This window comes from Psychrobacter nivimaris, assembly GCF_904846365.1.
Classification (GTDB): Bacteria; Pseudomonadota; Gammaproteobacteria; order Pseudomonadales; family Moraxellaceae; genus Psychrobacter; species Psychrobacter nivimaris_B.
In genome coordinates, this window is the sequence record NZ_CAJHAL010000022.1 from 1 (window position 1) to 57,671 (window position 57,671).

At 43.2% G+C, this 57,671-nt stretch carries 50 protein-coding genes and 1 tRNA gene (1 of these 51 running past the window's edge); 28 read left to right on the plus strand and 23 right to left on the minus strand.

The features are described from left to right. The 6 genes from yidD to JMX63_RS09750 all read left to right on the plus strand — a co-directional run. Positions 1-333: membrane protein insertion efficiency factor YidD (gene yidD / locus JMX63_RS09725; protein WP_201572184.1), on the plus strand; the 333-nt coding region annotated here is incomplete at its 5' end. A gap of 215 nt (positions 334-548) precedes the next feature. Beyond that, positions 549-2,231: a membrane protein insertase YidC gene (gene yidC / locus JMX63_RS09730; protein ID WP_134292694.1), complete on the plus strand. Its 1,683-nt coding sequence runs from the start codon at positions 549-551 to the stop codon at positions 2,229-2,231. A 280-nt stretch (positions 2,232-2,511) separates the two neighbouring features. After that, positions 2,512-3,900, plus strand: coding sequence for a tRNA uridine-5-carboxymethylaminomethyl(34) synthesis GTPase MnmE (mnmE, locus tag JMX63_RS09735; RefSeq protein ID WP_227673310.1), 1,389 nt, complete (start codon positions 2,512-2,514; stop codon positions 3,898-3,900). A gap of 86 nt (positions 3,901-3,986) precedes the next feature. Beyond that, a complete protein-coding gene (gene nrdR / locus JMX63_RS09740) occupies positions 3,987-4,445 on the plus strand; it encodes a transcriptional regulator NrdR (RefSeq protein ID WP_057762240.1) in 459 nt (152 codons plus the stop codon). Positions 4,446-4,571: 126 nt separating this feature from the next. Beyond that, positions 4,572-5,627, plus strand: a complete 1,056-nt coding sequence (gene ribD, locus JMX63_RS09745) for a bifunctional diaminohydroxyphosphoribosylaminopyrimidine deaminase/5-amino-6-(5-phosphoribosylamino)uracil reductase RibD (protein ID WP_201572188.1) — start codon at positions 4,572-4,574, stop codon at positions 5,625-5,627. 431 nt (positions 5,628-6,058) lie between these two features. Further along, positions 6,059-6,733, plus strand: coding sequence for a riboflavin synthase (locus JMX63_RS09750; protein WP_134292691.1), 675 nt, complete (start codon positions 6,059-6,061; stop codon positions 6,731-6,733). 105 nt (positions 6,734-6,838) lie between these two features. Here the strand turns inward: JMX63_RS09750 and JMX63_RS09755 are convergent, their stop codons facing one another. Continuing rightward, complete coding sequence (locus JMX63_RS09755; RefSeq protein ID WP_201572190.1) at positions 6,839-9,592, minus strand: response regulator; 2,754 nt, start codon at positions 9,590-9,592, stop codon at positions 6,839-6,841. Between the two features lie 327 nt (positions 9,593-9,919). Here JMX63_RS09755 and fmt point away from each other — a divergent pair, with 327 nt between their 5' ends. From fmt to JMX63_RS09805, 10 genes are all read left to right on the plus strand, one after another. Then, entirely contained in the window at positions 9,920-10,990 is a 1,071-nt protein-coding gene (gene fmt, locus JMX63_RS09760; RefSeq protein WP_201572192.1) for a methionyl-tRNA formyltransferase, read from the plus strand. A 65-nt stretch (positions 10,991-11,055) separates the two neighbouring features. Beyond that, on the plus strand, positions 11,056-12,657 hold the full coding sequence (locus JMX63_RS09765) for a transcription antitermination factor NusB (RefSeq protein WP_201572194.1): 1,602 nt from the start codon (positions 11,056-11,058) through the stop codon (positions 12,655-12,657). A gap of 46 nt (positions 12,658-12,703) precedes the next feature. Then, positions 12,704-14,125, plus strand: a complete 1,422-nt coding sequence (gene thrC, locus JMX63_RS09770) for a threonine synthase (RefSeq protein WP_134292687.1) — start codon at positions 12,704-12,706, stop codon at positions 14,123-14,125. A gap of 325 nt (positions 14,126-14,450) precedes the next feature. Beyond that, positions 14,451-15,560 (plus strand): LysM peptidoglycan-binding domain-containing protein, encoded by a 1,110-nt coding sequence (locus tag JMX63_RS09775; RefSeq protein WP_413775350.1) that lies wholly within the window; start codon positions 14,451-14,453, stop codon positions 15,558-15,560. 75 nt (positions 15,561-15,635) lie between these two features. Then, on the plus strand, positions 15,636-16,886 hold the full coding sequence (gene dprA, locus JMX63_RS09780) for a DNA-processing protein DprA (RefSeq protein ID WP_134292695.1): 1,251 nt from the start codon (positions 15,636-15,638) through the stop codon (positions 16,884-16,886). Positions 16,887-17,003: 117 nt separating this feature from the next. Then, positions 17,004-17,633, plus strand: a complete 630-nt coding sequence (locus JMX63_RS09785; RefSeq protein WP_134292685.1) for an L-threonylcarbamoyladenylate synthase — start codon at positions 17,004-17,006, stop codon at positions 17,631-17,633. Positions 17,634-17,783: 150 nt separating this feature from the next. Further along, positions 17,784-18,245, plus strand: a complete 462-nt coding sequence (locus JMX63_RS09790; protein WP_134292684.1) for a hypothetical protein — start codon at positions 17,784-17,786, stop codon at positions 18,243-18,245. Positions 18,246-18,379: 134 nt separating this feature from the next. Then, on the plus strand, positions 18,380-18,787 hold the full coding sequence (locus JMX63_RS09795) for a hypothetical protein (protein WP_165597793.1): 408 nt from the start codon (positions 18,380-18,382) through the stop codon (positions 18,785-18,787). A 259-nt stretch (positions 18,788-19,046) separates the two neighbouring features. Then, positions 19,047-20,057, plus strand: a complete 1,011-nt coding sequence (locus JMX63_RS09800) for a TIGR01777 family oxidoreductase (protein WP_134292683.1) — start codon at positions 19,047-19,049, stop codon at positions 20,055-20,057. An 86-nt stretch (positions 20,058-20,143) separates the two neighbouring features. Next, positions 20,144-21,277, plus strand: coding sequence for a metallophosphoesterase (locus JMX63_RS09805; RefSeq protein WP_134292682.1), 1,134 nt, complete (start codon positions 20,144-20,146; stop codon positions 21,275-21,277). A gap of 40 nt (positions 21,278-21,317) precedes the next feature. On the opposite strand, the gene JMX63_RS09810 is transcribed toward JMX63_RS09805, so the two are convergent. Beyond that, positions 21,318-22,730 carry an alpha/beta hydrolase gene (locus JMX63_RS09810; RefSeq protein ID WP_134292681.1) on the minus strand — a complete coding sequence of 471 codons (1,413 nt, stop codon included), beginning with the start codon at positions 22,728-22,730 and terminating at the stop codon, positions 21,318-21,320. Positions 22,731-23,163: 433 nt separating this feature from the next. Between JMX63_RS09810 and grpE the strand changes: the two genes are divergently transcribed. Together grpE and dnaK are read left to right on the plus strand one after the other, a co-directional pair. Then, positions 23,164-23,763: a nucleotide exchange factor GrpE gene (gene grpE / locus JMX63_RS09815; RefSeq protein ID WP_134292680.1), complete on the plus strand. Its 600-nt coding sequence runs from the start codon at positions 23,164-23,166 to the stop codon at positions 23,761-23,763. 183 nt (positions 23,764-23,946) lie between these two features. Next, positions 23,947-25,887, plus strand: a complete 1,941-nt coding sequence (dnaK, locus tag JMX63_RS09820) for a molecular chaperone DnaK (RefSeq protein WP_057762214.1) — start codon at positions 23,947-23,949, stop codon at positions 25,885-25,887. 117 nt (positions 25,888-26,004) lie between these two features. Here the strand turns inward: dnaK and JMX63_RS09825 are convergent, their stop codons facing one another. Together JMX63_RS09825 and JMX63_RS09830 are read right to left on the minus strand one after the other, a co-directional pair. Further along, the gene (locus JMX63_RS09825) at positions 26,005-26,814 is read right to left on the minus strand and encodes a methyltransferase domain-containing protein (RefSeq protein ID WP_201572196.1); all 810 of its coding nucleotides are present in this window, start codon (positions 26,812-26,814) and stop codon (positions 26,005-26,007) included. A gap of 71 nt (positions 26,815-26,885) precedes the next feature. Then, positions 26,886-28,118, minus strand: a complete 1,233-nt coding sequence (locus JMX63_RS09830; RefSeq protein ID WP_201572198.1) for an 8-amino-7-oxononanoate synthase — start codon at positions 28,116-28,118, stop codon at positions 26,886-26,888. A 304-nt stretch (positions 28,119-28,422) separates the two neighbouring features. Between JMX63_RS09830 and JMX63_RS09835 the strand changes: the two genes are divergently transcribed. From JMX63_RS09835 to JMX63_RS09850, 4 genes are all read left to right on the plus strand, one after another. Continuing rightward, positions 28,423-28,962, plus strand: coding sequence for a porin family protein (locus JMX63_RS09835; protein ID WP_201547565.1), 540 nt, complete (start codon positions 28,423-28,425; stop codon positions 28,960-28,962). 214 nt (positions 28,963-29,176) lie between these two features. Continuing rightward, positions 29,177-29,758 carry a porin family protein gene (locus JMX63_RS09840; protein ID WP_201572199.1) on the plus strand — a complete coding sequence of 194 codons (582 nt, stop codon included), beginning with the start codon at positions 29,177-29,179 and terminating at the stop codon, positions 29,756-29,758. 210 nt (positions 29,759-29,968) lie between these two features. Continuing rightward, a complete protein-coding gene (locus JMX63_RS09845) occupies positions 29,969-30,448 on the plus strand; it encodes an NfeD family protein (protein ID WP_057762204.1) in 480 nt (159 codons plus the stop codon). 16 nt (positions 30,449-30,464) lie between these two features. Further along, on the plus strand, positions 30,465-31,325 hold the full coding sequence (locus tag JMX63_RS09850; protein WP_057762202.1) for an SPFH domain-containing protein: 861 nt from the start codon (positions 30,465-30,467) through the stop codon (positions 31,323-31,325). Between the two features lie 78 nt (positions 31,326-31,403). On the opposite strand, the gene hemN is transcribed toward JMX63_RS09850, so the two are convergent. After that, complete coding sequence (gene hemN / locus JMX63_RS09855) at positions 31,404-32,882, minus strand: oxygen-independent coproporphyrinogen III oxidase (protein ID WP_406947849.1); 1,479 nt, start codon at positions 32,880-32,882, stop codon at positions 31,404-31,406. Between the two features lie 430 nt (positions 32,883-33,312). Here hemN and JMX63_RS09860 point away from each other — a divergent pair, with 430 nt between their 5' ends. Further along, positions 33,313-34,893, plus strand: coding sequence for a YifB family Mg chelatase-like AAA ATPase (locus JMX63_RS09860; RefSeq protein WP_201572201.1), 1,581 nt, complete (start codon positions 33,313-33,315; stop codon positions 34,891-34,893). A 50-nt stretch (positions 34,894-34,943) separates the two neighbouring features. Here the strand turns inward: JMX63_RS09860 and JMX63_RS09865 are convergent, their stop codons facing one another. Together JMX63_RS09865 and JMX63_RS09870 are read right to left on the minus strand one after the other, a co-directional pair. Further along, on the minus strand, positions 34,944-35,627 hold the full coding sequence (locus JMX63_RS09865) for a phosphoglycolate phosphatase (RefSeq protein ID WP_201572202.1): 684 nt from the start codon (positions 35,625-35,627) through the stop codon (positions 34,944-34,946). A 130-nt stretch (positions 35,628-35,757) separates the two neighbouring features. Beyond that, positions 35,758-36,258: a DUF4385 domain-containing protein gene (locus JMX63_RS09870; RefSeq protein WP_201572203.1), complete on the minus strand. Its 501-nt coding sequence runs from the start codon at positions 36,256-36,258 to the stop codon at positions 35,758-35,760. 79 nt (positions 36,259-36,337) lie between these two features. Between JMX63_RS09870 and JMX63_RS09875 the strand changes: the two genes are divergently transcribed. After that, positions 36,338-36,820, plus strand: a complete 483-nt coding sequence (locus tag JMX63_RS09875) for a hypothetical protein (RefSeq protein WP_201572204.1) — start codon at positions 36,338-36,340, stop codon at positions 36,818-36,820. A gap of 124 nt (positions 36,821-36,944) precedes the next feature. Here the strand turns inward: JMX63_RS09875 and JMX63_RS09880 are convergent. Next, positions 36,945-37,020: transfer RNA gene (locus JMX63_RS09880), tRNA-Phe, on the minus strand. Between the two features lie 122 nt (positions 37,021-37,142). Continuing rightward, positions 37,143-37,565: a hypothetical protein gene (locus JMX63_RS09885; RefSeq protein ID WP_134292672.1), complete on the minus strand. Its 423-nt coding sequence runs from the start codon at positions 37,563-37,565 to the stop codon at positions 37,143-37,145. A gap of 374 nt (positions 37,566-37,939) precedes the next feature. Between JMX63_RS09885 and hisB the strand changes: the two genes are divergently transcribed. From hisB to JMX63_RS09900, 3 genes are all read left to right on the plus strand, one after another. After that, a complete protein-coding gene (gene hisB / locus JMX63_RS09890; RefSeq protein WP_220455963.1) occupies positions 37,940-38,605 on the plus strand; it encodes an imidazoleglycerol-phosphate dehydratase HisB in 666 nt (221 codons plus the stop codon). Next, a complete protein-coding gene (hisH, locus tag JMX63_RS09895; protein WP_134292671.1) occupies positions 38,605-39,249 on the plus strand; it encodes an imidazole glycerol phosphate synthase subunit HisH in 645 nt (214 codons plus the stop codon). The genes hisB and hisH overlap by 1 nt, the downstream gene beginning before the upstream one ends. 213 nt (positions 39,250-39,462) lie before the next feature. Next, positions 39,463-39,822, plus strand: coding sequence for a hypothetical protein (locus tag JMX63_RS09900; protein ID WP_227543697.1), 360 nt, complete (start codon positions 39,463-39,465; stop codon positions 39,820-39,822). 52 nt (positions 39,823-39,874) lie between these two features. Here JMX63_RS09900 and JMX63_RS09905 read toward each other — a convergent pair whose 3' ends face one another. The 14 genes from JMX63_RS09905 to JMX63_RS09970 form a co-directional block, all read right to left on the minus strand. After that, complete coding sequence (locus JMX63_RS09905; protein WP_134292669.1) at positions 39,875-41,212, minus strand: valine--pyruvate transaminase; 1,338 nt, start codon at positions 41,210-41,212, stop codon at positions 39,875-39,877. Positions 41,213-41,338: 126 nt separating this feature from the next. Then, the gene (locus JMX63_RS09910; RefSeq protein ID WP_227673309.1) at positions 41,339-43,966 is read right to left on the minus strand and encodes an ABC transporter permease; all 2,628 of its coding nucleotides are present in this window, start codon (positions 43,964-43,966) and stop codon (positions 41,339-41,341) included. Continuing rightward, the gene (locus JMX63_RS09915; protein WP_201572205.1) at positions 43,963-44,682 is read right to left on the minus strand and encodes an ABC transporter ATP-binding protein; all 720 of its coding nucleotides are present in this window, start codon (positions 44,680-44,682) and stop codon (positions 43,963-43,965) included. The genes JMX63_RS09910 and JMX63_RS09915 overlap by 4 nt, the downstream gene beginning before the upstream one ends. Before the next feature lie 25 nt (positions 44,683-44,707). After that, positions 44,708-45,562: an arylesterase gene (locus JMX63_RS09920; protein WP_201572207.1), complete on the minus strand. Its 855-nt coding sequence runs from the start codon at positions 45,560-45,562 to the stop codon at positions 44,708-44,710. A 313-nt stretch (positions 45,563-45,875) separates the two neighbouring features. After that, positions 45,876-47,108: an MFS transporter gene (locus JMX63_RS09925; RefSeq protein WP_201572209.1), complete on the minus strand. Its 1,233-nt coding sequence runs from the start codon at positions 47,106-47,108 to the stop codon at positions 45,876-45,878. Positions 47,109-47,503: 395 nt separating this feature from the next. Beyond that, complete coding sequence (gene nqrM, locus JMX63_RS09930) at positions 47,504-47,749, minus strand: (Na+)-NQR maturation NqrM (RefSeq protein ID WP_057762175.1); 246 nt, start codon at positions 47,747-47,749, stop codon at positions 47,504-47,506. 200 nt (positions 47,750-47,949) lie between these two features. Then, positions 47,950-49,104 carry an FAD:protein FMN transferase gene (locus JMX63_RS09935; protein WP_201572211.1) on the minus strand — a complete coding sequence of 385 codons (1,155 nt, stop codon included), beginning with the start codon at positions 49,102-49,104 and terminating at the stop codon, positions 47,950-47,952. Between the two features lie 123 nt (positions 49,105-49,227). Continuing rightward, positions 49,228-50,028 carry an SDR family oxidoreductase gene (locus tag JMX63_RS09940; RefSeq protein WP_201572213.1) on the minus strand — a complete coding sequence of 267 codons (801 nt, stop codon included), beginning with the start codon at positions 50,026-50,028 and terminating at the stop codon, positions 49,228-49,230. Positions 50,029-50,204: 176 nt separating this feature from the next. Next, positions 50,205-51,440, minus strand: a complete 1,236-nt coding sequence (gene nqrF, locus JMX63_RS09945) for an NADH:ubiquinone reductase (Na(+)-transporting) subunit F (RefSeq protein ID WP_201572215.1) — start codon at positions 51,438-51,440, stop codon at positions 50,205-50,207. 122 nt (positions 51,441-51,562) lie between these two features. Beyond that, the gene (gene nqrE / locus JMX63_RS09950; protein WP_011281361.1) at positions 51,563-52,171 is read right to left on the minus strand and encodes an NADH:ubiquinone reductase (Na(+)-transporting) subunit E; all 609 of its coding nucleotides are present in this window, start codon (positions 52,169-52,171) and stop codon (positions 51,563-51,565) included. After that, positions 52,171-52,842, minus strand: coding sequence for an NADH:ubiquinone reductase (Na(+)-transporting) subunit D (locus JMX63_RS09955; protein WP_057762168.1), 672 nt, complete (start codon positions 52,840-52,842; stop codon positions 52,171-52,173). The genes nqrE and JMX63_RS09955 overlap by 1 nt, the downstream gene beginning before the upstream one ends. Position 52,843: 1 nt before the next feature. Further along, positions 52,844-53,746 (minus strand): Na(+)-translocating NADH-quinone reductase subunit C, encoded by a 903-nt coding sequence (locus tag JMX63_RS09960; RefSeq protein ID WP_057762167.1) that lies wholly within the window; start codon positions 53,744-53,746, stop codon positions 52,844-52,846. Beyond that, positions 53,727-54,962 (minus strand): NADH:ubiquinone reductase (Na(+)-transporting) subunit B, encoded by a 1,236-nt coding sequence (locus tag JMX63_RS09965; RefSeq protein ID WP_201572216.1) that lies wholly within the window; start codon positions 54,960-54,962, stop codon positions 53,727-53,729. Before JMX63_RS09965 ends, JMX63_RS09960 begins: the two co-directional genes overlap by 20 nt. 5 nt (positions 54,963-54,967) lie before the next feature. Then, the gene (locus tag JMX63_RS09970; RefSeq protein ID WP_201572217.1) at positions 54,968-56,320 is read right to left on the minus strand and encodes a Na(+)-translocating NADH-quinone reductase subunit A; all 1,353 of its coding nucleotides are present in this window, start codon (positions 56,318-56,320) and stop codon (positions 54,968-54,970) included. 1,095 nt (positions 56,321-57,415) lie between these two features. Between JMX63_RS09970 and hisA the strand changes: the two genes are divergently transcribed. After that, positions 57,416-57,671 carry the 5' portion of a 1-(5-phosphoribosyl)-5-[(5-phosphoribosylamino)methylideneamino]imidazole-4-carboxamide isomerase gene (gene hisA, locus JMX63_RS09975; RefSeq protein ID WP_134292659.1) on the plus strand. Its footprint extends 482 nt past the window's final position, so 256 of the gene's 738 nt are visible here — the first part of the coding sequence; the start codon lies at positions 57,416-57,418; its stop codon lies beyond the right edge, outside the window.

Sequence of the window (57,671 nt, forward strand, 5' to 3'; positions counted from 1 at the left end):
ATGTTATTCAATTTAATTATTTTCTATCAAAAAATAGTTAGTCCTATAATACCTGCTCGTTGTCGCTATTATCCGACATGCTCAAATTATGGCAAACAAGCTTTAACATGGTATGGCGCTCGTAAGGGTGGTTGGTTGTTGTTAAAACGTCTTAGCAGGTGTCATCCTTTAGGTGGGCATGGTATAGACTTTGTACCTTTACCCTTAGCTTCCTATAGTTATCAATATATGTATTTTACTAATGTACCAAATACTGATAATCAGGGTTTGGGTGTCTATCGAGACATTACTAGCTATGTCTCACAGCTTAATTATTTGATGAAATCAACATAAAGTCGACTTCTTTAGTCTCAGATAGACACTCTGTTGAGTTACCCACAAGTTATCCACACTCTTGGTATCATTTGAGACAGATTTTTAGTAAAATGATGCACATTTTATGTAAATGACTACTGATACAGTTGCAATGTTACAGGACAGCTGTGTAGGTCAGTCATGACACATGCCCTAATTTTTCATTCCCTAATTTTTTAATCTAGGAAAGGTTTATGCAAAAGATATTTCGGGTGATGATCATCATTGCGATGCTAATTACCGCTTATCTGCTGATTTTGGCATGGCGAGATGATTATGCCGATGCTCCAGCTGTAGATGCGGTGCCAGAAACTACAAGTTCGGTAGGTGCTGACATTCCTTCTACTACTGGTGCAGCAGGTGATATCCCGGTACAGACATTACCTGTGGATAATAGTGCTGTGACAGCGACTCCTGCGAAAAACGCTGGTCTAATCACGGTAACAACTGATCGCTATGATATAAAAATCAATCCAGAAGGTGGTGATATTGTTTATGCTGCGCTCAAGCAGTATGACGCAACGCTCGATAGCGATAAGCCTTTCGTATTGTTAGAAAACAATAGTAACCGTGTGTATGTGGCTCAATCTGGACTTATTGGTCAGAACGGTATTGATACAGCAGAAGGTAGAGCGACTTATAGCCATACTGCTAACAATTATGTGATGGAAGATGGACAGCAAACGTTGTCAGTGCCGCTTACTTACAAAAAAGACGGCGTGACGATCACCAAGACTTTCACTTTCACTGAAAATAAATATCCAATCGATATTAGTTATCAGATCCAAAACGCGTCTACCAATGCTTGGCAAGGTCAGATGTTTGCGCAATTAAAGCGTGATGATAGTAAAGACCCTGGTATGTCTGATAAAGGCGCGCTGAGCATGGCGACTTATCTAGGCGGTGCTTGGGGTACACCAGATGATCCTTATAATAAGCTAAAATTTGGCGACTTTAGTGATGGTGAGTTGACGACGACTAGCGATAAAGGCTGGGTTGGTATCGTACAACATTACTTTGTATCTGCTTGGACGCCTAAAAACTTCACTGGTAAGTTCTTTACACGTGAAACAGGTAGTGATTACTTTATCGGCTTTAATAGCCAACCGGTGAACGTAGCACCAAACAAACAAGTTACTTTAAATGCAACACTATATGCAGGTCCAAAAGTTCAGTCTGAGCTAAAAGACGTTGCGGTAGGCCTTAACAAAACAGTTGATTATGGTCTGCTATGGCCAATATCAAAGGTCTTGTTTGCTATCTTGGAAGGTGTGCATAAGGTTGTTGGTAACTGGGGTTGGTCAATTATTTTACTGACTATCTTAGTAAAAATTGCCTTGATGTGGTTCTCTAATAAGAGCTATTACTCGATGGCAAAAATGCGTGCCATTGCCCCGAGACTCAAAGTGCTCAAAGAAGAGCATGGCGATGATCGGATGAAAATGTCGCAAGAAATGATGGCGATATATAAAGAAGAAAAAGTCAATCCGATGGCAGGTTGTCTACCAATCTTGATGCAGATGCCTATTTTCTTAGCCTTATATTGGGTATTAGTAGAGAGTGTTGAGCTGCGTCATGCACCATGGATTTTGTGGATTCAAGATCTATCAGCGATGGATCCATGGTTTATCTTGCCGTTGCTAATGGGTGCGTCGATGTTTGTGCAGCAGCAGTTGAACCCGCAGCCAGCAGATCCTATGCAGGCAAAAGTAATGAAGTTCTTGCCGATTATCTTTACTGCGTTCATGCTATTCTTCCCAGCAGGTTTGGTTCTATATTGGACAGTCAACAACCTGTTTAGTATGACTCAGCAATATATCGTCAATAAAAAAGTTGATGAAGAGCAGAAGCGTCGTACGGTAAAAGTGGTCGATTAACTAGATCTTTTTCAGAAATACCAAAAACCATCGCGCAAGCGGTGGTTTTTTTATAGGTGGTGGATAAGTGGTAAATGTTATCCACAGCTTATCAACATCATCCACAGCTTACAAACATTGACACGAAAATATGTCTGATGCGGCTACCTTTCAAAGTTTGCTTTGTCAGTATGAGTCCAGACGTCTATAATGGAGCTTTTAAACATTGAGAGTCATTGTGGATTCCTTAGAGACAGCATTAGCCGTACCTAATTCTTCTGAAAAGTCTAATACATCTGGATTGGCCACAATTGCTGCGATTGCAACGCCACTCGGGCGAGGGGGTGTGGGTGTCATACGTCTATCAGGTAGTCGAGCTTACGACATGGCATGCGCTCTAACAGGTAAGTCTACTTTTACGCCGCGGATGGCCAGCTTTTGTCGTTTTTATCAAGCTGATGGCACTGTCATTGATGAGGGATTGGTCTTGTTTTTCAAAGGTCCGCATTCATTCACAGGTGAAGATGTGATTGAGCTGCAAGGGCATGGTGGTGTTATTTTACAAAACCAGTTGCTCGCGCGAGTTTTTGAGCTAGGTGCCAAGCAAGCAAGTGCAGGAGAGTTCTCTTACCGTGCCTTTGATAGTGATAAATTGGACTTAGTGCAGGCCGAAGCGATCGCTGATGCAATTGATGCCACCAGTGCTGCTGCGGCCAGTAGTGCGATTCGCTCTCTGAGCGGTGAGTTTTCACAAAAGATTAACCAGTTATTAGAACAACTCATTCATCTTCGTTTACATGTTGAAGCAGCGATTGATTTCCCCGACGAAGAAGACGTTGATTTTTTGTCTGATGGCGTCATACAAAGTAAGCTTGAGCAGACGCAAGATAAGATACAGCAAGTTTTAGCAACGGCAAAGCAAGGTCAGCTTTTGCGCGATGGTATCCATGTCGTGCTAGCAGGTAGGCCAAACGCAGGTAAATCTAGCTTGCTCAACCGCCTTGCAGGGCAAGAGCGTGCTATCGTGACTGATGTCGCCGGTACTACACGTGATACGCTGCAAGAGACCGTTGTGCTCAATGGTTTGACGCTACACCTGACTGACACAGCAGGCCTACGTGAGACAGAAGACACTGTGGAACGTATCGGAATCGAGCGTGCCCGTACTGCCATCACGCAGGCTGATATGCTACTGATGGTCTATGATGTGACTAGTGATGTTGAAGAAGAAAGCACACCGTTACAGCTTGCTGAACAGTTATTTGGTGAATTGCCAGAAGCTAAACGCTTACTAATCATTGCTAATAAAAGCGACTTATTAAGCGATAATGATAAAGAAAAAAGTGCTGCTATGACCCAAGCTGAAATCAAAAATAGAGGCTATCAGCAAGTTAATGTTTCATGTGAAACAGGCATTGGTATCGATAATTTGGTTGAAGCGCTATGTGAGAAAGTAGGCTTTCATCCACCAGAGAATAGCTTAATTGCTCGTACCAGACATCTCGACGCGCTTAGACGAACTGCTAATTTCTTGGCAGAAGCTCATGAACAATTAACCGTATTTGAAGCAGGTGAGTTGGTTGCTGATAGCTTACGTCAGGCACAGCAGAGCTTGGGTGAAATAACAGGTGAGTTCAGTGCCGATGACTTATTGGGTAAAATATTTGGTAGCTTTTGTATTGGTAAATAACGGATAAACGGTGTTCTTTATTATTTGATAAATTAGCTATCTTGAAAACACTACTCTTATTCTCAATCGTAAAATAAGGAAATGTTATGCACTGTCCGTACTGTAATGCGTCAGAGACCAAGGTTATTGACTCACGTCTTGCTGCGGAAGGGGCACAAGTGCGTCGACGCCGTTCGTGTAACAGCTGCCAAGAACGTTTTACGACTTTTGAGATGGTAGAAGTTGTCATGCCAAGGATTATCAAATCGAGCAACAAGATTGAACCTTACGACAATGAAAAGCTGCGCCGTTCTATTTTACTACCTTTACAAAAGCGTCCTATCACTATCGATGAACAAGAGGCGATGATTAGTCGTATTGAAAAGCGTGTTAGGCAGATGGGTGAGCGAGAAATCAGTAGTAAGGTCTTGGGTGAAATCATCATGAGTGAACTAAAAACTTTAGATGATGTCGCCTATGTACGCTTTGCTAGCGTGTATCGAGACTTTCAAGATATCGATGCATTCCATCAAGAAATTGCCAATATTCGTCCAAATGAGAAGTAAGCGAAGTAAGCTTTTAAGTAATCCCTAGTTGATAAGTGTTTCCCAATTACTAATCAGAATTACCAATCAGCTTTCAAACCTTATGTTCTTATATAGAACCCTCAATCATTTATTAAGCCTAGCCTTATGTCTACTCAAAGCCATGCTCAAGATGCACAAGCCCGCTACTTTATGATGCTTGCTATCGAACAAGCGAAGCGCGGTTTATATACTACTCGACCCAATCCTGCAGTAGGCTGCGTTATTGTTCAGGCAGAGCAGATTGTTGGTCAAGGGTTTCACCCTAAAGCTGGTGAGCCACATGCAGAAGTGTTTGCGCTGAAAGATGCTGGTACACAGGCAGCAGGGGCAACTGCTTACGTTACATTAGAGCCATGTAGTCATACGGGACGTACACCGCCATGTGCGTTGGCGCTGGTTGCCGCTAAGGTGAAGCGCGTTGTGATTGCAGGTCTAGATCCAAATCCGCAGGTCGCAGGTCGCGGTGTGAAACTATTAGAACAAGCTGGTATTGAGGTAACGGTCGGTGTCCTGACAGAGCAGGCAGAGGCACTAAACCGTGGTTTTCTAAAAGCCATGCGTACTAAAATGCCCTATGTACGATTGAAAATAGCGACCAGTCTAGACGGCCGTACAGCGATGGCATCTGGTGAATCAAAGTGGATTACCTCGACAGTTGCTCGCGAAGATGTACAAAAATTACGAGCACAAAGTGGCGCGATTATCACAGGTAGTGAAACCGTAATAACTGATAACCCACAGCTCAACGTGCGCTCAGAACAGTTGGGAGTGCCACCTGAAAAAATACCTAATCCCAAAATAGTCATACTTGATAGGCGTCAGCGTTTAAAGCACAGCTTACAGTCTGATTATCAGCTGTGCCGGCATCCAGATACTATCTATTGGCATGAAGACGATTTGTCGACGTTGTTGGCGAAACTGGTTAGTGAGCACCAGTGCTATGACGTGTTAGTGGAGGCAGGTGCTAGCGTTGCAGGTAGTTTTTTGAGTCAACATTTGGTAGATGAGCTAATCGTATATCAAGCACCTTGTTTACTTGGTGAGCAAGCACGTCCCATGGTTGATTTTAATCCTATGTCCCTTGCTCAGCAGTTACGGTTTGACATAGAAAGTCATCAACAGCTTGGCTCAGACCTCAAATTAACCTTATTACCTTTATAAATATTCTTCGTATAAGTAGGTTGTCCACAAATTATAAAAAAAAGCTTAGAATATGGATAAATCAATTATTAACTTACGTGTTTCACATGGAACTGTGCATAACTTTGTTTCACATGAAACAGATGAGAGGTGTCTATCTTAAGTATTTTAATAAATGTTACTTTAAATCAATAGCTTATGATTTATTTTCTAGATGAGTACGTACCATGAGAAATTTACATTTGTTGTGGATAACTATGTTTTTATAGCGACTTCTAGCTATATCTCTATTGATTTATCTCTACTTATCCACAATCTATCCTATTAAAGGTCAAGTCTAACGATGTTTCACTGTCAGTTATTTGAATAAGTTGTGATAAAGAATTGATAGCTGATTTGATAAACTAAAATATTCGCCTATGAAGGCCATACAGTAATGAGATGAGGGTAATATGTTTACTGGAATTATAGAAAGCGTTGGAAAAGTTAAATCGATGCAGGCGACAGGCGGTGACATACGTTTGACAGTAGAGTCTGATGACTTGGATTTCAGTGACGTGAAGCTAGGCGATTCTATTGCATCAAATGGTATTTGTTTAACCGTGGTAGAGCTCGGAAGTAACTACTACTCTGTTGATGTCTCACGTGAAACGATTGCTAGAACAGCATTAGAAGGGTTAAAAGCAGGACATACCGTCAATCTAGAAAAGGCCATGCTACCGACGACTCGTTTTGGTGGTCATATTGTCGCTGGTCATGTAGATGGCGTAGGGGTCGTTAGTAAATTACAACAAGATGCTCGTTCTATCTATATTGAGATTGAGATACCGCAAGAGCTAGCGCATTATACAGCGACCAAAGGCTCTATTACAGTAGATGGTATTAGTCTGACGACCAATTTAGTGCGTGACAATATTGTTTCTCTAAATATCATTCCGCATACTGCTCAAGTGACAAATATCGCTAAGCATTGGTTAGTAGGTAATAAAGTTAATATTGAAGTAGATATCGTTGCCCGTTATCTAGAGCGTCTATTAAATAAATTTCAATCTGGCGGTATGAACGCGTCAAGCCCGCAAAGCCAAATCACAGAAACATTTTTGGCCGATAATGGGTTTATGAAATAACAATTAAGCTTACTGAAATATTATCCTCGTACCAAGTTTTTGACCCTATCGATATTACTTTGATTAAGTGATATCGATAGGGTATTTTTTATCTGCACTATAGATTTATTGTATAAAACTCTGCAAAACGGATTCTAAGTCTTTCTTACTAATGGGTTTGGATAAAAACTCGTCCATACCTACTTGTATACAAGCCTCGCGATCTTCTTCTGTATTATTCGCAGTTAGCGCCACAATTGGTATTTTATCACCTTGCGAGCGAATCACTTGTGTGGCTTGTAAGCCATCCATAATGGGCATTCGGCAGTCCATCAAAATCAAAGAAATTTCTTCACGTTGGCTTTTGAGTTTCTCGAGTGCTTGCTGTCCATCTTCTGCAACAATACTACGATAACCAAGCTTACTTAACATCTTGCAGGCTATCTTTTGGTTAGTAGGACTGTCTTCTACGACCAAAATCAGTGGAGACAAGATTTCTTTCTTAGGTGTATCTTCTACAAAAGATAGACTGCTGTCATATTGATGTTTGACCAGTATGTTTAATGTTTTCCTTGCAAACAAGGTTAAGCGTAGCAGTTCAGAAAGTAATAAACTTGCGTCCAAGGGTTTGGTCAAAAATCCATCATATTGGCCTAGTAAAATAGAGGGTATATGCCTTTCAAGTTTCATGCTAAGTAATATCTTTGGTAGTGAAGGCGTAGCGACTAGGTCGTTTAACACTTCTTGTTGCTCGCTATACTTGTTGCTCGCATGAGCTGATAAGGTGATGGATTCGCTGTATTCATAATCTAATAACAAGACAGGAATGATGGTTTGCTCATCTTGTTTTAATTTATTTTTTAGCTGCTGTACAGTGGCTCTATCTAAAGTGCTGTAGATAGTCACGGATATCGTTAAGTACTCGCACAAACGTTGTAAATGTTCAGCAACTAGAGGCTGATTGATGACAGCGATAAGGTGAATATGGGGCAGCTGCGAACAACGATGATATACCGATTGATAAGTGGCATGAGGATAAGGAAGGTAGAGGCTAAATATCGTTTCTTTATCCACCGTATTATTTAGTTCGATAAAACCGCCGAGTAACTGAGCAAAGCTATTGGCATCACTCAAGCCAATATTACTGTCTTCAACTAAGTTATGATTGCTTTGATTCAAGATATTGACTAATTGATTTTTTCTCTCAGGAGTAATAGTTGCTCCAGTGTCTTTTACGCTAAACCGAATCCAATAAGATGTCTGCGCAGGCATTGTCGTGTCATTGTTAGGAGTTAAAGGCTGATTACTTATTCGCGTTACTTTATCTTCAGGTACACGATCAACAGTGAGCGCGACATAGCCTGATGTTGTAAAACTAATAGCGTTTTTCAATAGGTTTAATAGGATATGGTGCAGTCGAATGTAATCAGTTTCGATGTAACGAGGACAGTCCGGCGCAAAGAAATAGATCAATTCTAACCCTTGTTGTCTTATTTCTTTTGTGACTAAATTGCTAACCTCTTTGCTTACCTTATAAATATCAACCGTTTCTATACTCAAACGTGTTTTTCTGACTTCAACTTCCTCTGTTGCTAGAGTCTTATTGAGTACAGTCAACATGCTTTGACTGGTTGTAATCAATGTATTTAGAGTCTTTTTACCCTGAGCCGTCAATGTTGAAGGGTCGATGGGTTCCAACGAATCAATTATCTTCTCTAGTGGTATCCTTAACTTACGACCTATAAATGCTTGGGCTTCGTTTGATTCATCAATTTGTAATTGCAGTTGTTGGTTGTGCAGCTGTAGTTGTTCAGACTGATGGAAAATCTCATCAACATTATTAAAAATCACAGTGAAACCGTGAACTTGCCCATGTTCACCGAACCATGGTGTTACGTGTAGTTGGTAGGCTTGTTTATTTTCCAAGCCATAAACTATCAGTGTGCGAGTAACGCGTAAATTTGAAATAGTTTTTAAGAGTATTTGAGTGGCCTCATCTTTCCCTTCAACGAAATCAGTCAGTTCATAGCTTTGCTCTCTCTGTGTAGGAGGAGTAAATACTTGCTCAAAACGCTGATTATAGAAACTAATTTGACCATGTCGTATACTCATCAACATCGGTAAGGGCGCCTGATCAACCAGACGTTCTAACCGATGAGTCAATGTTTTTATACGCCGATAGTCATTATGTAGTTGGTAGCTGACGCGACTTAGCGCATGACCTAACAGCATGAACTCGGTAGTAGATTTCTTTTGTAAAAACGGCGGCGGTGTATAAGATTCTTTTGCGCGGCTACTCAAATTATCCGTATAAACCAGTAATTGTTCCCAGTTAGTTCGACGATTAAGCATATAGAGCAATGCCATGAAGAACAGTACGATGGCGACCATCAAGGGGAGCCAATAACGGTAAGATATCCAGTCGACAACAAAAGGTTCATGGCGTAATACGATATAAATCTGATGTCCGCTTTTTAGAGTAATGATTCCTGTTAGTTCATTGCTATTAACTGTATAGGAGCTATGGTCGCTGCTGCTAGAAGCTGATGTACCGATGGTAGGGAAAGCAACGGTAGAAAAAGCAGATTCATTGGGACGGGTATTATGATGAATATAGGTCTGCCCAGAAGGTGTCATTAAAATCAGCTGATAACTAAGGTGCTCAAAAGTAGGTTGCTCTAAGATTCTTTTTATTTCACTATCTACAGGCGCTGCATGCTCAATAATACTGTGCTGTAGGGCATAAAAAGTATCTATGCTGTGTTGCTCACTATGTTTTTTCATCCCATCAAACAGTGTGACATAGTACAGCAGTAACATAACCGTGAGAGACAAGGCATAAAAAATCAATAAGCGCTGTAAGGACTGAAACTGTTGCATGAAAGCGTGGCCCTATCTCGACACGAAAAAATATAGTGAAATTAAAATTAGGTTTCTACATATAGTAGGGGAATTATACGGCAGTTGAATTGCCTAAAGTTTTTAGTGTTACCTTCTATTTATAGCAGAATAACGGCTTACTGTTTACAGAGAGTGGTTATTAACGCCAAATTGTTTTGTAAAAAATATAAATAGAACGTTCGATGTCCTTGATATTATAAAGGCAAATAATGTCATTGGTTATCATGAACTGAGGTCATTACAATCATGGCACTGCGCCGTAAACTCACCTATAATGAACAAATAAACCTTATATAATGCATGATTATGACTACAACTGCTCCTACCTTTGATACATCTAACTCGCTTACTGACCATGATAACCCAACTACTAACCGATTAAGGGTAGTATTTGCGGGTACACCTGAATTTGCTGCTATTAGCCTTGAGTCGTTAATTAAGCAGCAAGAAGCGCTGAATATAGAGATAGTTGCTGTTTACACCCAGCCTGATCGTAAAGCAGGTCGTGGTCAAAAGCTGTCAGCCTCTGCGGTAAAAGAAGTTGCATTGACACATGATATCGCTGTAGAGCAGCCAGTCACTTTTAAAAAGTCTAGTGCAGAAGGGCTAGCTGCTAGGCAAACTCTGCGCACCTATCAACCAGATGTGATGATTGTCGCCGCTTACGGGTTGATCCTACCTATCGGTGTATTAGAGACGCCTACTCATGGTTGCTTGAATATTCACGCTTCACTGTTACCACGCTGGCGCGGTGCTGCACCTATCCATCGTGCACTCTTGGCCGGAGACGATGAGACAGGAATTACCATTATGCAGATGGACAAAGGTCTTGATACAGGTGACATGCTTTATAAAGTTAGCGAAAGTATTGCCTCTGATGATACCGCTGCTAGCCTACATGATAAGATGGCTGCACTTGGTGCGACAGCCATTAGTACGGTGTTAAAAGATTTAGCTGCTTATCAAGCTCAAGCTATTGCTCAAAATGATAGTCAAGCCAACTACGCTGAAAAGCTGGTCAAAACCGAAGGCGAAGTTGATTGGTCGCAGCCTGCTGCCGCTATTGAACGCCAAATTCGTGGGCTGACACCATGGCCGGGTGCTTATACTTTCCTAGCAGGGCAGCGCGTCAAAGTGTTGGCTAGCTTACCTGTAAATACATCGCAGCAAACGAATAAACCTGCTGGAACGGTTATCAGTGTCGGACGAAAAGCGATCTTAGTCGCTTGTGGTAAGGATAATGATACCGAGTCGTCGGCCACTACTTTAGCCATTACTCATTTACAGTTTGCGGGTGGTAAGCCGATGACTGCTGAACAAGTTTGCCATGGCAACCAATTAAATGACGGCGATCAATTTACGTCAGAAACAAAATAACGTTACTTATATTTAACCTACTTGCACAAGACGCTATCGATCATAAGTCAAGGAAATGAAATTTAATGAGACAAAACAGTACTGCGCCTAGAAACAATAAGCTCAAACCATCAAGCAATCTTATTATGAATGGCAGCGTACGCGTGCGTGTGATTCGTACCTTACTGGCTATCCAAAACGGTCAGTCGCTCTCAAGCGTCCTTGATCCATTGCTAAACAGTCTGCACGATGGTGATAAAGGCTTTGCCCATGCATTACTGCTCACGACATTGCGCCAGTGGCATGCGTTGGCACGTTTGCTTGATAGCTTAGCAGACAACCCTATCGACGAGATTGAGGTGCGTACCACCATTCAAGTCGGCTTAGTACAGTTGCTTTACTTAGAAGTGGCTGACCATGCTGCCATTCACGAAACCGTTGAGGCTGCAAAAGAGATTGAGTTCGCTCACTCGACTGGTTTGGTGAATGCTATTTTGCGTAAGGTCGCTAAGAATCCAAGCAAATTCCGTAAGAAGTGCGATAAAAAACATAGTCTACCAAATTGGCTTGCTTACCAGCTTAAGCAAGATTGGAGCGAGCAGTATGATGAGCTGACACAAGGCTTACGCCAACCAGCACCGATGTTTTTACGAGTGAATTCGGCGGTTACTTCGGTAGAGGAATATCAGCATGCATTGGATGGCGCAGAAATTGATGCAGATATCGTTGAGCTAACGACTGGTTTTAAGGTAGCAAACTCATCAGGGTCTGCCACTTCCACCACGCTATCAACCAAAGGTCTTAGACTACATCAAAGCACTGCCGTTAACGCTTTGCCTGATTTTGCTTTAGGAACAGCTAGCGTTCAAGATATGCATGCTCAGTTAGCTGCACCGATTATTAATCAAGCATTGATGGCTAAGCTCATTGCTGAAAGTGCGAATACTAACAGCGACAATGATGAAAGTAATAACAATGAGCTACATATTCTAGATGCTTGCGCGGCACCTGGTGGTAAATTGGCTCATTGGTTAGAGCTTATAAGTGCTAACGACCAGTCATCGTTGTTTCACGTGAAACAAGATAACAATGGGATGTCATCTGAAACGTCGCCTGAAAATAACAACATCAAAGTAACAGCTATTGATAATGAAGCACCACGTATCGAGCGTATTCGTGAGAATTTACAGCGCCTAAATTTAAGTCAGCATGATTTGCAGCAAGCGGATAACAGCATCGCATTGAATATTGTCTGTGCAGATGCGACCAGATGGCAGCATGGAAAAAATAAAAAAGCGGCGACAAATGAACCCGTATTTGATGCGATATTATTGGACTCTCCTTGTACTGCGACTGGCGTGATTCGCCGTCATCCAGATATCAGTATCTTGCGTACCGAAGAAGACATCGAGCAAACAGCGCTGCTACAAGCAGACATCTTGCATAATCTATGGCCACAACTCAAAGCTGGTGGTTATCTGCTGTACGTGACATGTTCTATCTTAAAGCAAGAGAACGTCGAGCAAATGCAGGACTTTATCACTCATCATAATGATGCAGTAGTGATTGAGTTTACTGACGATTGCAGTTGGGGTATCGAACAAGCAATCGGTCGTCAGTGCTTACCAATTGATAGCGCGAGTGGCGATGGTTTTTATTATGCATTGCTACAAAAAACTGCTGAATAAACCGTTTTTAAATATTGAATAACATTATTGTAGACAGGACAATCTAATGAAATATATCAGTACCCGTGGTCAGACAGCGCCGATGGATTTTAGTGATGTGCTTTTGATGGGTCTTGCCCCAGATGGTGGTTTGATGTTGCCTGAGCATTATCCAAATATCGATAGTGCAACCCTTGATGAATGGCGTACGCTCAGCTATCCAAAGCTTGCGATGGCGATTATGCAGCGTTTTGCCACTGATATTCCTGTGGCTGATTTGCAAGATATCATTGAGCGCACTTATACTGCTGATGTATTTGGCTCTGACGAGATTGTTCCTGTCCGCAAGCTCGAAGACAATTTATATATTCTAGGATTATCAAACGGTCCGACATTGGCATTTAAAGATGTTGCCATGCAGTTTTTGGGCAATGCCTTTGAATATGTGCTTAAGAAAAAAGACGCACGTATTACGATCATTGGTGCGACCAGTGGTGACACCGGTAGTGCAGCAGAGTATGCATTGCGAGGTAAAGAGAACATCGAAGTCTTTATGCTGTCACCATACGGCAAAATGAGTGAGTTCCAACGTGCGCAGATGTATAGTTTGACCGACAACAATATTCATAACATTGCGATCGATGGTATGTTTGATGATTGCCAAGACATAGTCAAAGCGCTACAGCAAGATGCTGAGTTTAAAGCCGCTTATAATTTAGGCACGGTAAACTCTATCAACTGGGGTCGTATCCTAGCGCAGATTGTTTACTATTTTAAAGCTTACTTTGCGGTTACGACGAGCAACGATGAAAAAGTCAGCTTTAGCGTACCATCAGGTAATTTCGGTAATATTTGTGCCGGTCACATCGCTCGCGAAATGGGACTGCCAATTGACCGTCTGATTGTCGCAACCAATGAAAACGACGTTTTAAATGACTTCTTTAATCAAGGTGCTTATCAGCCGCGTCCGACTGAAAAAACCTATGTAACCTCTAGTCCGTCAATGGATATCTCAAAAGCATCTAACTTTGAGCGTTTTGTTTATTTGCTATTAGAAAAAGATAGCGCACGCGTTCATGAATTGTTTGACGGCGTAAAATCAGGTCGAGGGTTTGACTTGTCTGAATTAATGGAAGCAGTTAATAACCGCTACGGTTTTGCTGCTGGTAAATCTACTCATAGCGACCGCTTGCAGACTATCAAAGCGCTTTATGAGCAGCATGGTGAATTGGTTGATCCACATACTGCTGATGGTATCAAGGTCGCTAAAGAGCTACAGTTAGATGGTGAACTTATTGTTTGTGCAGAGACAGCATTACCCGTTAAGTTTGCGGATACTATTGTGGAAGCAGTAGGTCAAATAGATATCGCTCGTCCAGCGCATACTGAAGGGTTAGAAGATTTATCACAGCACGTAGTGGTACTGGATAATAAGGCTGAGCTGGTTGCTGAACAAATCCGCCAACATGTCACGCCGAATTCTGCTTAAGTAATAACGGTCTTTAGGCTTATCATCAGCAAGGAAAAATATCCGCGTAAAAGTTACAACATTGTAATAAAGTGTTTATGATTGTGTTATGGTAGATATAATTGTAATATTAGAAACGGCGTCAGCAAGTCATCATCGTGCTAGGCGCTTTTTTAGGAATTATTCTAGCCAATTACACTGAACAGTTACCCTATAATTGCCATGAGAATTTTACTTGTAAATTGCTGATATAATTAAACTTTTATTAATTTTAGAGGTTTTTGCAGTGATAAGTTAAGTACAGTTCTTTATGTCGAACACAGTGGTACATATTGTGGATATAACGATGAAGATGAGCTTAAAAAAGACAGCAAAAGCACTGGCAAAAGGATTATTAGTTACGACATTTAGTAGTGCCATGTTGATGAGCACGGCTCAAGCTAACAATCCGCCGCCAACTATCAAAGCTGATGCGCCCAATCGTTATATTGTCAAAAAAGGCGATACCTTATGGGATATTTCAGGTCGCTATCTAGACAGTCCTTGGCGCTGGAAAGAAATTTGGGCCACCAATAAGCAAATCAAAAATCCAAACCTTATCTACCCCAATGATGTTCTTATCCTTTGTGTGATTCAAGGAAAAACGCTGATTGGCGTTGATACTGGTGAAGGCTGTGCTGGCGTTGAAAAGCAGCTTACTGGAAGTGTAAGTACAAGTACGGTCGCGATTACCTCGACGGCCAATAGCATTCCTCCTATTCCGTGGTCAGCTATTCAGCATTGGCTTGATAAAATGCTTATCGTAAATCCCCAAGACTTTAATACCACGCCTTATATTTTAGCTTCTAAAAACCGTAACTTAATTACTGCGCGTGGTGATAAGGTCTATGCTAAAGGCGTACCGCTTATCGTGGGCCAACGTTACGGCGTCTACCGTGAGGGTGAGCTATATGTAGACCCCAAAACGCAAGAAGTGATCGGTTTAGAAGTTACGCAGGTAGCGACTGGTCTTGTTACTTCTACAGAAAGTAATGGTGTGACTAGCTTGCAGCTTATCGATAGCTATGGCAAAGAAGTGCGTGAAGGGGATCGCGTCTTTGTAGAGTTAGACAACGCTATTCCTCCTGTCTTTTATCCAACGCCTGCAAGTGTCAGTCGCGGCGGTATGATCGTACGTGTGATGGACTCTATCAGCTCGGCTGCAAAGGGTAGTGTGGTCGCTATTAACTTGGGTAGCTTGCAAGGTGCTAAGCCAGGTGATGTGCTAACGGTTTATCAAAAAGGGCCTTTGGTACGTGATACTAAGGACAATGACACACCTGTACGTCTACCAAACGAGCCTAGCGGTATGGTGATGATTTTTAATACCTTTGACCACATCAGCTATGCCTATGTACTTGATTCTGAGCTGCCACTTAATATTGGCGATCAGTTATTACCACCTCCTTATCTATAAATAGCTATAAGGCTGTATTAAGCAACATATTAAACTAAATACTAATCTAAGCTTGCCTATACGAGACAGATGACAATGACGGCAGTCACCTCTTCTTTATCCGACGATCAGCGCGCTATCTTAGCGCTGTGGTATGAGGTGAATGCGTCGTTATCTGCTTATCACAAACTGATCACTTCTTTTGGTTATCCGCAGCTTGCTTGGCAAGCCAAAGTAGAGGCATGGAAGCAGCTCGGTATTCATCATACCCATCTCAAACGTCATGAACAGCCAGAGCAAACACTCGCCAATATCGATAAGATTCAGCAAGCATTGATAGATGGGCGTTATGGTTTACTATTCGCTGATGACGCCGATTATCCTGCCCAACTCTCACAAATCTACGACCCGCCGCCATTATTATTTTATCGTGGGAATAGCGCACGCCTGCATCAAGCACAAATCGCTATAGTAGGTAGCCGAAAACCCACCGCGCATGCGCAAAAAATCACGTTTGATATGGCGCAGTACTTAGCGCAAGCAGGCTATATTATTACTAGCGGTCTGGCTATGGGTGTGGATAAACGCGCACATTTAGGCGCATTAGCACAGGCAGACCCTGACTATCAGGGACGGACGGTTGGTGTAATGGGTACAGGGATCGATGTGAACTATCCCAATCATCGAGATCAGTTATTTACTCAAATTGTTGAGCAAGGTGGCTGCATTATCAGTGAGCTACTACCGCATACGCAGCCTCATAAACATACTTTTCCGCGTCGCAATCGTTTGGTAGCTGGGCTGAGTCTCGCGACCATTGTGACGGAAGCGACAATCAAAAGCGGCTCGCTTATCACAGCACGACTCACGTCTGAACAAGGTAAACAGGTCTTTGCTATTCCCAGTCATATTGATAATAGTAATGCAGAGGGTTGCCATCATTTGATACGTGAAGGTGCGACCTTGATTTATCATCCGCATCAAGTACTAGAAGACGTCAATGGTCAGCTTGACTATGATGAAAGCGCTTATAGAACAGCGAACGCTACTACTTTCAATAGTAATCACTCGAATGTTACTCAGACTTCCGATGCGTTTGATATAGAGAAAAACTCAATCAAATCTACTAGCCAGCAACCATCCTCTGAGATAAAGCCTGCGTGCAGCACAGTCATTGTGCCTGAGCATTTAACTGCAATCTATGAGCAGCTTGACTGGCATGGGCAAGATTTAGATGCGCTTATTAGTGCAACTAAGCTTGCACCGCCGCAGTTGATTGGTCAGCTAATGGAGCTTGAGTTAATGGGTCTTATCAGCGAACAAGGTGGAAGATATTTACGCATTTAAAATATTGCAAATATTCCTTATTAGACACTGGCATAGATAGCCCTTAGTTATAGACTCTCCTAGACAATATCTCTCTTATGGTATTATTAGAATTTACTTCTACGAACCGTTTAAGTCATGAGCCAACCTACACCTCTTATTACTAATTCTGCTATCCAAGCTGCTAAGTGGCTAAAAGAAGGACAACTGCTCGCGTACCCCACAGAAAGCGTTTGGGGTATTGGTTGCGACCCTTATGACCAAGCAGCTGTTCAGCGTATCTTGGATATCAAACAACGTCCACAAGCCAAAGGCATGATAGTCGTTACTGATAGTGTGTCTCGCTTAGCACCTTTGCTAGCCTCTTTAGACGAAGTGCAGCGCCAGCAGGTTATTGATAGTTGGCAGACAGACGATAGTAGAGATGAACAGCACAATCGCCAAGCACATACTTGGTTATTACCGATTCCTCAGCCGCTTGCGAGCACTGTGCCCATGTGGATTACGGGTCAGCATCAGACTATTGCAGTCCGAGTTATCTCGCATCCTACAGTTCGCCAGCTTTGCCAACAGCTGGTCAGTGAGCAGAATCCATTTGGTCTATTGGTTTCTACAAGCTGCAACCGATCAGGACAAACGCCTGCTAGCACTTTTGATGCCGCCTATGCTTATTTCGAAGAGCAAATTGGTTATTTGCAGGGTGATACATTGGGTTATACCTTACCTAGCCAGATTCGTGACACAACGACAGGCTTGGTTATTCGTTAGTGGACAAGAAAGATGTAGACTTTTTTTTGCTACCTGTTTGCCTTACTCAACATGTTTTCTATTATATGAGCTACATTTTTACAATAATGCTGGCACAAATACTGTTTATCACATACTGACGGTAGCCCTGAATAGGATTTAGGCAGTCATATGAAAAATAAATTAAATCAGCCAAGTCATAGTTTGAACGAAAGTTTGGCTGAATATCCAAAAATGAAGGTTACTAAGTTATTTTTATTCGTAGGTGCGCTGTATGAGCTCATTATCTTTCCATGGATAGCGACACTTCTTAGCTCAGATAACAGCATAGGCCTATTGTTCATACTGTTTTTTCCAGTTTATCTTATTGCAGGTGGCTTGTTTGCGATGCCAACTACATTAATGATGGGAAAGTGGCATTCGTATAAAGAAATATACATACAAGATGGGTGGTGGATAAGAACTTTTTTTATGGGAGTTCTTATTAATGCTTTATTTTTTGTTTGGTTTATATTTTCTAAATTTGGTTTAGTGATATGGTTCTCTATCAGTTTAACTGGAGGAGTAAGTGCCGTATTAGCAGGTATGTCAGCTTTACCAGTATTGAAAGAAAATATTGAAGACGTAGGCTGAGCCATTAAATAAAGAGCTGATCAAACTATTTCTGAAATATTATGATGCGTTTGGATGGTCAAGAAAGTTCGAAATGGGTTATAACAGCTATATTATTTCCATTCACAAATTGACCAACTTATGAGTTAAAACTAATGTTAGATAACAACAGCCACTATCCAAAAAAAATGGTGATATTTTTATTTTTAACTTTAGGTACGCTATATCAGTTGATCTTATTCCCTATTTTAGTATCACTGATAATGTGGAATAAGGATATAGGTCTGGCATACGCTGTAGCCATACCTTTTTACCTTATTGCAGGTGTATTTCTTATTGGAATGCCTACACTATTGTGCGGTATATGGCTTGCTTCCAAACAAACATATAAGTCCAAAAGATGGTGGGTAAGAGTTTTTCTTGTTGGTTTTTCTATTAATGCCACATTTTTTATTGGTCAAGATGCTCGTACATGGTTGGCGATTAGCTTAGTAGGAGGTATAAGTGCTTTGATTGTGGGTATGTCCGCATTACCTAAACCTAAACAAAGTCTGCAATATTAGCCAAAAAATTAAGATACTTTTTTAATAAAAAAACTTCTATCTTTGACAGTAATTATCAAAGTGCAATGTTTGACCTCGTAAACCTTTCATTCCTCACCTTCCTTTACCAAAAGCATGTAAAAGTCGTTTTGATAAAAACCACAAAAAAGTAGACGATGGTTATAACAGTCTAGTTTTTATTGAACGATAAGTACTTCAGTAATAAGTAACTCAAAGATAAGTCATAGTGGTGATATTTGAGGCATATAGGGAGTAGGGTATGAATGTTTTGATTAGTGGTGGTTCAGGGTTTTTGGGAAGTGCTTTTAGTCGAGAGCTAATGGCACGATATCGCGCGCAGAATAAAGACGTGACGATTACTTGGTTAACTCGTGATAGCAGTCAACCACATCCCGATGATATCAATATGATGACTTATGACGAGCTTGCGATGTCTGATATGAGCTTTGATGTCATCTTGAATTTGGCAGGTGCTGGGATTGCTGACTCTCGTTGGAGCGATGATCGTAAAGAGCAGTTGATGGCGAGCCGTATCAAACCTACTCAGTCGATATTGGATTTTATCGCACGTGCTAGTACCAAACCCAAGTTACTGGTGAGCGGATCAGCGATTGGCTGGTATGGCACGCAGGGCGACAAGCCACTGACTGAAAACAGCGATTATGAGACGGATTTTGCTCATACATTATGTGATGAATGGGAGCAATTAGCGCTTAAAGCGACCGATCATGATGTTCCAGTAGCTATTGTCAGAACAGGTGTGGTTATTCACCCTGAGGGCGGAATGGTGGCTAAATTGTTGCTACCCTTTAAATTTGGTGTCGGTGGACAGTTGGGTAATGGACAACAAATCATGAGCTGGATCAGCCGTGAAGATTGGGTTAGTGCGGTCATCTTTATTATTGAGCAGCAGCTTAAATTTACTAACGAATCAGATGTCAATTACCCCAATAGCTTAGCCCAAGACAATGCACCTATTAGTGACAGCACTATCAAGACTGCAAACAGTACCGCAAGTAATAGAAATGCAATCGTATATAACCTTACTGCTCCAAATCCTGTGACCAATCACACCTTCACGAAAGCGCTTGGCTCATGGCTACATCGTCCCACTTTTTTCACCTTACCGGAATTTTTACTTAAACTAATGTTTGGTGAAATGTCCACGTTACTTATTGATGGTCAAAAGGTGCTGCCACAAGTGCTATTGGATGCAGGTTATTCGTTCAAACACTCGACACTCCAGCAAGCATTAGAAAACCAAAAATAGTTATATAGCAGTTGTTTCATGTGAAACATTAATAACTATCTTCTGATAATCAATTACTGAACCGTATTTATGTTTAAGGCCAGTCCATGCGTTACGCATTTTTCTTCACCATCTTTCTGTTATTGCAGTTATTTAGCTTAGGTACAGTATTAAGTATACAGTGGTGGCTCCAGCCTTGGATAACGCCAACATTACAGACGACGATATGGGCCAGTGTATTTATTATTACTAATGGCCTATTAGTATTGAGCGTAAAAAGAGCTTTTGCTAACAGTTATCGTTGGATTAGTGGGTGGATGCTAGTCATGCATTTTATGATACTGACGGCGTTGGCAGTGAGTCTACTTTACGCAGGGTATCTACTGGTCATTTCTTTATCAGACAGTACGTTGCACCAATCGAATGAAATGGCTATAGGGCTAAGAGTACTAGCGCTATTCCTATTTGTCGGACTATTTATTCATTCATTATATAGTGCCTATGCGCCTGTCATACGCAAGCTGTCTATTAATATAGATAAACCTTTAACCAAGCCGTTACGCATTGCAGTCGCTAGTGACTTGCATATAGGGCGATTATTTGGTGTAAAAGCCATAGATAGATTGCATCAACTTATGATTCGCTCTGGTGTAGATATGCTGCTAATGCCAGGAGATATTATGGATGATAATACAGATGCCTTTAATGAATATCATATGGAACAAAATCTAGCAGAACTGTGCAGCATTCTGCCACGTGGTGTCTATGCAACATTGGGTAATCATGATTTGTATGGTCATGAGCGACCTATAAGCGAAGCGCTGCAAAATGCAGGTATACAACTATTGAACGATGAGGTGCTCTGTATCGAGCATGAGGGTCAACCAGTATGGTTAGTTGGACGTTTTGATAATCATAAACGTCAACGTGTAGCAACTACCGATCTGCTTGCGCAAGTAGATACGTCGCAGCCAGTTATATTGTTAGATCATAGACCGAGTGATATAGATAATCACAGTCAATTACCTATAGATTTACAAGTCTCGGGACATACCCACAACGGTCAAGTATTCCCCGCTAATTTCATCGTCAATGCTATTAATCGAGTAGGTTATGGCTATGAGCAGATTGGTAAAGGACACTTCGTCGTGTCCTCTGGTTATGGTTTTTGGGGCATTCCCTTTCGATTGGGATCGCGCTCAGAGATTTGGTTGATTACACTATCTGGCAATACAAATTAGTTAATTATACAAATCAATAATTGGCTGGCTAACTAACGGTCTATGCAGCTAACCGCGATTGCGTACTGATGACCTCACGTACAAAGCTGCTAAAACCATGAATGATATTGTTTGTCTCTTGTCCAAGACCTTGGTGAACACTCATAAAGTGAATAAAGCCATGCGGTGCACCAAGCACAGTATAGGTCTCTACAGCAACGCCGTAACCTTTCAGCTGCTTTGCATAAGCAAATGCCTCATCACGTAATACATCGAGCTCGGAAGCTACAATGTAAGTTGGGCAAACTTTACTATTATCACCCAGCATAGGTGAGTTCAGTATATGTAGGCGAGGCAGTGGGCTATTCTCTAGGCAAGCAGCATCAAATACTGCTACATCAGCATGATCTAATAATAGACCCTCGCCATATAGCTCCCAACTAGGATAATCTGTTTCAATATCAGTGACTGGATACAAAGGCATCTGCGCTAAGGGTTTAGGTAGTTTTTCTAATAGATTAAACATTCTCTGTCCATCTATCCCTAGGTCTGCCCATGCGCTTTTACTCGGTGCGGTCAGCTGCTGCGCAATTAAAGTTGATAGACCACCACCTGCGCTATCACCTGCCAAGACGATACGAGAGGGTAGTGCGCCCAACGTGTGACAGTGCTCAACCAACCAAGCATATGCAGTGATACAGTCTTTCAATGCTGCGGGAGCAGGACATTCAGGCGCTAAGCGATAATCGACACTAACCACAGACCAGCCAGTCTGCTCACAGACCGCATGACAGAACTCGTGATGTGTATCGACATCACCAATGCAGAACCCGCCACCATGAAAAAACAGCATGACTGTTTCGTCGGGATTATGGATACGTTTTCTTCTAAAACCAGATTTTTTGCCACCGGCTTTATAACAACGGACAGTCATGTCGCCATCATCTGCATTGGCAATCGTTTCATCTTTCCAACTAACAGGTGAATCATTTTTTTTAGTGAAGGGCTTTATATTGCTTAGCATAGTCGTATTGGCTTGCTGCCATACTCTAGGTGACTGCATGGCTACCGCATCAGCAGTAAATCTCTCACGCAACTCCGGCATTGGAGTTAGTTCTAACGGTGTTTTGAGGTAACTATTTACTGCAAGGATGAGACGTAGATGAGCGTTTGCATGCAGATACTGTTTTGAATTAGGACCTTTTAGGTAACCAATCACCCCTTCTAAAATAGGGTCTGGTAAGTAACCGAGACTTTTCATTGCATAGTGCAATGTATGCGGCTGGTAGTTTGCTACAGGGTTATAAGCGAGTATTTTTTCTTTAACGCTCAGACGTTTTTCTAATGAGTCATACGTTTGTGCATCTTGGTTCGATGACTCTCTTGACGCTGGATTTTCTTTTGACGCTAAGTGCAATGTCATCAATGCTTTATTAAGCAAAGTATTGATAGATAAATTTTTTGAATTAGACATAACAGCTCTCATAAATGATTTTTAGCGTGCATTTGAGTGTGGGCGATAATATTTATAGCAATGATAAAATAGCTAGCAGAATAATAGCGTATCGTTTGGTAATAGCTTGATTAATAAGCGTAAAGCAATTGGAATAAATAGTGGTTTTTTGTTCTTTTTGTGAGCAAATATTGAGATTTATTGACATGGAGTAAAAACGTTAGATGCATCTCTTTAACCAGACTTCACGAATATTTGTCATAAATGGTAAAAATTCCTTTGCTCTAGGCTTGAAATTTGTCCTTATCACCTTTATCAAGCAGCTATTGAAGCGTATTAAAAAAACAATGAGTTAGAAACATCGAGCATTTAATAATGGCATAGTAGGACCAGTAATGATTTGGTCTACTGTGCCGTCTCTTAATCTTCATTATTGAAATTCCAAGGAGCTATCATGAGCGAGCAAAACCCGAACCACGAAAATCTTGACCAAAATGTGGCACATGAGAATATTGATCACAATGACAGTATCTTAGAAGAAACCATGAAAGAGTTTGATCCACAGAATAATTCAGGTGAAGAAACGACTATCGAAAACGAAATCAACCTTGATACTTTCAAAGCACGTATTGCTGAGCTAGAAGGCGAAGTAAAACAAGCTAAAGAAGGTACTGCACGCGCTAACGCTGAAGCTTACAATGCGCAAAAACGCATGGAGCAAGAAGCGGATAAGAGCAAAAAGTTTGCATTACAGAAATTTGCCAAAGAATTGTTAGACATCGTTGACAACTTAGAGCGCGCTATCGAAAATGCCGATGCCAATGATCCAGTCGCTGAAGGTGTGCAATTAACGTACAAAGCATTGGTTGCGGTATTGACCAAAAACGGCGTAGAAGTGGTCGATCCACAAGGCGAAAAATTCAACGCTGACTTCCATGAAGCAGTGGGTATTGACCCAGAAGCAGCGGCAGATACAGTTGGTACGGTCTTACAAAAAGGCTATAGCCTAAACGGTCGTCTATTACGTCCAGCTATGGTTCGTGTTGGTCAGTAATATTTTTAGGGCTAAACCCTACTAATATGAAGGTTTTTCACAAAAAATGACATGAAACACAGTTTTTGCGTGATTATCGCCTTGAAAAATACGACGGGTAAACCGATATATAGCAACAAGTGACCGACTACGGTCTGGATAAATAAGTATTTATAGTTAAAAACAAATTAGGAGCAATTGATTATGGGTAAAGTAATTGGTATTGATTTAGGTACTACTAACTCGTGTGTAGCAGTAATGGAAGGTGACAAAGTCAAAGTCATCGAAAATGCTGAAGGTACTCGTACAACACCATCAATCGTCGCTTATAAAGATGACGAAACGCTTGTTGGTCAGTCAGCTAAGCGTCAAGCAGTAACTAATCCAAGTAACACTTTGTTTGCGATCAAGCGTTTGATCGGTCGTCGTTTTGATGACAAAGTCGTACAAAAAGACATTGGCATGGTTCCTTACAAAATTGCTAAAGCAGACAACGGCGATGCGTGGGTAGAAATCAACGGTAAAAAGCTTGCGCCACCACAGGTTTCTGCTGAAATCTTGAAAAAAATGAAAAAAACAGCAGAAGATTATCTTGGTGAGAGCGTGACTGAAGCAGTTGTAACTGTACCTGCTTATTTCAATGACTCACAGCGTCAAGCAACTAAAGATGCGGGTAAAATCGCTGGTCTTGATGTAAAACGTATCATCAATGAGCCAACTGCTGCTGCACTTGCTTATGGTATGGACAAGAAGCAAGGCGATAGCACTGTTGCTGTATATGACTTGGGCGGTGGTACTTTCGATATCTCAATCATCGAAATCGCAGACGTAGACGGCGAGCAACAGTTCGAAGTACTAGCGACCAACGGTGATACTTTCCTAGGTGGTGAAGACTTTGACTCAGCATTGATTGACTTCTTAGTTGCTGAATTCAAAAAAGAGCAAGACGTTAACCTAAAAGGGGACTCTCTTGCGATGCAGCGTCTAAAAGAAGCGGCAGAAAAAGCGAAGATTGAGCTATCAAGTGCACAAAGCACTGAAGTAAACTTGCCATATATCACTGCTGATAGCAGTGGTCCTAAGCATTTGGTTGTAACTATCAGTCGCTCTAAACTAGAGAGCCTAACTGAAGAGTTAGTACAACGTACAATGGGTCCTTGTAAGACTGCACTTGAAGATGCTGGCCTAAAAATTGGCGACATCAACGATGTAATCTTGGTCGGTGGTCAGACTCGTATGCCACTAGTACAGCAAAAAGTACAAGATTTCTTCGGTCAAGAGCCACGTAAAGACGTGAACCCTGATGAAGCAGTTGCAGCTGGTGCAGCGATTCAAGGTGCCGTATTGTCTGGTGACAAAACTGACGTATTGCTACTTGATGTGACGCCATTGACCCTAGGTATCGAAACGATGGGTGGTGTTATGACGCCAGTTATCGAGAAAAACACCATGATTCCTACTAAGAAATCACAGGTATTCTCAACGGCTGAAGACAACCAGCCAGCTGTAACGATTCAGGTATATCAAGGTGAGCGTAAAATCGCTAACCAAAACAAAATGCTTGGTCGTTTTGACTTGACGGATATTCCACCAGCACCACGTGGCCTACCGCAAATCGAAGTGTCTTTTGACATCAATGCTGATGGCATCATGAACATCTCTGCAACCGATAAAGGTACTGGTAAAGCGCAAAGTATCCAAATCAAAGCGGATTCTGGTTTGTCGGACGAAGAAGTCGAACAAATGGTTCGCGATGCAGAAGCCAATGCTGCTGAAGATGAGAAGTTCGCTAACCTAGCGCAAGTTCGTAACGAAGCAGATGGTCGTATTCATGCTGTACAAAAAGCGCTAAAAGAAGCAGAAGATAAAGTCACTGATGAAGAAAAATCAACAGTAGAATCTGCTATCACTGAGCTTGAAGCTGCAGCGAAAGAAGATGACCATGACGAAATCAAAGCTAAGCTTGAAGCATTAGACAATGCATTCTTGCCAATCAGCCAAAAAATCTACGCTGATAGCGGCGCTGGTGCAGAAGGTATGGATCCAAGCCAGTTCCAACAAGGTGCTGACGATGCTGGTAGCAACAAAGCTGATGACGACGTTGTCGATGCTGAGTTCACTGAAGTAGACGAAGACAAAAAATAATACGGCCATTAACTAGTTAAATTAAAAAACGCATCCTTCGGGGTGCGTTTTTTTATGGCTGTTTTTTCTATCGTTTACTATTTCTGCTAGCTATTTTTTTATGAATAAGACGTGTTCTTATAGTTTAAACGCGCTTACTATTAGCACTTCATAGGTTAAATTGACCACGAGCTGTCCTGTTTCGTCCTTTTCTGAGAATTGCTGCCAATAGTCTGACTCAAATTGCTGTAGACGCGATTTTGTCCATACAAAGGTTTGGCTATCTTCTGATTTAACTTGCGTTTGATTGGTCGATACGCCGGTGAGTTTCATATGCTTTAAGATAGCGTAGGGAGTAGGAAATGGTAAATCGAAGCGCTGAATTGAAATCTCAATGCTTTTAAAACCAGCACGGTCTAATGCTAACAGCCACTCATCACTGTCTGGATAACTCAGTCCTTGACCAGTGAGCGTCTTAATTTGCAAAAAGTTATTGGGCGTAAAAGTACTAAAGACCAGTTGTCCTCCAGGTTGTAGACGCTGCGCGGATTGCGTGACGAAACTCAACGGATTATCAAACCATTGCACGGCATTGGCACTAACTATCAAGCTATGATTTTCTGCTAAATCTATCGTTTCAGCATCACCAATCATTACGTCAGCAGTTGGCAGTATTGATTGCAATGTAGCCGTCTGCTCACTACATAACTCATTGATAAGCCAGTGCTGGCTTTGAATATACTCAGCGAGTAGGCGCGTCATTTGACCTGTGCCTGCACCCACTTCTAGCACACTGCTTTGCTTGATATGAGCAATACTGTCTAATAAATAATGACAAACGGTCTGCTGGATACTAGCATGCTGGTCATAGTCACTTGCATTGGCAAAGTGGCGAGCGATGGTTTGTTTTCTAACACTGAGGTCATCAGCTGTGTCGAATGTTGTCATAGGCTTTATTATGTCCAAGTGCGCCAGTTATCTATCAATAGTAGAAATAAAGTTTGTGTCAAACGATAAAGTTACAACTGCTGTATCAATCGCTCGCAGTCTTCGTTAGTCAGTTTGGCATTCATAACTAAGCGAATACGGGCAGTGTTTGCAGGTACAGTAGGCGGCCTGATAGGCAGCGCGTAAAATCCAGCTACTTGCAACTGTTGTGCTTTTGCAAGAGTACTCGCGTTATCGCCTAATATATAAGGAATAATAGGAGATTGATAATCTATATCTTCTACAGTTGGCGATACACGGTGCCGTGGGTCAATGGCTTTACTAAGCGTGGTAGATAGCTGTGCTAGATGCGCACGTTGGTCAGTTAAGGTCGGCATTTTTGCTAAGATAAATCGTGTCCATGCATGGTTTATCGGAGGGAGTGCGGTACTAAAAATCAGTGGACGCATGGTATTGATCAGCCATTGTTTGACGAATGCATCACACATGATATAAGCACCCATTGAAGCAAATGCTTTACCAAAGGTACCCACCAAGTAGTCAATATCCGCCAAGGTATTTGTTTCTTCCGCCAACCCTAGACCTGTATCGCCAAGCACTCCAACAGCATGTGCTTCATCGACATACAGCTCAATACGAGCATCTTTGGATTTTAATTGTACTAGTTGAGCCAAGTCAGCACGGTCACCATCCATACTAAATATACTCTCGGTGACAATAATGATGCGTTCAACCGTCTCGTCTGCTTGTTCAATAAACTTGGCCAAATGTTCATAATCGTTGTGACGGTAACGACGATAGGTGACAAATTTACTTTGGCTTAAGCGCATACCATCGATAATGCTGGCATGTACTAGTTTATCAGCCAAAATAAGTGTCTTGACTGGCAAAGTTGTTAATGCTGGCAAGATACCTAGATTGGCATGATAGCCACTGTTCAACACCAGCACCGACTTGGAGTTGGTTGAACTCTGTTTCTCTATGGCGCTTTGATACCAGTTTTGCAGTTCCTCTTCTAGAGCTTCTAACTGTATATCATTGCCTGTGAGTAGGCGTGAGGAAGTGGCACTCATTTTAGGAGTGTGCATAGTAGATAGCTGTCCCACTTGAGTAAGAAACTCAGCTTGCATCTCGGTATCGCCGCCTAAGCCAAGATAATCATTACTCGCGATATTAAGCAGAGCTTTACCATTGCTAATAACGTATCGTCCGTCATGCTGCAGGTTTGGTAATTGACGGTACTGCTGCTTTGCTTTTAAGTCTGCAAGTGCAGTTTGCAAACGCTCAATGATTGAATTTTGCATTTTTTCTCTCTAATTATTGTTATATCAGCCACATTTAGCTGATTTGTATAGCAAGAAAACTGTGAAATGAGTACAGATTATTGCATAAACTGGGTGGATGTAACAAAAGGTTTCATATCTAAGCCTTTGTAACCCACACACTGATAAACGCTTTCAAATCTTAACTTTCGTACCATTAAACACTGACAGAGTGTCTGAAATAGTTTGTTACTATGTATTCATCGTTAGCAGACAAGGCGATAGGGCCACAAGGCCAATATAAATAAATAACTTGTTTGTCCAAATTTCTTTCAAGGAGCTAATAATGAAAACTCTACAAAAAACAATACTTGCACTAGCAACTGGTTCTTTACTTTCTGTAGGTGCACAAGCTGCTGTTAACTATGGCAACGGCTACACAGGTCAGCCATATGTTGCTGCTAAAGTTGGTCAGTTCGATCTAGATGTTGATGGCGCTGATGACCCAACTGCATACGGTGTAACTGCTGGTTATAACTTTGATCCTAACTTCGGTATTGAAGCAGAATACGTAGGTTCAGATGATGCTGACTATAGAGGCGGCGACATCGATGCTAAGACATACGGTGCTTATGGTACTTACCGTTATGCATTCCCAAATAGCGGCTTATACGCAAAAGGTAAGCTAGGTGTTGCAAAAACTGAAGTAGAAGCTAACAACACTAACTTTGCTGGTGCTTCTGACTTCTCAGACGACGACACTAACATCGCTGGTGGTGTAGGTCTTGGTTACGCAGTAAACTCTGACTTCAGTGTTGAAGCTGAATACGACATGCTAGGTAGCGACGCTGATCTTATGACTGTTGGCGCACAGCTAAAATTCTAATTACTTAGAAAATAAGCTTTTAGCTAAACAGCTATAATAAAGAAACGATCACTTTAAGTGGTCGTTTTTTTTTGCTTAAAATTATATAAAACATATGTTTACTTTATCAAACAGTTTGGTATGATACTGACACCGCTATCTAGTGAAAAATAGTTCAGTAAAATCTGATAACTAGAAAGTTGTTTTTCTACTAAACATAAAGTTGAGAAAATCTATGAAAAATCTACAAAAGGCCTTAATCGCAGTAATCGCTAGTTCAGTAATGACGATGAGCGCACAAGCAGCTGTTAATTATGCAGGCCAACCGTATGCTGGTGCGAAAGTAGGCCAGTACAACCCAGATGTAGATGCAGTTGACCTTGATGATGCGGTATCATATGGAGTTTATGGGGGATACAAGTTTGCTCCAGAGATAGGTATTGAAGCTGAATATTTGACAACTAGCGATGAAGAAGTTTTCAATGATGCATTCGAAAAGCTAGAATACAGCGCTGATGTATACGGTTTATATGCAACTTATGATTATGCATTTCCAAATACTACACTTTATGCAAAAGGTCGTTTAGGAATAGCAAAGAATGAATTAGATTTAGAATATACTGACAAAGAAGATTCTGAGTTTAGTGCAGATGATAGCTACTCAGAAACAGGTATAGCTGGTGGCTTGGGTTTAGGCTATAACTTCACTCCTATGGTCTCTACCGAAGTCATGTACAACTATTATCCTTCTATAGATGTAGAAGGCGATGATTTTGATGCAAGCGGCATTACTCTAGGTGCCCATTTTAAATTCTAGTATAGAGTTAGAGTTAGTCAATAGAACGATCACTTTAAGTGGTCGTTTTTTTTGCTTAAAATTTATGATGGGGCTTTTAGGGTAATAATTTATAAGTAGCTCACCGATAATATATCATTATCGTTAAAGCGTTGTTATCCTTAAAAATGTGCTACATTAAAAACTGGAATGATAAAGATAGGAATGGTGGCAAGGATGGAGATACTTTGGATGATTGAACCTTGGCATTGGTTAGTACTGGGCTTCTTATTACTAATCGTTGAGATGTTTGTACCGACGTTTGCCAGTCTGTGGTTTGGTGCCGCTGCCATCATCGTTGCAGCGCTATCATGGCTGTTGCCTATTTCTGTCTCTGTTCAGATTATTGTCTGGTTAGTGCTCTCTGCTGTGTTTTTGCTGGCTTGGTTCAAGTTTATCAAACCGTTGTCCGTAGATCGTACCAAAGCTGGGCTAGGCGGTAGTGTCATAGTTGGTGAAGTCGGCATGATTATCGTGTCACCGCAGCTAGATAAAGCTGGCACGGTTAGATTTAGTGTTCCTATCGTTGGTGCGGCTGAATGGATGTGCCGTACGAGAGGGGAGCAGGTAGCAATCGGCGATAGAGTGGTAGTGACGGATATCGTGGGTAATGAGCTGATTGTGAGCAGTACAAAAGCGCAGGCAGCGATGCATAAAAGTATGCAGGTATAATAATAAGGGATGAGTTATGGAAAGCTTTAGTATTGTCATGGTGGTATTGATTGCTCTGGTGGTATTCACCGTGTTTAAAGGTGTACGTATTGTACCGCAAGGTTATAAATGGGTGGTGCAGCGACTGGGTAAGTATAGCCAAACGCTAGAGCCTGGACTCAACCTCATCATCCCTTATGTAGATGATGTGGCTTATAAAGTAACGACTAAGGACATCGTACTCGATATCCCGTCACAAGAAGTCATTACTCGTGACAACGTCGTTATTATTGCAAATGCTGTCGCTTATATTAATATCGTGCGTCCTGATAAGGCGGTCTATGGTATCGAAGATTATGAGTACGGTATCCGTAATCTGGTACAAACGTCATTGCGTTCGATCATTGGTGAGATGGATCTTGATAGTGCATTGTCCAGTCGTGACGAGATCAAAACCAAGCTAAAACATGCAATTTCAGAAGATATTGCGGATTGGGGTATTACCCTTAAGACAGTAGAGATTCAAGATATTAATCCTTCGCAGACCATGCAAGCATCCATGGAAGAGCAGGCAGCGGCAGAACGTTTGCGCCGTGCGACCGTGACCCGTGCTGATGGTCAAAAGCAAGCTGCTATCTTAGAAGCGGATGGTCGCTTGGAAGCTTCACGCCGTGATGCTGAAGCGCAGGTGGTACTAGCCAGAGGTTCTGAAGAGTCGATTCGTTTGATTACTAGTGCGATGGGCGAGGAAGAGATGCCGATCGTATACTTGCTGGGTGAACAGTATATCAAAGCGATACGAGAGTTGGCTGAATCTGATAACTCCAAAATGGTGGTATTACCAGCAGATATCTTAAGCACTGTAAAAGGTATGGTCGGTGATAAATTAAAAGTGTAAAAAGTCATAGCAATATTAAAAAAAGACCTCGCTTGAGGTCTTTTTTATGTGTATTAATTGGACTAAAGTTTCGCTAGCTTAGATAACTTTTGAAAAGCGGTTTTGATGTTTCTTGTCCAAGTATTCATCAAATACCATGGCGACGTTACGGCCAAGCAAGCGACCTCTGGGTAAGACGCGAATACCTGCTGCATCCATATCTATCAATCTGTCGTCTTGCATAGCGCCCAACTGCTGAATCTCACTAATAAAATAGGTGATGGCATCGATACCAAATTTTTGATTCACATCTTTAAAATCGAGATAGTCATGACACAGTAGGTTCATGATGACATATTCACGCAAGCGATCCTTAATAGAGGTTTTAATGTACTTTACTGCAGGCATGACAGTTGGATTGATTTTCGCCATATCAATCTTGGCTTGATAGCTCTGTAGATCAGTATCGTTTTGCAACATATAGCGCGTATTGGCATTAGAAATCTGACTGATTGATGAGACACCAAAGCCTAATAAGTCACAATCACCCATGATGGTGTAACCCTGAAAGTTACGATGTAATTTACCCTCACGCTGGGCGATAGCCAACTCGTCATCAGGTTTGGCAAAGTGATCGATACCGATATATTGATAACCGGCTTCGGTCAATGTGTTGACAGTATTGCCGAGCATCGTCAGTTTGGCAGCTGGGCTGGGCAAGTCTTCATCTTTTATCTGACGTTGGGCTTTAAATCGCTCAGGCAAATGCGCATAGTTAAAGACCGATAGGCGGTCTGGTGACATCTCGATAATACGATTTACAGTTTTGTCCAACGTATCAGGTGTTTGATGCGGCAAACCATAAATCAAATCAATATTGATAGAGCGAAAACCAAGCTCACGTGCTTCTGTTAGCACGGTTTCAATAATCTCTGCTGAATGTACACGATTAACGGCGATTTGCACCGTTTCATCCAAGTCCTGCACGCCTAAGCTGATACGGTTGAAACCGAGATTACGCAATATTTTCAGAGTGTTTTCACTCAGCTCACGAGGATCAATTTCGATAGAGTAGTCACCTTCATCTTCTGGCAAAAAATCAAACTGAGCCTGTAGAAACTCCCATAATTGCACCATTTCTTCGTCACGCAAAAACGTTGGTGTACCACCGCCTAAATGTAGCTGTTTGACTAATGGTTTGTCGCTGCCTTCAGGCGTAGATAACAAGCGGCGCTTATGCGTAATTTCAGCGATTAAATACTGCAAGTAATCGCCAGAGTCGCTATTTTTTTTGGTAATAATCTTATTACAAGCACAGTAGTAGCAAAGGTGGCGACAGAACGGAATATGAAAATATAGCGATAAGGGAGCACGCTCTTCACGTTTCTGCAGGATTTTCGTCTCAAGACCGATAGCCTCAAAGCTATCCGGTATTGGAGTAAATTCTAAAGCAGTTGGATAAGAGGTATAACGTGGCCCTGAGCGATTGTACTTATTGATGATTGCCTCATCAAATGCTGGTAGCTGCTTGCTAGTAATGCTGCCGCGTGTACTGGCATAAGGATTGTCAGGTTGCATAACAGGGCGCACAGTCGTGGGCGGCTCGTCCGCACGGTTGTAGGGCTGCTGAGTGTTCTGTTTTGAATAGTCTGTCATGCCATATTCCTCGTTTTTACTCTAGATACTGCTGGTTTCTGGATTGACAATGATTTCGAATTTAATGTTCATTTTTCAACTTTACGACTGGTTGATAATAAATTTTGAATACATCATTGGCAGCAGTATGTATCGCTAAATGTATAATAGATAGTATAACAAATCCTTGTTAGCAGTGGGGTGGTCGGTGAGTATTCTTAATTATTGAAGTAGAGCGTTATTTACACATAAAAAACCTCAGAACGACGCTGAGGTTGTGGTGACTCTCTCTACACCAGCAATAAAACACGACATTTGCGCGTTGATAAATAATACTTTATTATCAATGACACTCTGTATTAGGAAGATGCTGATGTCGTTTGCCCAAGTCTATACCCGTTCGGTGGTTGGTCTGCATGCTCCCAAGGTCATCATTGAGGTGCATCTATCGCAAGGACTGCCTGCATTGACCATCGTTGGGCTACCTGAGGCCGCCGTGCGTGAGAGTAAAGACAGGGTGCGCTCCGCCATTCTCAATTCAGGTTTCCAGTTTCCTAATCGCCGCCTCACGATCAATTTAGCCCCTGCTGATCTACCTAAAGATGGCGCGCGTTTAGACTTACCAATTGCTATTGGTATACTGGCAGCAAGCGGACAGCTTGAGCCAGAGGTACTATCAGGATATGAGTTTATTGGCGAGTTAGCGCTCAATGGTCAATTGCGACAAGTAACCGGTAGTTTGGCAGTTGCACGTGCAATCAAAGCGGAAAAACTAGCATTAGCATTGTCGCAAGTAGCAGCGAGTGACCAAGAGCAAAATAATCCCGATAACTCACCGCCGATAACACCGCAACTGATCGTGCCGATTGATAATGGTCATGAGGCCAGCCGCGTTGATGGCGTAACGATACTAGCTGCTCAGAGTCTAAAAGCAGTTTGCGACCATCTGCAGTCGCTCGTTGACCCAGGTGCAAGCTATGAGAGTTTAGCCGTAGTACAGCCAAGTCCTGCACAGCAGCATGTTGGCTATCAAGTGGATTTAGCTGACGTCAAAGGACAGCACCATGCTCGGCGCGCGTTAGAGATTGCCGCTGCGGGTGGTCATTCATTGTTATTTACAGGGCCACCGGGGTCAGGTAAGACGCTCATGGCATCACGTTTGCCGACGATATTGCCAGACTTGAGTGATGAGGATGCGCTAGAAGTTGCCAGTACCTACTCAGTGGCAGACAGCGACTATGACTATGGGACGCGGCCATTCAGACAAGTACACCATACGATATCAGCTGTGGCGTTGGTCGGTGGTGGCTCACGGCCGAAACCGGGTGAAATTACACTAGCTAATAAAGGCGTGTTATTTCTAGATGAGTTACCTGAGTTTGATCGAAGCGTACTGGAAGTATTGCGTCAGCCATTAGAAGCCAAACAAATCACTATTAGTCGCGCTAACTCTCAGATGACTTTTCCGGCGAATTTTCAACTGGTTGCCGCGATGAACCCTTGCCCATGTGGCTATGATGGCGATACATCAGGACGTTGTCGCTGTCGACCTGAGCAGATCAAACGCTATCAAGATAAGTTATCTGGTCCTCTCTTAGATCGTATTGATTTGCATATCACCGTGCCTGCGTTACCGATTGCCGATCTGCAGAATAGTCAGGTAGGTGAAACCTCCAAGCAAGTACGGGCTCGCGTAGTAGTCGCGCACCAGCATCAAATGCAGCGCCAGCAAAAGGTTAATAATGAGCTTAGCCCTAGCGAAATCGATGAATATATCCAGCTAGGCGACAATGAAAAGCAGTTATTGCAACTTGCTCAGCAGCGTCTAAATTTGTCAGCGCGTGGCTACCACCGAGTATTACGGGTTGCGCGTACAATCGCTGATTTGGCTAACAGTACCGATATCAACAGCGCCCACGTATCTGAGGCGCTGAGCTATCGCAGTAAAGCGTAATCTCTGTTTGAGCAAGTTACACTATGATGATTTGATAAATTCTTTATAGACTAGGCTTTATCTTTCATAATCCAAGCAACCAAGTCAGCAAAGTGATCAAATGCCTCAGTCGGATTTAATTCGCGAATATCTTGGCCGTAGTTATAACCATAAGACAGGCCGAGCGTGTCCATATTGGCGTTCTGTCCAGCCAACATATCGTTTCTAGAGTCTCCAATCATCACTGCTTGCTCGACACTGATATTGAGAGTCTCACAGACATGCAGTAGGGGCGCTGGATCTGGTTTTTTGACAGATAAACTGTCGCCGCCCATCACTTCGCTAAACAAATCTTGCCAGCCAAACGACTGCAATATCTTCGGTACAAATCGAATGGGTTTATTAGTGACTAAAGCAAGCGTATAGCCAGCAGCGTGCAGTCGTTTTAGTCCGTCATCGACACCTGGATAGGCAACGGTTTTGCTACCACTAAGATTCTTATAAGCCTCAAAAAATATTTGCTCTGCATGATCGGCTTCCTCAACCGTTAGCTCGCCATCTGCTACTTCCACTTTACCAACCAAAGCGCGCTCTACGAGCAGGCGTGAACCATTTCCTATCCAATTGCGTATCGTCTCGATAGGGTAGGTGTCTTTACCCAATGTGGTTAGCATGGCGTTGGTTGCGTCGGCTAAATCAGGTACGCTATCAATGAGTGTTCCATCAAAATCAAAAATTAAAAGCTGCTTATTCATTATTCCTCACTATTGGAAATCGTTATATTTATTATGTTGAGCATACCTTAGCACAGTAGCGTTTTGAGACCAGTCAATTTAGTTACCTGTTGTGCTTAATGTCTTGAGCAAATGTCTTGAGCATTAGCAACTATTCGACATCTTTATAGCGTTCACGATGCTCTTTCTTCATTCTTAAATAATCTTCGTTCTCTCGGCACTCATCCCATTTAACTTTAAAGATTCGTGCGGATTCTGCTTTGACTGGATCTTCCTCTTGTCGTGGCAACTCTTCGCGGCCATGAGCGCCGCTTTGACCTTTCTTATCATCAGGTACTGCGCCTTTATATTTTTTACCACCTTTATGATTGGCATAGCGACGAGCGCGAGTATAGCCCATTTGTATAAACTTGCGTGCCATATCTGCGCCGACGAAGTCATCGTCAGCCAAGTAATCTAAAAACATCTGATAGATAGCTTCACTACTCTCGCGGGCGATATCGGGAGTCGCAAAACGCCAATGAGGTAAAATCTCAGACTTATAAGGCTCTATCAGTAATACGCCTTGTTCACCGCGACCAACACGGTACAACTCAGGCTGAGCGCGCAAATCCAAACTCTTATAATCCAAGTCGTAATCAAACTCTCTCATATGTATGACCTATTATTTTTATCTAGCGTAGATGGTTATTGAGTATACTTAGCCAAGCTGTTTAGAAAAAAGCACAAAAATGTTATGCAACCGTGACAGTAGGTATTTAGCATTAGAAGCGATGAGCGAAAATGGTTATGGTAAGGTTAGCTGTGAGAGGTATGAAGACTATGAGTATGATAAATACAATGCTACGAGAGATGTTATGTTGAGAAATAAGATAAGTGTAAATGAGCTCAGCCGTTTGCGATTACCCAAAAATATACTGGTGGCATGGCTATTGCTAACGACAAGTGTGCTAGCCAATACGACTGCCCATAGCGCGTGGTTTGAACGTTTGATTCCGCAAGGGGAGACTTATACGGTACGCGAGATAGATCGCGATTTGGCATTTGTGATAGATGGCTTTATCTATGATGCACGCACGTCTTGTTTTTTGGCAGTAGGCGACCGAGTGATATTTTTTGAAGGGCGTCACGGTATTGATTACCGCGCAACTATATACGACTTGGATTCGCGTGAGCGCTGTAATTTACTCTTACGTGGTCGGTTGTACGAATAGTGGTCGGCTCTACGAATAAGAACAATGCATGAATAGAATAAACGCTAAAGAATACGGTAAAATTCAAACATAAAAAAAGCCCCGAACATTGCTGTTCAGGGCTTTTTAGAATTCTATTAACGAATGGTGGCTCGAGGCAGGATCGAACTGCCGACACACGGATTTTCAATCCGTTGCTCTACCTACTGAGCTATCGAGCCGTCTTCGTTGAGGCGCTATTAAACTAAATATAGGCTCAGCTGTCAAGCAATTTTTGCATTTTATCGAATAAAAGGCGATAAATAATTAGATATTGGCAAAATTAACCGTTTTATCGCTCAGTTTAGTCTTTTACACGTAACAGTTCGTACTCACTCATGATACGGTGAATATCAGCGTCAGCAGGGACAAATTCACGTACGCCTTTTCTAACTTCGCAATCATAGACCAGTTTAATAAACTTGGCATCGATAGCACGTTTACGGTTCTCTGGATGCACCGTGAGATATTGTAGGCGTTTAGCATTGGTCTGCCCATCATCGAAGCAGGCGACCGCAGCGATAGGCTTATCATTGAACATCCCGACATAGAGGTACTGTCCACGTTTAAACCCTTGCTCAACGATATTTAATACCTCGAGACCGTCAGGCTGTGCATCATCACTATCGTACAACGCTTGCAAGCGCTCTGCTAGCTCATTGTCGCGAACAGGTTTTTTGATAAGTGGCGCATCCAAACTATTAATGGCGATCGCTTCTAAAGGCATAGCAGTTCCTATAAATAGAGGGTTTCTACAGTATAAATTAGCAATATGAGACAGCACGATGTCATAGCGTGCAGTGCCGTAAGTAAGGGTCTTCAAAGTCAGCGCGAGTCATGATTGATAATACTGAACACACTATTTTAGCAGAATGACGTGATTTTGTGCGTGGTTTACCGCTTGGTCGTGGCAGTAAATGTTAGGGTTTGCTATGATGAGGCTATATAATATTTAGTATGTATAAACCCTAATATGTTGATATCTTTTGTATATATCATTTTCTGCTAAGGTCTGACCCAGACAATAGTAAAATATTTTGGGCAGGTTTTTGCCTTATTTATTGACCGCTTTTCACTGATAAAAACTGATAGAGAGTAGCCATGACAGCCAATGCAACGACGACTGCTGCCACACCTGAGCAAACTGAGTCAAAAAACGTAAATCTATATGGTCGCCCTGAACGTATCGCGACCGTTGAGCGTATCACTGCCGAAACGCAAATCACCTGTACCGTTAATTTAGATGGTACAGGTAAAGGTACGGTAGACACTGGTGTGCCATTTTTGGATCATATGATTGATCAAATCAAGCGTCACGGTTTGTTTGACTTAGATATCAAATGTACCGGTGATACGTTTATTGATGACCATCATAGCGTTGAAGACACTGGTATTACCCTTGGCCAAGCGTTCAATAAAGCATTGGGTGACAAGAAAGGCATTCGTCGTTATGGGCATTTCTATGCGCCGCTAGATGAGTCATTGACCCGTGCTGTCGTCGATCTGTCAGGGCGTCCTGGTTTGCATATGGACATTCCTTTTACACGTTCGCACGTCGGCCGTTTCGATGTGGATTTATTCAGTGAGTTCTTTTACGGATTCGTCAATCACTCGTGGATGACCGTGCATTTGGACAATCTAAAAGGCAAAAACAGCCATCATCAGATCGAATCAACCTTTAAAGCCTTTGCTCGTGCGTTACGTATGGCCTGTGAGTACGATGAGCGTGCGTTGAACACCTTGCCATCGACCAAAGAGGCGTTTTAATGGCTAAAGTGACGAAAGTAGCACTATTAGATTATGGTATGGGCAACCTGCACTCTGCTAGCAAGGCCCTATCGGTAGTCGGGGCAGAAGTCTCTATCACCAATGATCCAAAAGTCGTTGCGGCGGCTGATAAAATCGTTTTCCCTGGTGTGGGTGCGATGCGTGATTGTATCGCTGGCATGCATGAAGCAGGCATTGATGAGGTCATACGCCATGCAGTGTTTAACAAGCCCGTTATGGCCATCTGTGTGGGCATGCAGGCGTTGTTTGAGCAGTCAGCTGAAAATGGTGGCACGGACTGCCTAGGCATCTTAAACGGCACTGTAGAAGCGTTTGACCCTACGTGGAAAGACAAGCAGGGCGCAACGATAAAAGTACCGCATATGGGCTGGAATACCATTAGCGGTATGGATTTTGACCATCCGCTATGGCACGGTATCGAAGACAATGCGCACTTTTACTTTGTGCATAGTTATTACTGTGATCCTGCTGATAGCTCACAAGTAGCGGCGGTATGTGACTATGGTCAACCGTTCTGCGCCAGTGTGATCCAAGACAATCTATTTGCTACCCAGTTCCATCCAGAAAAGAGCCATACTGCTGGCTTGCAACTGCTCAAAAACTTCGTAGAGTGGAATGTGTAAGTAGTTGATCAACGTGAAGTGAATATTTAATTTAGTAGAAGGTAGATTATCAATTGTATAATCTGCCTTTTTTATGCTCAGCCATCACTTTGTAGCTGCCATTCTTTAGCTATTATAGTTTAGCCATCATGGTTTAGTGATACGCTCAGTTATTTTCTACTCGCTTATATTTGGAATATCTCAGTGGATTTTACTGCCTTTAAAATGAATGTTATGGAAACAACGGGCCTTGCTAAAGATGCCTTACATATCTATGTCGGTGTTGGTGTTTATCTGCTGTGTCTGGTTGCGCTGCGTCCTATTATCAAAAGCCAAGGTATTCGGTCATTTATCGCATTGATCGTCGTAACTTGCATTGCGCTGTTGGGTGAGTATTTGGATAATCGAGATACGATTGAATCGCTTGGCTTGGCAGGCTTGAGCCGTGATCAAATACTCGCAAGTATCCGTGATTTGATTAATACGTGTATGCTGCCATATGTGCTCTTTGCGCTGAATAAGTGGACGACTATCTTTCGACCAACCAATAAATCGACTTCATTGACCAAGCGCCATAAAAAAACGGACTATTAATTAGTCCGTTTTTTCGTTTTGCTATTTGAATTTATAATTCTAGTAGCTCATCTTATTTTTTGGCCTCATCATACAGCTCACGTACGACTTCACCAATGGCCTTAATGCCATCAGTTAGCGTCTGCTCGTCAGCCGCGATACTCATACGAATACACTCGTGCGCATGCTGATAATCGCTAACGTCGACACCGGGGAAGAAGTACTCGCTTGGCACAATCAAGGTGCCTTTTTCTTTGAGGCGCTCGTACAGCTCAAGGGTGCTAATCGGCAAGTCTTTAAACCATAGCCATAAGAATATCGCGCCTTCAGGTTTATGAATGACCAACGGATAGTCGCCCAAGGCTTCTTTCAACAGCTTCACGGCAAGGGTCGCCTGCTTTTGATAAAACGGCTTGATGTCGTTATCAGATAATTGCTTTATACGATCGTTTTCTACCAATGGCGTGGCAATCGCCGCACCAAAGCGTGTCGGCGCTAGGTTAACCACTGCATTCATCGCGCTGACCGCTTCGATTACTTTAGCATCAGCCACGATAATACCCGTACGCATACCGGGCAAGCCAATTTTCGATAGGCTAAAGCAAAGAATCGTATTATTATCCCAATTCAGGTGTGCGTCAGAGTAAATGATATTGGGGAAAGGCATACCGTAGGCATTATCAATGATGAGAGGTATGTCATAACGTTTGGCAATCTCAGCCAAATGCGCCATTTCGTCATCAGTTAGCACGTTACCAGTTGGATTGGTCGGACGTGAGCAGCAAATCGCGCCGATACGACCTTCTTTTAGTGCTGGCAAGTTCTCTAATGCGTCAAAATCCACACGATATTTAAAGAAGCCTTCCTCGCCATCATGAGTCACTTCATCGATATGCGGTAATACGGCGGTGAAATGCTGACCTTCCACATGCACATCGCTATAGCCAATATACTCAGGGGTCAGTGGCAATAGAATGGACTTGTCGACAGACTGGTTCTTTTCATCTTGACTGTTTTCATCAACGAAAGCGCCGCCAAACAGATTAAACAAATAGAAGAACGCATTCTGTGAGCCATTGGTCAGGGCGATGTTTTCTGAGGTGAGGTTCCAATCATAATGACGGTTAAAGAAGCCAACCAACGCATCGATAAAGGCGGCATCACCTTGTGGATTAGAGTAGTTCGCCATGCTGATAATCGCGCTACTATTGGCTTCGCCTGCATCATTATCAACACCCAGCGCCTTATAGGTTTCCAAAAATAACTCATTAACGGCATCAATTTTGGCAGGGTTACCACCGCCCAGCATATTGACAGGCTGATCGCTTTTTAGCGCATCGCCCAGATCATCCATCAATTGTGAGATGCCAGTGGGCTGGGTAAATTTTTGACCGAACTTTGAGAATTTCATAAGGCTACCATGCTGTTTGGGAGGGTGTTAATGAGGTATAGGCACGCATACCCCTAATGACAATATGGGCGTTAGTATAGCAAATAGACAGTTTTAAACGAGTTGGAATCGTAAAATAAACTATTGCTAAATCATCGCCCGTACCCTTGCCATAATCCCGCGCCCAATCACCAATCTTACATAAATAATGGCAATGGCAAACAGCAAGACGACTAACGCGGCACCGCCAATCGCCAAGCTCGTCCACGGCACACTAAATTGTAAATTAAACCACTGCGTGATAGCCGCCCATGCGCCAACGCTAGCGATAACCACGGCAAAGGTCGCCGCGCTAATCCCAAGCACGCCCAACTCTAGGATATTGAGCATATATAGGTCACGCTTTTGCATACCGAGCAGTCTAAATGACGCGCTATCTTTCATGCGATCTTGTGAAGTGGACAGCAGCGAGCTGATCAGCACCATGACGCCAGTGAGTAGAGCAAGCAAGGTAAACACATAGACCAAGCGGCTCATTTGTACCACCAGCTCTTGGATTTGCTTCGCAATAGCCGTCCCATCAATCGTAGTGACAGCAGGGAACTCGCGTACCAGTTTGCCTTGCAGTTCTGGAATGGCACTCTCTGACACATGTGCAGTAGCAAATTGAATCTGCGGGGCAGCGGACAGCACGGACGGCTCAAACAAGAAGTAGAAATACGGGCTTGGGCCACGCTCATAGCGCGTGCGAATACTGGTGATCTGCCCGATAATTTCGATACCTTGAATGTTAAAGCGCACCTGATCGCCCATACCGACATTGAGCATACCTGCGGCAGTGTCCAAGATAGATAAAGGTTTGATTTGCTCATTTGTCGCATCGATAGGGGTATATAGCGCGTCGTCTGTGAGCGATTCAGTGATGTATTCTGTCTCCATGACCGTATCGGCATAGCTCAAGTTAAAGACACGCGTAGGATCATCAAAGCCATCAGCAGGCTCGATATCTTTTGCCGCTACATCATTTGCTGTCTCCACACGCGCACGAATGACGGGATAATAAGTGACGGGCGCCTCAATGATCGCATCAATATCGTTATGCTGATCGCTCTGCACATCGAGCAAAAATAAATTGGGCGCGTCTTCAGGATAGGCATTGATAAACTGCGCATTGATACTGTGATTGAGTGTGGTGATAAGCGTCAGCACCGCCACCGATAGTGATAAGGTGACAAAGAACAACGCTGATTGGTTGCCTTTACGCGCAAGGTTATGGATGGCAATACGCTGCATCCAACTGACCTTAGTATTGCTTGCCAACTTGTTAAGCAGCCAGAGCCACCCACGCGCCAATAGCCAAAATATCGCCACAAAGCCAATCAAGCTGCCCAATAGCTGTGGGCCTAATGACAGTGAGCCAACTTCATAAGCAAAGAAAGCATACAGTCCTGCCAGCACCAAGCCATACCATAGTAACGGTACGCGTCGATACCAAGGCAAGTTTTGTGCTTGCGTGCTCGCCCCTTGATTGAGTAGGGTAGCCGGTTTGGTTGTGTTAAGCGCGCTGAGACCACGCTGCGCAATCAGTAGCGTCAGGGCTAAAGCAATCACAATAGTTTTGATAGCACTGATTGGATTTATGGCTAGACCCACATCGGCAGGTAAGATAGCCACCAGATACGGCTGGCCTATTTTGAGCAAGCCCAGACTCAGGGCAACTGCTGCGATACAAGCAATGACAGTCGTGACTATAAGTAGCTGATAGTAGCTACGTTTGAGTGAGCCAAGCGGTTCGCCTAACGCCAAGCGAATGGCGTTATTGGACTGCTGCTTGCTGACAAAGGCGCTAATGACGCCGTACATGGCGACCGCAGATAGTAGCAACACCGCGATGACTAGTAGCTTTAAGAACATCAGCACATTATCAGAGATGCGCGAGACAGAAGTATCTGCGGACTCTGCATCAGAGAGCTCGATATCGGGATAACTGGTCAGTATACCTGTGAGCTTTTTACGCTGCGTGCTTATCAGCTCTGGGTCACCTGCCATTTCAATACGATAGTTTATGCGGCTGCGCTGACCCAATAGATTGGTCGATTCTAACGCATCTTGTTTCATTAAGACACGTCCGCCAAAACCAAAGGCGGTCAAAGGTCTGTCAGGCTCTTTGGTCAGCACATCACTGATCGTAAACTGCGCATCGCCAATGTCGATACGGTCGCCGACACTAGCATTTAGGCTACTGAGCACTTCTGGGGCGACCACGATATTGTCAGCAGTTAGTTGCTCCCACAGCGGCTTTCCTGAGGCAAGCTCAGCGGTACCGTACAAAGGGTAAGACGGTGTGACGGCTTTGACGCTGGCAAGCAAAGTTTGCTCATCGGTGACGAGCATGGCACTAAACTGATAATCATATACGATCTGCGTATCGGGAATCGTTTCTACTTGCGCTAGTACCTCGCTTGGCCAGTCTTGCTTACTGTTTAAAATCAAATCCCCACCAACGAGTGCGCGCTGATTGTCATTGATATAACGATCGACAGACTGCTGCACAGAGTCGAGGGTTAGGTAGGTTGCAAGTGACAAGGTCAATGTGAGTAGAAACAACACTGGATACACCCAGCGCTGCCACCAGCTACGGCTGAGTGCTTGCGAGCCTAGTGTTTTGGTGAAAAGTTGATTGAGGATACCGCTAGAATAACTGGTCTCTTGACGCATACTGGTATCAGTCTTTTTTATATCAGTCGATGTGTTGTCTGTCAGCTTTTCATTCATGTCGGTACAATCCGTCCGTCATGCATGGTGATGACGCGATCTGCCATCTCGGCAAGCGCAGGATCGTGAGTCACGACCACCAGTGCCGAGCCAACCTGCTGGCGTAAGTCCAATAACAACTGCATGACTTGATCGGCATTTTGCTCATCCAAATTACCCGTTGGCTCATCGGCAAAGACAATTTTAGGATGCGATACTAGCGCTCGTGCCACCGCTGTACGCTGCTGCTCACCACCAGATAACTGATTGGGTAAGCTGTGACGGCGATGACCCAAATCAACCGCATCGATCAGCTCGTGGACTCTTGCTGGGTTTGGACGCCTTGCGATATCAAGAGGAAAGGCGATGTTTTCGGCGACAGTTAGGGTCGGCAGTAGATGAAATGACTGAAAGACAAAGCCCATATCACGCTGTCGAATGACCGCAAGTGAGTCTTCATCAAGACTGCTGAGCGTTTGATCTGCCAGCGACACCGTACCACTATCGGGATAGTCTAGTGCTGCGAGCAATCCTAGTAAGGTGGATTTGCCCGAGCCTGATTTACCCATAATGACCACAAACTCGCCAGCGTTGACGTATATATCGACGTCCTTGATGATAGACAATTTTTGCTCACCGACTTGCACGGTTTTGTTTAGCTGTGAGGCAGTCAGTAGGGCTGGTGTCTTAGCGTCTGCTTGTGGCGTTGCTGTGGCAGTCGAAGATGATGATGTCATTACCGTGTCTCGTTAAATGGTCTCGTTAAGTAGTCTCATTTGGCGTATTTTTTGTCGTTTCGGCTTGAACGGTTTCAGCCGTATTCTCTGTATCGGTTGTTTTTAGCTCTTTTAACTCATTTAATTTAGGCTCTAGAATAGGTAAGATATTGTCATTGACGATGATGGTGTAGCCTTCTTTGGTTGGGTGAATGGCATCTGCTTGGTTGAGCTCAGCCTCACCGCCGACACCCTCCAAAAAGAATGGTATCAGAGGAACGCTCATGTCTTTCGCGACGCGAGGATAAATGTCTGAGAACGCGGCAACGTAGTCATCGCCCAAGTTATCATAGATCGACATCCCGCCCAAAATGACGACACTGCCATTGTCTTGCAAACGTTTAACAGCCGTACGGATATTGGCTTCAATTGTCGCCACATCGATACCACGTATCGCATCGTTAGCACCGATGGTCAATATAGTGATGTCGGGTTTGGTTTGCGACACCCAGTCCAATCGATTGACCAATCCCGTACTGGTTTCACCGCTTAGACCTGAGTTGATAACCTTGGCATTAGCGTAGCCCATCTCTTGCAGACGATCTTCTAACTGAGCAGGATAGTTGTCGTCTTTGTCCACTCCCAGACCTTCTGTCAGGGAGTCACCAAGCGCTAAAATAGTAAGTGATGAGGATTTGACCTGTTGATCAGTTGTTGCTGCGGTTTCAGCTGCTACTGGAGCAGTGCTGGCTTGACTGTTAGTCGCTTCAGTACTGGTACTCTGCGTATCAGTAGCAGATGTGGTTTCAGCATCTTTCTGACAGCCACTGATAGCCATTACAGCTGCGAGCATGGCGATAGCAGGCAAGGGCTGAGCAAAACGAGAAGGGAAATTCATCATGGGTGTTATGTCCTATATGCAATCAAACCAAGGTATAGTCAAATCCTATCTAAATCAGATACGGTATCAGTCGGATGAATCGTCAGGCTCGCTCAGTCTACTATTGGTAGTACTGTCACTCACCTTCCTTTTATCCAGATTATATTGAGTATCCAGCTTATATTAAGTATCCAGCTTATATTAAGTATCTAAGTTATATTGAACTGACTATAGCAAAATAAGACAGTGACCTATATTGCCCTAAGGTTAATTTAAAGCCGCTTTATTGCGCGTTAGCAATTATGGCCTTATGAATAACAAAGGCTTATAGCAATCAAATATATTTGCCATCGACCATCACTGGACGACTAACAAGCCAAGCAATCACGACGTTGACAATCATCAGTATCAACATAATAAAAAGCGGCATACTCCAGCTCCCAGTCATTTCATGCAGCCAGCCTGTACCCAATGGGCCAAAAAACGCAATGACGTAACCAACTGCTTGAGCCATACCAGACAGCTCACTTGCCTGATTGGTCGTATAAGTACGCATAGAGAACAGCATCATGCTTAAGGTAAAAATTGCTGAACAGCCCATGCCCATCATGCCTGACCATAGCCATGCCAAGTCAGTCGATAGATAGCTGACACCCAATATACCAACGACATTTAGCACAGCGGCGAACACTGCTAGCGCTTGAATAGGGCGGCCGCGATTGACTAGCCAAGTTAAACTTAAGATAGAAACTGGTGCCATAAACTGGAATACAGAACCCATCTGTCCAGCACTGACGGCAGATAGTCCCTTACTAACCCAAATCGATGGTAAAAAACTGGCGACGGTATAAAACAATAATGACTGTAATCCCATAAAAATAGCAATCTGCCACGCAAAGGTGGTTCGCCACATGGAAATATCAGAAGAACCTAACGCCGCAGGGATAACTGCTTGATGATTGGACGAACCCAAACGTACACGTAAGAACAGCCAAATCACGAAAGCAAACACACCTAGTATCGTCCAACCACCTAATGCCCACTGCCAACCTACTTGCTCCGATAGCGGTAATACGACGCCTGCGACGATACCTGCTGCTGTGGTCATCGTTAAACTGAACAACCCTGTAATCAACGGAATATGTTGTGGGGTACGCTGCTTAATGACCGGTGCTGCTAAAGTATTAGCGAAGCCGATGGCGAGGGTAAGTAGCAAAGTACCAATTAAAAACCCACTCCACGTCGGGATAGCGGTACGGGTAATCATCCCTACCGTTAACAGCCCAATCATGGCAATCAGTGTGTTTTCTAGTCCGAATCGCTTACCAATTGCTGGGGAAATCAGCGCACCAACGGCAAAGCTCAGCATAGGCACTGCTCCTAGCCAGCCTATCTGAAATTCAGAGATATCAAGCGCGTCTTTTACCACTGGAGCGATAGAACCTAGCGCGACGATAGGCGCACGCATATTGGTTGCTAGCAGAATCATGGCACACAGTACCAACCAAAAGGTAAAGCGTGAGGAGGGCAGGCTAGATGAAGCAGATAGATTGGACGAGGTAGACATAGCAGCACAACGATGACAGCGAAAAAGAACACGTTATTAAACAGCGCCAAGAAATTGCCGCTTATAAAATAACACCAGAGAGCATTTACCCAGACACGTACCTAAACGGTAATCGATATCTTAAATGAGACCGAAAAATATATGTAGCGCGTAAGACATACAATTTGCTTAACTGACTTTGCTAAATTGGCAGGCAGGTTAGTCAAGATATATGTGTGGTTACTTCGAGTTACGGCTTTAGAATCGTGATGATAAGAGATGGCGGTAATAAGGAATCTTAAATAAGCAGCCTTATCGCACAATAAAAATAGCGCCAAGTCACTTCTGAATGACTTGACGCTATTATAAGAACATATGTCAGGTAAATGCTACCAGCGTATGGTAACCAAAGGCTATTAAACCGATTTACCCAATTGAGCAGCTCTTAATGCATTCTCTTGCTGTTCAGCGATTAATGAATCGCACTTATTGGGATCATTACCACAAAACGAGCAATTTTCGTCGCCCATCAATTTGGCAACACCGCCACAAGATCCTCTAAGCGGCTTTTTTTTGACCATATAACCGACGCCCATAAAAATAAAGAATAGGACAAATACGGTGAAAGTAATGGCAAGCATAGGAAGCAGTTGGCTAAGCATAGAGGAAACCTCATTTTAAAAAATAGGGCAGTTATTAGTAGTGTTGTCTAAGTTCATGGAAGCTAAGCACCGTTAATAACAACTGTATAATAGTATAGCAAATTTTAGTGCGGCTCGTTGAGCGTTAACGTATTCTCTTGTTTCACATCTATCACTTACCAGTGGCTTTTAGAGTGTGCCATCTAGAGCTTGGAGAACGTTTAAAGCTTTTTATCAGCACGTAATGCTTTCATCGCTGGGGTCTGTACCACCTGCCAGTCGTCAATATCATCATCAGCAGCTTCGTTGGACATATCATCAGAACCTTTTGCCTTTACATCGTCAGCTAGTACCACAAACATGGCCGCCAGATTTTGCGTTTTAGCGAGGTCTAGTGCTTTGTGATAAGGCATCGCGGTAAGGGCAGTTGCCCACGCATCCGCTAATGCAACCGAATCAGCTGCGACAGTGACTGAAGGTGCGCCGCCTGCAATAGGGTTGCCCGTTGTCGGGTCGATAGTATGGCTATAGCGTTTGCCATCGAATATGACGGAGTTGCGATAGTTGCCAGAGGTCGCCAGATGCATTTGGCTAGCCGTATTCTTTGGCTGGCGAATAGCAGATATGGTCTGACGTTCGCTGACAGTACTGCCTTCAATAGGAGCGTCAATGGCAATTTGCCATGGCTGCTGTTGGTTATTCACACCAGAGGTGGCAATCTCACCGCCGATCTCAACCATATAATTACGAATTTGATAATCATCTCTCAGTACGTCAGCGATGACATCGACGCCATAACCTTTGGCCACAGCAGAGAAATCTAAACCAACGCCGTCTTTGGTTTTATAGATGGTGTCATCTTTCTTTATGATGCTCTCAAAATCGACCAATGCTTTTGCTTGCGCAATCTCAACGGCGGTCGGTGGACTTTGTAGGCGCTCGACTGTCATGGTACTTCCAAAGCCCCATGTATTTACGAGTGGCATAACAGTAGGGTCAAAGGCACCGCCAGATTGCTGATAGACAATTTTCGAGACATCTAGCACACGACTAAAATCAGCATCGATAGTGATAGGTTTGTCTTTGCCCAAACGATTGAATGTAGATATCGTTGAGTCATTTTGATAAGTAGACATGCTATCGTTAATTTGTTTTAGACGCTCGTCTACCGCAGCTTGTATGGCAGCTTCGTCCGCATCATCAGGCAACTGATAGCTAATATGATAGCTCGTTCCCATCGTCTCACCGATCAGATAGTTATAGTCTGGGGTTTGCTGGCAAGCACTGAGACCTAAAGTACTAGCAAGGCCAAGGACTCCAACTAGGGTAAGGTGCAGAGGTTTTTTGGAAGATAAGCTGGATATAGTGTTTTTCATAATATTTTCGGTATGGCGTAGAAATGAGTAGGGTGTAAAACAAGCCACGCTTATTTTACACCCCTTGAACCCAAAAATACTAATGAAGGCACCATTCAGCGACAATTCGTTCGGTTGAGTGGATTATTTTACTTGTGACTCACGTATGAGCTTATAGAGTTTTGGCGGAGAGACGCGGTTGACCCGTGTTGCCAGTTTTTCTTTGCGACCAGCGACGATAATATATTCTTCTTCCTTGGCGAGCGCCTTCACAACTTGTTTAGCAAACTCAGTCGCAGTTAGACCATTATTGGTGGCCTCATCCATCGTACCTTGTGCGCTACCATCGCCAGTCAATGCATTGATAGAGATGTTGGTCTGAATAAACCCGGGGAATATCGTGGCTACTTCGATACCTTGGTCATGTAGCTCAGCGCGCAAGCTATTTGCCCACATATGCAGTGCCGCCTTGGCTGCTCCATAAGCGCCGCGATATTGTGTACCCAACAAACCTGCCACACTTGAAACCATTACTACTTTGCCGCCGCCTTGAGCGATCATATCAGGCAACGCAAGTCTGGTAAGATGCGTTTGGGCAAAATAATCTATTTCCATGATTTGGCGTTCAACTTCTTCAGCCGTGTCCATGATGAGCGAACGCTGACTGATACCAGCATTATTGATGAGCCAGTCGATTTTTCCTGCCTGAGCTTTAGCAGTAGCATAAGCGTCTTTGGTTTGATTGGCATCACTAATATCAAAAGGAACAACGATATGCTTGTTAGCGCGTTTGCAGCTGTTTTTGACCACCTCTAACTTATCGCTGTCACGTCCACTTAGAATAATCCTAGCTCCGCGTTTGGCGAAGGCAACGGCTAATGCTTGTCCAATACCACTAGAAGCACCTGTAATCCAAATGGTCAAATCTTTGTATTTCGTTTTCATAAGAGTCCTTTCTCAATGTTTAGATAGTTCATAATATAGGATAATAAGGCTACTCTACTAGCTAGATTTGTAGCCTACAAAGCCACGACTATGTGTAAGAATCGCACAAAAAAAGAGCCTCAATTGAGACTCTTTTTTATATTCTTAAACTTACTTTGCTAGATTAATTATCTAACTTAACCACCGAAATCATCAAGCATGATGTTTTCGTCTTCCACGCCCATGCTGTGTAGCATGTCGATTACGGCCGCGTTCATCATCGGTGGCCCACACATGTAATATTCACAGTCTTCTGGGTTTGGATGATCTTTCAGATAGTTTTCGAGCAATACGTTATGGATAAAGCCTGTTGGACCTTCCCAGTTATCTTCTGGTAATGGGTCAGACAGTGCAACATGCCACTCGAAATTATCGAACTCTTCTTCTAGCTGATCATAGTCTTCAACGTAGAACATCTCACGAATAGAACGAGCACCATACCAGAAGCTAATCTTACGATCTGTTTTCAAGCGTTTGAGCTGATCAAAGATATGTGAGCGCATTGGGGCCATACCAGCACCACCACCGACAAAGATCATTTCAGCTTCAGTTTTCTTGGCAAAGAACTCACCATAAGGACCTGAAACCGTCACTTTGTCACCAGGTACTAAGCTAAATACCCATGAAGACATTTTGCCTGGTGGAATACCGTCAGGACCACGTGGCGGTGGACTTGCGATACGGATGTTAAACTTGATGAGGCCTTTCTCTTCAGGATAGTTGGCCATTGAGTAAGCACGGATAACAGGCTCATCAACTTTTGAGACATAGTTGAAGATACCGAATTTTTCCCAGTCTTCTCTATACTCTTCATCAACCACAAAGTCTTTGTAGTGCACTTCATGCGGTGGCGCTTCCAACTGTACATAACCACCAGCGCGGAAGTTTACTTCTTCGCCTTCTGGAATTTTTAGTACCAGCTCTTTAATGAAAGTGGCAACGTTATCGTTAGAGATAACTTCACATTCCCATTTCTGTACGTCAAAGAACTCAGGGTCAATCTCAATTTTCATGTCTTGCTTAACAGCTACCTGACAAGCTAAGCGCATATGATTGCGGATTTCACCTTGAGTAAAGTAGCCTTCTTCGGTGGGCAAAATAGAACCACCACCTTCAATAACGCGGCAACGACACTGCGCACAAGTACCACCACCACCACAAGCTGAAGATAAAAATATACCTTCGCCCGCTAGCGTTTGTAGTAGTTTGCCGCCAGCTGGTGTCACCACATCATTATCGGGATTATCATTAATATGGATAGTGACATCGCCTGAACTGACCAGTCTTGAGCGCGCCGCCAAAATAATAGCGACAAGGCCCATGATGATCAAGGTAAACATAGCAACGCCACCAATCGCCGTAGCGTAATCCATGGTAGGTATCCTTAATCTATGGGGTAGGGGTGAGGGGGCATAATCTATGCTGTACCCAAACCTCTACCGAATAAATGAATTAAATAAGTCAAATAGCTAATGAAAGCTTTGAGCTTAGCGGTTTAGATGGACATACCACCGAACGACATAAAGCCGAGCGACATAAGACCAACCGTGATAAAAGTAATACCAAGACCACGCAGCGGTGCTGGAATATCTGAGTATTTTAGCTTTTCACGGATACCCGCCAATGCTGTAATAGCAAGTGCCCAACCGAAGCCTGCACCCACACCATAGACAACAGATTCACCAAAGTTATAGTCACGCTCAACCATAAATAATACACCACCTAAGATGGCACAGTTTACGGTGATTAGTGGTAAGAATACCCCAAGTGCGTTATATAGACTCGGTACAAACTTGTCCAAGAACATCTCTAGGATCTGTACGGTGGCTGCAATCAAACCGATATAACTTAGCAATCCTAAGAAGCTCAAGTCGATATCAGGGAAACCTGCCCATGCCAGCGCACCATCTTTTAGGATGAACTGGAATAGTAAATTGTTTAGTGGAACGGTAATTGCCATTACGACAACGACCGCAACACCTAGACCAATCGCTGTAGAGACTTTTTTGGATACGGCCAAAAAAGTACACATGCCTAAGAAGTAGGCAAGCGCCATGTTCTCAATAAAGACTGAGGTTATAAATAAACTAACATAATGTCCCATTAGTGACCGCCTCCATGTGCCATGCCTTTAGACTGCGGCTTCATTACAAACTCAGCTTCTTCAACTTGTTCTGGTTTCCAGATACGGACAACAGCGATGAACAAACCAATGATAAAGAACGCTGATGGTGGTAACAGTAATAGACCGTTTGGTATGTACCAACCGCCATCAGTGACTGGCTGTAGAATCGTAATACCGAACCAAGTACCAGCACCCAATAGCTCACGGATAGTTGCAACGAATAGTAATACTGCTGAGTAACCAAGACCGTTACCAATACCGTCTAAAAAGCTTGGGATTGGTGGGTTGCTCATAGCAAATGCTTCAGCACGGCCCATAACGATACAGTTCGTGATGATCAAACCAACGAAAACTGACAAACCTTTACTGACGTCATAAGCAACTGCTTTTAGTACCTGATCAACCAAGATAACCAACGAAGCAATAATCGTCATCTGTACGATGATACGAATGCTTGATGGAATCTGCTTACGGATAATCGAGATAAAGAAGCTTGAAAATGCCGTTACCAAAGTCAATGCCACACACATGACCATAGCGTTAGCCATGCTGGTGGTAACAGCCAATGCCGAACAGATACCAAGGATCTGTAGGGCAATTGGGTTATTATCAAAGATAGGCGTGGTTAAAATGCTTTTAGTGTCAGCCATGTTATGCCTCCTTGCCGTTTGCTACTGGTAGCTTGGCTGCCAATTCGGTTTTAGGTTGAGCTGCCGGCTTTGATTGATTTGCTTGCGTGTCTGCACCTTCAACCGTTTGGCCGCTCTTTTCGCGTAGCGTATCTAGATAAGGCTTATAACCTTGCTCACCTAACCAAAACTGAATCATGTTGCTGACGCCGCGGCTAGTCAATGTCGCACCGCTGATGCCATCAACCCAGTTTTCTTTTGGGTTACCAGCTTTGGTTACACCAGTGGCAACGTTACCATTCTCGTCATAAGACTCGATACCGCTCCACTTTGCACGCCATTCTGGCTCTTCGATACGAGCGCCAAGACCTGGGGTTTCTTTATGCTCATAGAAACTGATACCTTTGATGGTATTCATATCACTTTCGAGCGTTAAGAAACCATAGATAGTGCCCCATAGACCGTAGCCCTGAATTGGCAGTACAACCGTTTCGGGCTGACCTGCGTCATCATTTTTGACATAGACTTTGGCATATTTTGGCTTACGACCAATACCAGCAGGATCGTTGTCACCCAAGTCTTCACTTAGAGCTTGGTTTTTTGTCGCTTGACTGGCGTCATAAGCATTACGATCAGGGATGCCAGCAGTTTTTAGCGCATCGTCATCGAGATAAGTACCTTCGTTTAGATCAATGATTTTTACTTCAAAATCTTTAAAACGTTCGGCGACATCATCTGCTGTATCAGACTCAGCGTCATACATATCAGCCGCGACTAAGATGTTTTTGTTGCGATCTAAACGTGCGTTTTCGACTTGTGCAGGCTTTAGACCAACAGCCACTGCTGAGACCAACACTGAACACACCAAGCATAGCGTCAAAGCCACACTGATGGTTTTCGCGTTATTACTTTTGGGCTTGGACATAGCGAACCCTCCGAGCGGTTTGGCGTTTGATATTTGCTTGAGTCACAAAGTAATCAAACAATGGAGCAAATAAGTTGGCGAATAGAATGGCCAGCATGATACCTTCTGGGAAAGCAGGGTTGATGACGCGAATCAATACGGTCATAAAACCAATCAAGATACCGTAAGCCCAGCGGCCTTTGTTTGTATGCGCAGCTGATACTGGATCAGTTGCCATAAATACAGCACCGAAAGCAAAGCCACCGATAACTAAGTGCCAGTAGAACGGCAAGCTCATCATCATGTTGTCTTCAGAGCCAATCATGTTGAACACAAGAGACGTAGCAATCAGACCGACCACACAACCTGCCATAATGCGCCAAGAAGCAATACGCGTCCATAGCAACACTGCAGCACCCATTAGGATGGCTAGTGTCGATACTTCACCAATACTACCTTGCATGTTGCCTAAGAATGCATCACTCCACGTGATGGCATTACCATAGACGTCGACGAAGTCCTGAGGAACCACACCAAGGGCTGCAAGGCCAAGAGGGGTTGCACCTGAGAAACCATCTACTGCCGTCCATACTGAGTCACCAGACATATAGGCTGGATAAGCAAAGTATAAGAATGCACGACCCGATAGGGCAGGGTTAAGGAAGTTTTTACCGGTACCACCGAACACTTCTTTTGCGACGACTACACCAAAGATAATACCCAAGGCAACTTGCCATAAAGGAATATCTGGTGGTAGACATAGCGCAAACAGAACCGAAGTTACAAAGAAACCTTCGTTAACCTCATGCCCGCGTACGACCGCGAAGATAATCTCACAGAGAATACCAACAGCAAAAGTGACGATATAGATAGGTAAAAACTGCATGGCCCCGTAAACGAAGCTTGCCCAGATACTGTCTGGGTTATAGCCTGCCATGCTAGTGATGACAGTACGCCAGCCTTCAGGCTGCAGACCAAGCTGGGCGATAGCCGTCAGTGCTTGATGACCGATGTTGTACATACCCCAAAACATCGCTGGGAACGTACATAGCCATACCGTAATCATAATACGCTTTAGGTCGATCCCGTCGCGTACATGTGATGAGGCAAATGTCGTTGTACCTGGTTGACGCAGAAACGTATCAAACATCTCAAAAATGGCATAGTACTTTTCGTGTTTGCCGCCTTTGGTGAAAGATGGCTCCATACGATCGAACATATTGTGTAAAAATTTCATCGTGGTTAGCCCTCCAGCTCAATGCGCGTTAAATTATCACGCAAAATATCACCAAACTCATATTTGCCAGGAGATACAAAGGTGCATAGTGCCAAGTCTTCTTCATCCAATTCAAGAACGCCCAAATCTACAGCACTAATAATGTCTTCGACAATCAATGCACGCAGTAACTGAGTGGGTAGGTAATCTTGCGGCATGACTTCTTCATAGACACCGATTGGTACCATCGCTCGCGGTGAGCCATTGCTGGTCGTGGTGAAATTGTATTTTTTACCACCAAAGAACTGCGAAATATAGATAGGCAATTTTGAAAAGCGGTTTTTACCTGGGCTAAAGAAATGAAACGCTGGGCGCTCATGACCTTCAGTCAGTACACTGATCTGGTTGTGAAAACGACCCAGATAAGCGATATTGTCAAATACTTTGCGACCGGACAACACTGAACCTGAAATAATTCGGTTCTCGCCAGCAGCAAGCTTGCCTTTGGTTAATGCCGTAATATCAGCACCGCGCTCGGTTGCAACCAAATGCGGGTTGGTAACCGCAGGACCAGCTAGGCTCAGCATACGGCGAGTATATAGACGACCTGTCGTAAACAGCTTACCAATCGCGATCACGTCTTGATAGCCAACTGTCCACACGGTCACACCGCGCATAATCGGATGCAAAAAGTGAATGTGCGTACCAGCAAGACCAGCTGGATGTTTTCCAGTAAAACCATGATACTCAGTGACATTATCCGCAGCAGTTTTTGCAACTGGCGTCAGTTTGGCATCACCATGATGACAGACAAAGGTCTTTGGCGTGAGCGTAGACAGTACAGCAAGGCCATCATTGAACGCTTGTAGCTGCTCATTGATCACCAGCATTGGGTCAAGCGCTAATGGGTTGGTATCTGTCGCTGTGACAAAGATAGCGTGTGGACGAGCACCGATTTCTGGTGCGCGGCTATAGGGACGCGTGCGAAACGCTGTCCATTCGCCAGAGGCAATCAGTTGGGTTTCAACGACTTCAGAGTCTAGGTCAGCAAGCTGCTGTGAGTCATAGCGCTCAAAGTCTACTTCTTCACCATTTGGGTCGACCGCAATCACAAGACTCTCAAACACTCGACGCTCGCCACGTTTAACAGCGACGACCTTACCGGCAGCAGGGGCAGTGTAGATGACGCCGACACGTTTTTTATCTTCAAAAACGGGCTGACCTTTGGCTACAATGTCACCTTCTTTGACATTCATTGTAGGTTTCATACCCACATAGTCATAGCCGACAAGTGCTACATGTGTCGGTTGGTGCTCAGATATCTCGCGGGAGGGTTCACCGGTAATGGGCAAATCCAAACCTTTTTTGATGGTAATCATAAGCGAAAACTTAGTCCATAGTCTAAAACGATACCAGACATCCTGTTTGGTATATCGGTAGCATGAACGTTTGTATCACTCAACAAAGCCTTCAATCGTCTATTTCCTTTATAGTGAAATAGGGATGAAAGCTCTGTGAAGACAATACATGATCATAACTACTAGTAAGAGTATTAACGCTGACCTTAGACTCCTTAACAACACGTTAATGTCTTATTCGAATTACCAAAGTGGCGACTGGCTACCAAGGTGTATGCTAAAACCGCTTCATCGAAATCAATCACTACAGCACATGGCTAAAAGAGACTGGTTTAAATACAAATGGCTTTATCACACGTTTCATTGAAATTTAAAACTTGTAACACCAGTATGTTTGACCATCTCTCGCTCACTAATACCGTCTAAAAGTATTCGATAGAATAAGAGTGTGGCCAAATAACGATCTATTAAGGTAGATGATATACTGGTTAAAAGACAAACTAGCTAAGCAACTGATAAGCAAACTTCACTTATTATAAGCTGCTATAGTTTTAATCGTAACGGTTTTAATATAGTTAGCTAGTGATAGGGGCTTGCAAGACATCTAATTAAGGTTAAATACCGCAGAATCGATGGTTTAGAGACTATTGGTTGAGATTTTTCAGATAGCCCTTTTTAGCAATTTCTTGGCCAATATTTTATTGGCGTATTGAGCGATTGCTCGATCCATCCTGATCACCATGCTGTATTAGTGAGTTGTAACAACTCAACAAAAAGCGTAACACATGGTTACTATCACATAGAAACAAATAAAAATTTACCTAGGATTATACGCTAAATTGACCTAAAATTGCCAGTCAGTAATAGAATTTAACGATTGTTGGTAGTGATTCTACGTACTAAAACTTATGGTTATGATTGTCTAGTTTCTGTCTTTCTTATTTATATTCAAACAGATTGCTAACTTAGCGATGTCTTGGTTTTCGATCTGTTCATAATTTATGCTACTTTTAAGCAGCGTTTTCTCTCGTTATTTGACGCTTCAATAACGTTTCATTCTCAAAACTTCAATTTACTAAATTTATTGCCAATCTTGTGCTTTATAAGGAATGCTATATGTGTGCTGTGCCCGTCATTATCCCGGCTATTGATTTAAAAGATGGTAAGTGTGTACGTTTAAAACAAGGCCGTATGGAAGATGATACGGTGTTCTCTGATGACCCAGTTGCTATGGCAGCACGTTGGGTAAATGAAGGCGCTCGTCGCTTGCATTTGGTCGATTTGAATGGTGCTTTTGATGGCGTCCCAGTACATAGACAAGTGGTCAATGATATCACCAAAGCCTACCCGAACCTGCCTATTCAATTGGGTG

Bases quoted from the DNA above. Each gene is read 5' to 3' on its own strand.
- yidC (WP_134292694.1), top strand. From the start codon at position 549: ATGCAAAAGATATTTCGGGTGATGATCATCATTGCGATGCTAATTACC.
- nrdR (WP_057762240.1), top strand. From the start codon at position 3,987: ATGCACTGTCCGTACTGTAATGCGTCAGAGACCAAGGTTATTGACTCA.
- ribD (WP_201572188.1), top strand. From the start codon at position 4,572: ATGTCTACTCAAAGCCATGCTCAAGATGCACAAGCCCGCTACTTTATG.
- JMX63_RS09750 (WP_134292691.1), top strand. From the start codon at position 6,059: ATGTTTACTGGAATTATAGAAAGCGTTGGAAAAGTTAAATCGATGCAG.
- JMX63_RS09755 (WP_201572190.1), bottom strand. From the start codon at position 9,592: ATGCAACAGTTTCAGTCCTTACAGCGCTTATTGATTTTTTATGCCTTG.
- fmt (WP_201572192.1), top strand. From the start codon at position 9,920: ATGACTACAACTGCTCCTACCTTTGATACATCTAACTCGCTTACTGAC.
- JMX63_RS09765 (WP_201572194.1), top strand. From the start codon at position 11,056: ATGAGACAAAACAGTACTGCGCCTAGAAACAATAAGCTCAAACCATCA.
- thrC (WP_134292687.1), top strand. From the start codon at position 12,704: ATGAAATATATCAGTACCCGTGGTCAGACAGCGCCGATGGATTTTAGT.
- JMX63_RS09775 (WP_413775350.1), top strand. From the start codon at position 14,451: ATGAAGATGAGCTTAAAAAAGACAGCAAAAGCACTGGCAAAAGGATTA.
- dprA (WP_134292695.1), top strand. From the start codon at position 15,636: ATGACGGCAGTCACCTCTTCTTTATCCGACGATCAGCGCGCTATCTTA.
- JMX63_RS09785 (WP_134292685.1), top strand. From the start codon at position 17,004: ATGAGCCAACCTACACCTCTTATTACTAATTCTGCTATCCAAGCTGCT.
- JMX63_RS09790 (WP_134292684.1), top strand. From the start codon at position 17,784: ATGAAAAATAAATTAAATCAGCCAAGTCATAGTTTGAACGAAAGTTTG.
- JMX63_RS09795 (WP_165597793.1), top strand. From the start codon at position 18,380: ATGTTAGATAACAACAGCCACTATCCAAAAAAAATGGTGATATTTTTA.
- JMX63_RS09800 (WP_134292683.1), top strand. From the start codon at position 19,047: ATGAATGTTTTGATTAGTGGTGGTTCAGGGTTTTTGGGAAGTGCTTTT.
- JMX63_RS09805 (WP_134292682.1), top strand. From the start codon at position 20,144: ATGCGTTACGCATTTTTCTTCACCATCTTTCTGTTATTGCAGTTATTT.
- JMX63_RS09810 (WP_134292681.1), bottom strand. From the start codon at position 22,730: ATGTCTAATTCAAAAAATTTATCTATCAATACTTTGCTTAATAAAGCA.
- grpE (WP_134292680.1), top strand. From the start codon at position 23,164: ATGAGCGAGCAAAACCCGAACCACGAAAATCTTGACCAAAATGTGGCA.
- dnaK (WP_057762214.1), top strand. From the start codon at position 23,947: ATGGGTAAAGTAATTGGTATTGATTTAGGTACTACTAACTCGTGTGTA.
- JMX63_RS09825 (WP_201572196.1), bottom strand. From the start codon at position 26,814: ATGACAACATTCGACACAGCTGATGACCTCAGTGTTAGAAAACAAACC.
- JMX63_RS09830 (WP_201572198.1), bottom strand. From the start codon at position 28,118: ATGCAAAATTCAATCATTGAGCGTTTGCAAACTGCACTTGCAGACTTA.
- JMX63_RS09835 (WP_201547565.1), top strand. From the start codon at position 28,423: ATGAAAACTCTACAAAAAACAATACTTGCACTAGCAACTGGTTCTTTA.
- JMX63_RS09840 (WP_201572199.1), top strand. From the start codon at position 29,177: ATGAAAAATCTACAAAAGGCCTTAATCGCAGTAATCGCTAGTTCAGTA.
- JMX63_RS09845 (WP_057762204.1), top strand. From the start codon at position 29,969: ATGATTGAACCTTGGCATTGGTTAGTACTGGGCTTCTTATTACTAATC.
- JMX63_RS09850 (WP_057762202.1), top strand. From the start codon at position 30,465: ATGGAAAGCTTTAGTATTGTCATGGTGGTATTGATTGCTCTGGTGGTA.
- hemN (WP_406947849.1), bottom strand. From the start codon at position 32,882: ATGCAACCTGACAATCCTTATGCCAGTACACGCGGCAGCATTACTAGC.
- JMX63_RS09860 (WP_201572201.1), top strand. From the start codon at position 33,313: ATGTCGTTTGCCCAAGTCTATACCCGTTCGGTGGTTGGTCTGCATGCT.
- JMX63_RS09865 (WP_201572202.1), bottom strand. From the start codon at position 35,627: ATGAATAAGCAGCTTTTAATTTTTGATTTTGATGGAACACTCATTGAT.
- JMX63_RS09870 (WP_201572203.1), bottom strand. From the start codon at position 36,258: ATGAGAGAGTTTGATTACGACTTGGATTATAAGAGTTTGGATTTGCGC.
- JMX63_RS09875 (WP_201572204.1), top strand. From the start codon at position 36,338: ATGTTATGCAACCGTGACAGTAGGTATTTAGCATTAGAAGCGATGAGC.
- JMX63_RS09885 (WP_134292672.1), bottom strand. From the start codon at position 37,565: ATGCCTTTAGAAGCGATCGCCATTAATAGTTTGGATGCGCCACTTATC.
- hisB (WP_220455963.1), top strand. From the start codon at position 37,940: ATGACAGCCAATGCAACGACGACTGCTGCCACACCTGAGCAAACTGAG.
- hisH (WP_134292671.1), top strand. From the start codon at position 38,605: ATGGCTAAAGTGACGAAAGTAGCACTATTAGATTATGGTATGGGCAAC.
- JMX63_RS09900 (WP_227543697.1), top strand. From the start codon at position 39,463: ATGGAAACAACGGGCCTTGCTAAAGATGCCTTACATATCTATGTCGGT.
- JMX63_RS09905 (WP_134292669.1), bottom strand. From the start codon at position 41,212: ATGAAATTCTCAAAGTTCGGTCAAAAATTTACCCAGCCCACTGGCATC.
- JMX63_RS09910 (WP_227673309.1), bottom strand. From the start codon at position 43,966: ATGAATGAAAAGCTGACAGACAACACATCGACTGATATAAAAAAGACT.
- JMX63_RS09915 (WP_201572205.1), bottom strand. From the start codon at position 44,682: ATGACATCATCATCTTCGACTGCCACAGCAACGCCACAAGCAGACGCT.
- JMX63_RS09920 (WP_201572207.1), bottom strand. From the start codon at position 45,562: ATGATGAATTTCCCTTCTCGTTTTGCTCAGCCCTTGCCTGCTATCGCC.
- JMX63_RS09925 (WP_201572209.1), bottom strand. From the start codon at position 47,108: ATGTCTACCTCGTCCAATCTATCTGCTTCATCTAGCCTGCCCTCCTCA.
- nqrM (WP_057762175.1), bottom strand. From the start codon at position 47,749: ATGCTTAGCCAACTGCTTCCTATGCTTGCCATTACTTTCACCGTATTT.
- JMX63_RS09935 (WP_201572211.1), bottom strand. From the start codon at position 49,104: ATGAAAAACACTATATCCAGCTTATCTTCCAAAAAACCTCTGCACCTT.
- JMX63_RS09940 (WP_201572213.1), bottom strand. From the start codon at position 50,028: ATGAAAACGAAATACAAAGATTTGACCATTTGGATTACAGGTGCTTCT.
- nqrF (WP_201572215.1), bottom strand. From the start codon at position 51,440: ATGGATTACGCTACGGCGATTGGTGGCGTTGCTATGTTTACCTTGATC.
- nqrE (WP_011281361.1), bottom strand. From the start codon at position 52,171: ATGGGACATTATGTTAGTTTATTTATAACCTCAGTCTTTATTGAGAAC.
- JMX63_RS09955 (WP_057762168.1), bottom strand. From the start codon at position 52,842: ATGGCTGACACTAAAAGCATTTTAACCACGCCTATCTTTGATAATAAC.
- JMX63_RS09960 (WP_057762167.1), bottom strand. From the start codon at position 53,746: ATGTCCAAGCCCAAAAGTAATAACGCGAAAACCATCAGTGTGGCTTTG.
- JMX63_RS09965 (WP_201572216.1), bottom strand. From the start codon at position 54,962: ATGAAATTTTTACACAATATGTTCGATCGTATGGAGCCATCTTTCACC.
- JMX63_RS09970 (WP_201572217.1), bottom strand. From the start codon at position 56,320: ATGATTACCATCAAAAAAGGTTTGGATTTGCCCATTACCGGTGAACCC.